Source organism: Roseateles sp. (assembly GCF_039595595.1).
Lineage (GTDB): Bacteria > Pseudomonadota > Gammaproteobacteria > Burkholderiales > Burkholderiaceae_C > Roseateles.
This window is the reverse complement of the sequence record NZ_JBCNLG010000016.1, coordinates 55,982-111,631: the sequence shown is the minus strand read 5'-3', so window position 1 is coordinate 111,631 and position 55,650 is coordinate 55,982. Positions and strand designations below refer to the sequence as shown.

The window sequence follows — 55,650 nt, the reverse complement described above, 5'->3', positions numbered from 1 at the left end:
AGCGATAGCGGCTGCGGCGGGACAGATCCTCGGCTTCGAGCGCCAGTGCCAGCGCGTGATCGAGGGCGCCGCTGTCGCGGGCGCAGCGCGCGTGGTGCCACATCGCTTCGGCCTCGTAGTCGCGGTGGCCGACCGCGCGCGCGTCGGCACGGGCCTCGTCCAGACGCGGCAGCGCGGCCTGCGGACCCTGCGTCGCGCGTAGCGACACCGCGCGGTTCAGCGCGATCTTGGAGCGCATGTAGGGGTCGTCGCCGAGCCGCGGATAGTGCAGTTCGGCCTGGTCCAGCACCCGCCCGCCGCGCGCCCAGTCGCCCAGCGCGAAGCACAGATGCGCCAGGCCGATGCGCGCAAGACAGGCCCAGCGGGTCTCGTCGTCGGCCAGTTCCAGCGTCTGGCTCCAGGCGTTGCAGGCCTGGACATAGTCGCCGCGCTGGTAGTGCATGCGGCCCAGCGCCTCGCTGAGCTCCGCCGCTTCCTCCAGCAGCCGGTGCTGCAGCGCGCGCGCCAGCGCGCGTTCCAGTTCGGCCTGGAGCTCGGGCCCGCGGCCCCAGCGCTCGAGGATGAAGAACGCGCCGAGCAAGGCCTGGAAAGGCGGTTCGTCCTCGCGGGCGATCAGGCGCTGCAGCCGCGGCAGCGCCAGGCCGGGGCGGCGCATCACCAGCCGCTCCCAGCGCGCCTGCGGCGTCAACGCCGCCCGCGTGGCATTGCCCGCGCTTCGCGCCGCGCTACGTCGCGCGCGCTTCTCGCCATCCCTGCCCCCGAGTTCGATTCGCTCGCCTGTCGTCATGCATGCCCCATTCGACGTCATCCCTCTCCAGCGGGGGAGCATACCGAGTTCGGGAGGGAGCGAACGAGGAGCAGGCTCCCAGAGCGTGTCAGTCGCTCCAAGGGTTCAAACACCAGATATTTGCTATGCCACCAGCCTCTTTGTGCCAGCTTCTCTCCAATGTTGCGAAGAACTTGTTGTTCGCCGATTGATGACCACTGCAGACACTTGCTGATCACAAGCTGCTCCAAAGGCCATCGCCGAACATGAACCCCACCGCCCCCCTTCGCCTCGGCATCACAGCTTCCGCATCCGAGGCAATCGCCTCCTCGCCCTCGGATCCGGGGCTGCCGCCCACCGCCACGCCAGAGTCCGCTCCTCCACGATCTTCCGATCACTCCGCCCGCCGCCGGCGCGACGGCGAGACGCTGGAGGAGCCGCACGCGCAGGAGAGCGGTACGCCGCCCTGCACCACCAGCGCAGAGTCCGAACGCCGCGCCCTGACGGAATCGCGCGCGGATCATCCGATCGACGATCCATCCATCCCGCCATCCATCTGCGAGGACGAGGTGGACAAGCCGCTTGTGCCTCTCGCGCTCCTCGGGAGCGTCGCCTTGGGCGCAGCATGGGCGTTGGACAAGCACACCACCAGTGAGCAACGTCAGCCGCTGCTGCAGCAGCCAGCCCCCCTGCCGCCCGCGCTCGCGCCCGCTCCAACGCCAGCGCCAACTCCAACTCCGGTCGACGCTCCGCCTCCCCACTTGACGCTGCCGGCCGGTCAAGGTCCTCATGCCCTGTTCATCACCGGCCGCGTGGCCCTGGAAGGACTGCGCGCGGGCGCCTCGTGGTCCTACAGCCTGGACGGAGGCAACACCTGGCATGCAGGCGACGGCGATTCCCTGCCCGTGAAGGCGCTCGGCGAGTCGGGTGCGAAGCACGTCTTGCTCAGACAGCTGGGGCCAGATGGCCGGGACGGGCGGATCGGGACCCAGGACTTCGAGCTGAGGATCGTGCCCGATGCGCCGGCACATGTGGCAACCAGCACCGGCCAGGCCATCATCTCCGCCAGCGACTGGATCTCGCCGACCGGACTCGACGGGGCCATGCGCTGGGAGTACAGCCTCGACGGGGGCCAGGTCTGGCAGCCGGGCCACGGCTCGCGCATCGAGACGAACGTGCTCCTGGAAGGCGACAACACGGTCCTGGTCCGGCAAATCGACGATCTCGGACATGCGGGTGGACTCAGCACCGCTGCCGTAAGTCTGGACACCGTCGCCCTGCGGCCGCAGGTCACGCTCCTGCATGACACCGGCCTGGCGGGCGACCTCCTCACGGCCGACGGTACGGTGATCGTCGCTGGCATCGAACCTGGCGCGGCGTGGTCCTACAGCCTGGACGGCGGCGCCACCTGGATGGACGGCCGTGATGATCGGATTCCCGCCAGCGACCTGGGCCCCGCCGCCGACCGCGACCGGGAGGTGCAGGTGCAGGTGCGCCAGACCGACGCCGTGGGCAATACCAGTGCCAGCGCATCGCTGGCGTTCACTCTGCTCAAGGCGCTGCCCGCGCTGACGGCGAGCTTGGCAAACGACACCGGCGCGTCGGCGCAGGATCAGATCACCCGGGACGCCTCGCTGACGATCAGCGGCGTCGAGGCCAGCGCGCGGACTCAATTCCGCCTGGCCGGCTCGCAAGCTTGGCTGGAAGGCGATGTCCATGCGCTGTTCGGTGCCGACGACGCCTACACCGTGGAGCTGCGCCAGATCGACGTTGTCGGCCGCGCAAGTCCGGTCACGACGCTGACCTTCACGCTCGACACCCAGGGACCGGCGATCGACCTGAGCGAACAACCGGGCATCCAGGAAGCGCGCCGTGTCGTGGCTGATCGCGCGCAAAGCTCCGCCGGCGTGCCCCTCACGGAGACCACGGCGCCGCTGTTCGAGGGTTCCGCCCACGTCCTGCACATGGTCTTCGGCGGCGACGGGCTGGACCCGGCCAGCGACGTTGTGGACTTCCAGCCCGAAGGGATGCGCTACACCTGGGACCTTGCCACTTTCAGCCTGTCAATCTGGCGCGAGGACGGCGGCGCGCTCTCCGGACTCGATGCCGCCACGGTGGTCAACAAGATGGTGCTGCACAACCACCAGGAGAATCCGCGCATCGGCGAGCGCACCTTCACGATCACTGCCGAGGACATTGCCGGCAATCTTGGCGCGCCGGGCGTCGTCACCATCGTCATCGATCCCGGCGAGGCTGCGCTGGCCATCAGCGCCGATCCGCTCGCCGGCTTGATGACGCCGGGCGGCAACCAGGTGCTATGAGCAGGAACGCCCCGGTGGATCGCTCCACCGGGGCGTTCTCTCGAGGGCGGCGTCAGGGCGGCGCCCTCGATGGGTTCAGCGCGTCAGCCGTTCAGGCCGCCGCGCCCGGGTTGCGCAGACGGATGTGCAGCTCGCGCAGCTGCTTCTCGTCGACGTACGACGGCGCGCCGGTCAGCAGGCATTGCGCGCGCTGCGTCTTCGGGAAGGCGATCACGTCACGGATGGATTCGGCCTTGGTCATCAGCGTCACCAGACGGTCCAGGCCGAAGGCCAGACCACCGTGCGGCGGCGCGCCGTACTGCAGCGCATCCAGCAGGAAGCCGAATTTCACGCGCTGCTCCTCGGGGCTGATGTTCAGCGCCTCGAAGACCTTGGCCTGCACGTCGGCGCGGTGGATACGCACCGAGCCGCCGCCCAGTTCCCAGCCGTTGAGCACCATGTCGTAGGCCTTGGCGATGCACTTGCCCGGGTCCGAGACCATCAGGTCCTCGTGGCCGTCCTTGGGCGCGGTGAACGGGTGGTGCACGGCCGCCCAGCGCTTGTTCTCCTCGTCCTCCTCGAACATCGGGAAGTCGACCACCCACAGCGGCGCCCACTTGTCCTCGAACAGGCCGCCCGCCTTGCCGAACTCGCTGTGACCGACCTTCAGGCGCAGTGCGCCGATCGCGTCGTTGACGATCTTGGCCTTGTCCGCGCCGAAGAAGATCAGGTCGCCATCCTGCGCGCCAGTGCGCGCGAGGATGTCCGCCACCGCCTTGTCGTGCAGGTTCTTGACGATGGGCGACTGCAGGCCCTCGCGGCCCTTGGCCACTTCATTGACCTTGATCCAGGCCAGGCCCTTGGCGCCGTAGATCTTCACGAACTCGGTGTACGAGTCGATCTCGCCGCGGCTCAGCTGGGCGCCGCCCGGCACGCGCAGCGCGACCACGCGGCCGCCCGGCGTCGTGGCCGGACCGGAGAAGACCTTGAAGTCCACGTCGCCCATCACGTCGGTCAGCTCGGTGAACTCGAGCTTGACGCGCAGGTCGGGCTTGTCCGAGCCGAAGCGGTGCATCGCCTCGGCGTACTTCATGACCGGGTAGTCGCCCAGCTCGACGTTCAGCGCCTTGCGGAAGACGTGGCGGATCATGCCCTCGAACATCGCGCGGATCTCCTCCTCGTTCAGGAACGAGGTCTCGATATCGATCTGCGTGAACTCGGGCTGGCGATCGGCGCGCAGGTCCTCGTCGCGGAAGCACTTGGTGATCTGGTAGTAGCGGTCGAAGCCCGCCACCATCAGCAGCTGCTTGAACAGCTGCGGCGACTGCGGCAACGCGAAGAACATGCCGTCATGCACGCGCGACGGGACCAGGTAGTCGCGCGCGCCTTCGGGCGTGCTCTTGGTCAGCATCGGGGTCTCGATGTCGACGAAGCCGTGCTCGTCCAGGAACTTGCGCGCCTCCATCGCCACGCGGTAGCGCAGCATCAGGTTGTTCTGCATGTACGGGCGGCGCAGGTCCAGCACGCGATGCGTCAGGCGCGTCGTCTCGGAGATGTTCTCGTCGTCCAGCGGGAAGGCCGGCGTCACCGACGGGTTCAGCACTTCCAGCTCGTGGCACAGCACCTCGACCTTGCCGCTGACCAGGTTGGCGTTCTCGGTGCCGGCCGGGCGGGCGCGCACCTTGCCGACGATCTTCACGCAGAACTCGTTGCGGACCTCTTCGGCCACCTTGAACATCTCGGGGCGGTCCGGGTCGCAGACGATCTGGACCAGACCTTCACGGTCGCGCAGGTCGATGAAGATCACGCCGCCATGGTCGCGGCGGCGATGGGCCCAGCCCATCAGGGTCACGGTCTGGTCCAGCAGCTTCTCGCTGACTTGGCCGGCATAGCAGGTACGCATGGAGTTCTCCGGAAATTCTTCAGTGTTCGTGGCTGAGCTGGCGGCGACGCGCCGCGTCGGGCTCGAGGAAGGCGGCCAGCTCGGTGAAAGGCGCTGGCGGGGTCGCGCGGACCCTCAGGACTGAGCGCTTGCCGGGGCGCCCAGCCCGGTCAATTTCGGACGGCCTCGCCCGGAAGGACGATGGCGGGCTCCCCTTGAGGAGCGACCACCCCCATCGAGATGATGTATTTGAGCGCCTCGTCCACGCTCATCGCCAAAGGCCGCAACTGCGCCCGGGGCATCATCAGGAAGAAGCCGGACGTGGGGTTCGGCGTCGTGGGGACGTAGAGCGAGACATGCTCGTCGGCCTCGGCGCCGCTGAGGGAGCCGAGCTGGTGCGCCACTTCGCCGCCCGGCTTGCCGGTGACGAAGGCGATCGTCCAGGAGCCCTGATGCGGATAGGGCACCAGCACCGCCTCGCGGAAGGCATTGCCGCTGGACGAGAACAGCGTGTCCGAGACCTGCTTGACCGAGCTGTAGATGCTCTTGACGATGGGGATCTTGTAGAGCAGCCGGTCCCATTGGCGCAGCCACCACTGGCCGAACATGTTCGCCACGAACATGCCGGTCAGCATCAGCAGCGCGACCATGACGACCACCCCCAGGCCGGGGATGTCGTGCAGCTGCTTGAGCGAGGTCTGGGCCGACACCGGCAGCAGCGCGCTGACGGCCGACAGCAGCCAGACGAAGACGCCGTCGATCATGCCGAGCACCCATAGGAGCACCCAGACGGTGATGGCGAGGGGAAGCCAGACCAGCAGGCCGGTGATGATGTACTTTCTCATGCCTGGGTCCGGGCCTCGGCGTCAGTGGCAGGCGCAGGAGCCGCCACAGGACGTGCCCGACGAGGGCGACGCGCTGGAGGGGGATTCCGAAGAGGAAGCGGCTGAACCGCTGGAGGAAGAAGCGCTCTCGCCCCCCGGCGCCGGCGCTGGCGCCGCGGCCGCGGTGCCGCCCGAGCCGCCGCGGAAGTCCGTCACGTACCAGCCCGAGCCCTTGAGCTGGAAACCGGCGGCGGTGACCTGCTTTGAAAAACTCTCCGCGCCGCAGGCAGGGCAGACGGTCAGCGGGGCGTCGGACAGCTTCTGCAGCACGTCTTTGGCGTGGCCGCAGGCGCCGCAGCGATAGGCGTAGATCGGCATTTGAGGGACTACCGGGTCAAAAACCCGAAATTATATAGAGTGGCCCGCTGCCGCCGCGCCGCCGGCCAGCCGGTGGTGGGAGCCGTGTGTGTCGCGGATCGCCTGGGGCCCCAGCGAGCCGATCAGCATCCCCACGATGCCGGCCAGCAGGCCGGCCAGTTGAGCGGGGAACTGCTCGCCCGCGGGCGTCGCCAGGAACAGGATCCAGGTGATCGTGCCCAGCGCGATGGCGAAGACTGCGCCCTGCGTGGTGGCGCGCTTCCAGTACAGGCCGAACACGAGCGGCACGAAGGCGCCGACCAGGGTGACCTGGTAGGCGCTGGAGACCATCTCGTAGATCGAGGTGCCCTGCAGCGCGATCGCGTAACCGCAGACGCAGACCGAGAACAGCAGCACCGCGATGCGCATCGTGCGCAGCTCCTGCTTGTCGGAGACGCGCGGGAAGAACTGGCGCCAGATGTTCTCGACGAAGGTCACCGACGGCGCCAGCAGCGTGGCCGAGGCGGTCGACTTCAGCGCCGACAGCAGCGCGCCGAAGAAGATCACCTGCATCACGAAGGGCATCTTGTCGATCACCAGGGTGGGGATCACCTGCTGGGGGTCCTCGGCGATCAGTTGTCTGGCCTCGGTGGGCATGATGATCAGCGCGCTGACGACGATGAACATCGGCACGAAGGCGAACAGGATGTAGCACAGGCCGCCGATGACCGGACCACGGGTGGCGGCCTTCACGTCCTTGGCCGACATCACGCGCTGGAACACGTCCTGCTGCGGGATCGAGCCCAGCATCATCGTGATAGCCGCGCCGAGAAAGAAGACCACGTCGTGGAACTTGGGCTCGGGCAGGAAGCGGAACATGTCCTGGCTGGAGGCCAGCGCGATGACCTTGCCGGCGCCGCCGGCCATGTCGGCCGCGAACCAGGCGATCAGCGACAGCCCCACCACCAGGATGATCATCTGAATGAAGTCGGTGACCGCCACCGACCACATGCCGCCGAACAGCGTGTACGCCAGGATCGACGCGGTGCCGATCATCATGCCCACCGGAATGCTGATCGCGCCGCCCGACAGCAGCTTGAACACCAGACCCAGCGCCGTGACCTGCGCCGCCACCCAGCCGAGGTAGGACAGGATGATGATGAAGCTGCACACCACCTCGACGACGCGGCCGTAGCGCTCGCGGTAGTAGTCGCTGATCGTCAGCAGCGTCATCTTGTAGAGCTTGGCGGCGAAGAACAGGCCCACCAGGATCAGGCAGGAGCCGGCGCCGAACGGGTCCTCCACCACGCCGTTCAGTCCCGTCTGGACGAACTTGGCCGGGATGCCCAGCACTGTCTCGGACCCGAACCAGGTCGCGAAGGTCGTGGTGACGATCATCACCAGCGGCAGATGCCGGCCGGCGATGGCGAAGTCCGCCGTGTTCTTCACGCGCTTGGCGGCCCACAGGCCGATCGCGATGGTGACGAGCAGGTAGAGGATGACCAGGGTCAGGAGCATGGCAGCGGCCTTGGGAGTGCGGGGTGCAAAGGCGCGAGGGATATGCGCACAAAAAAGCGCGCGGATTATCTCCGGAACGTCAAGGTTTGCCGCCGAGGGTCCTCCCGGCCCCGAGAACTCCGCGGGCGGGCGCGACGACTGATCGTTTCAGCGGAATCCCCGCGCCTCACAAGGAACAGCCATGAACCCCTTCTCGATGATGTCGAACGCGGCAACCAATGCGGCGGCGACGCAAGCCCAGCAGGCCAACGACGCCACGACGCGTGAACAGCTGATGAATCAAGTCATCACCACCCAGCAGAAGGCCGAGGTCTCCCAGGCCAACGCCAAGTCGGAAATTGCCAACATGGTCCGTCTGTGACCTGACCGCCCTCGCCCCTCAATACACGTCAACCCAACAAATTGAAAGGAACATCCCGTGGCAGCAAACACCCAGCTCAAGTGCGAGAACGCCTATTTGCATGGCCGACTTGATCAAGCGTCTTCGATGGGCGCAATGTGCGGCGGCTTCTTCAATCAAATGATGCCGAGCTTCGCTGGCGCCTTCCTCGGCAACTGTGCCGCCAACATCATGCGTTCCATGCCGTTCGGCATGTGCGGCAATCCGTTCCTCCGAATGATGTGATTGCCTGCCTGAACTGTTGACGCTTCCCCGGGTGGCGCCTCGCGGCGCCGCCCGCTTCCGCGGTGCGCGACACCGCTCCCCAATTCCCCTCCGTCATGATTGAACTCGCCCCCGCTCCGGATCATGTCCAACAGAAGCGCGTGTGCATTGCCGCCTTCATGGACGCCCACCCGGACATCTTTTCGCCCCCGACCCACGCCGACAGCTGGATCGGTTTCCTTGATCTCGCCAACGCCCCCGATGAACGGGAGGAGCGCATCCTCGACCAGGCCACTGGCCGCATCGTGCAGGCCATCCGCTCCGCGCAGGAGCGGACACCGTCCGAGCTGGACATGCAGAGCGTGCTGGCGCTGGCCAAGGATGAAGGCATGGGCGAGCTCGAAGCCGACCCCGCCATGCTGGAACTCTCCGCGGGCGACCTGGCCGACGAAGAAGCCACGACCACGGCGCGCGCGATGACGCTTTACAAGGAGGCCATCAAGATGGGCCTGGCCGCCGGCGACGAGCTGTACCAGACCATCGAATCGAGCTTCAGCGGCCTGCCCGCGGAGACGCCGTTCATGCGGGACCTGCTCGAGACGGCCAAGCGCGTCGTCCTGATCGACCTCGATCACGCGATGCAACACGGTTGAGAGGGAGCTCCCCATGACTTCTTCGATCTTCGATGGCCGGCTCGTCGACGCCGTCCATCTCACAAAGCGCTCCCCGGCCGGCACCCGCTTCGGGTTCCAACAGAGAGTTGATGAGGTGGCCCGCATCGAAAGGCCCTTGTCGCCCGCGCTGGCACAGGGCGACGACACCAACTTCATGAAGCGGCTGACGGACCCGCTCGAGGCGTCTCAAAAGAAGGTGGATCGTCTCAATGCGCGGATGCGAGGGCGCGAGGGTCTGGACGTCGCGCCCCTGCAGGCCGAGACGAGGCAGGAATACGACTATCAAGTCACCATGCTCGCGAAGTCATCGGTCAAAGTGACGACCGGCATTCAGACCATCGTCAACCAGACATGACTCGCGGTGGCCGTCTCCTCATCGCGCCGCTGCTTCTGGTGGCGTTGCTCTCAGCCTGTTCCGGCGCCATCGACCTTTACACGGGTCTGAGCGAGAAGGACGCCAACGAGGTGACGGCCGAGCTCGATCGCCACGGGCTCGAAGCGTCCAAGGTCAGCAGCGGCAAGCAGCTGTTCGCCGTGAAGGTCCCGCAGGACCGGTTCGCCGCGGCGGTGTCCATCCTGCAGTCGGCGGGTCTGCCGCGGAGCCCGTTCACCCGGATGGGCGATGTCTTCAAGAAGGACGGCATGATCTCGACCCCCATCGAGGAACGGGCCCGCTTCCTCGGCGCGCTGTCGCAAGAACTCGAAAGCACGCTGTCGCAGATCGATGGCGTCGTGCTGGCGCGTGTTCATCCCGTGCTGCCGGAACGCATCGTTCCAGGTGAGCCGGTATTGCCCTCTTCGTGCTCGGTCCTGATCAAGCACATGGCGGGCTGGAACCCGGCCTCCTATGAGGCACGCATCCGCAAGCTGGTGGTGACGAGCATCCCGGGCTTGGCCGAGGCGCCGGAAAAAGTGGCCATCATCTTCGTCCCGTCGGAGGCCGCCGCCGCCGTCCCGGCCGCGCCGGCCGCGCGGTCCGGGGGCGCCGCGAACGCCGTGCCGGGCTGGCTCGCCGGCGCGCTGGCGGTCGTCCTTGGTCTCTGCGCTCCGCTCGGTTGGTGGCTGTGGCAACGGCGACGCAGCACGCAATCGGCAAGGGACGCCGACACCGACCCGCTCGGGCTGGCGGAGGCCGACGCGCATTCCGTCCCCGTGACGCCATGAACGCGCGCCTCGCAGACACCGGTCAAGGTGCTGCCGCGCTGCCATCCCACACGGCGGCCGGCTGGCTGGAACTCTGGTATGAGCCATGGCGCTCCATGCACCCAGCCTGGTTGGACGCGGCGATGGACGACACCGAGAGCGCCGATGCGGCGCCCTGGCTCGCGCGCTTCCGATCGCCAGGGCCGGCGCTGAGGCTCGCCTATCGATGGTTCTGCGAGCGCTTCGGCATCGATGCCGACCTTCCCTTGCCCGTCGAACGGCTCGAAGACCTGCCTGCGCCGGTGCCGCTGGAAGGCACCGGGCTGGACCGGGCCGCGCTGGCGCTGGGACGCGTCGGGTACGCCAGTCACTGTCTGGACAGGGCGCATCGCGAGCTGGCCCAGCTGTTCTCTCCCAAGCGGGGCGACGCGCCGATGTGGTGCGACGCGCTTCGCCAGGCCAAGGCTCGTCCGCTGCTGGCCGCCGGCACGCCGCCGGCCAGCGCCGCCGATGCCGATCTGCGCCGCTGGGCCTTGCCATTGATGGCCGGCCTGGTCGAGGACGCGATGCCCGGCGCCTGGCCGCGACTGCGGCTGCGATTCGCCCCCGACCTGGCGATGGCGGCGCCCGCCGTGCCCCGCCTGCAGGAGCCCGCCGCCGCGCTGCGCCGGCAGGCTTGGCGGATCTGGCGCACCGGCGGTTCCGCCCCGCCTCCTTCCCTCCCTTCCGGTCCTTGCGCATGAACACCTCGATATCCACGGAGACCGCGCCGCAGGCGGCGGCCGATCCCTCCCAGCTGATCTGGCGCCTGGCCGCCACAGCCGATGCGCCGCATCTGATCCGCATCTACAACGAGTCGGTGGCTGGCGGCGGCCATTCGCCGACCTTGACCAACGGCACCGACGAGGAGATGGAAGCGATCATCGACCGCGGACGCCGCAAGGGCTGGCCCGTCTGGGTGATGGCAACGCCGATGGACACCGGTTCCGGCGCGGCGTGCTCGCGCCCCGTCGCCTGGGCGCACATGCGCCCGCTGGTCTGGGCACCGGCCGCGTGCCGCAGCACCGGCGACCTGTGGCTCTACGTGGCGCAGGACTGGCAGGGGAGCGGCGTGGCCATGCGCATGATCCGCGGCGTCTTCAAGGAATGCCGCCGCTACGGCTTCGACACCGTCACCTGCTGGATCCTGGGCAGCAACCGGCGCAGCCTGTCGCTGGTCAGGGCCTGCCGCCTGGAACGCTGGGGGCTCATGCCGGCGGTGGTCGACTACGGCGGCCTGCGCTTCGACCTCGAGATCTGGGGCTGCCGCCTCGACGACACGCGCTGGCTCGCGCACATGGACCGGCTCGAGCGCCGCCACGCCAGCCTGGAGCGGCTGCGCGAGGCGCGCCGCGCGCCGGCCATGGCCTCACCAATCGCCGCCTGAAGCGCCGCCCATGGCGCCCGACTCTCCGCTGTCGCTCCTCCTGGTCGCCCAGGTGCTGGCGCTGTCGATGGCGCGGGCGGGCGGCATGGTCGTGTTCGTCCCCTTCCTGGCCCGGCAGCAGTCCTCCGCGACGGTGCGGGGCGCGTTCTGCCTGGCCTTGTCGCTCCCAGCCGCGTTCCAGGTCTGGCCCGCCTTTGTCGCGCGCCCGCCGGCAGCCGAAATGCTCCTGCTGCTGGCGTTCAAGGAGGTGCTGATCGGCACCCTGATCGGCATGCTGGCCGCCATTCCCTTCTGGGCCGTGCGCGGCATGGGCACCTTGATCGACAACCAACGCGGCGCCAACGCCGCCCAGCAGGTCAATCCCGCGCTCCAGGCCGACGCGACGCTGCTGGGCGAGCTGGCAGAGCGGGCGCTCGTGGCGCTGCTGGTGGACCTCGGGTTGCTTCACCTGATGTTCACGGCGCTGGCCGCGAGCCATGCCCAGTGGCCGATGCTGGACCTCGCTCCTGCGTTCGACCCGGCCCGCCAGCGCGGGCTGTTGCAGGCCTTGGCGGGCACGCTCACGCAAGCGCTGCTGCTCGCCGGCCCGGCCTTGCTGCTGCTGCTGTTGATCGAGCTCGCGCTGGCCATCGCCAGTACCGCGGTCCAGGGATTCGACGTGTACGCCTCGGCCATGGCAGTGAAGACCGTGTCGGCGCTGGCCATCGTCGCCCTGATCGCGGTGCCGCTGTTCGACAAGATCGTCGACGACGCGCTGCGCTGGTGGCAGGAAGGGCTGCTGGACGTGCTTGGCCTGGCGCTGCCGGCGCCGCGTTGAACGGACCCGCGCGATCGATGTCCGAGAAGAATCTCCCTCCGACCGAGTCCCGCGTGCGCCAGGCCCGGGAGGACGGCCAACTGGGCGTCAGCCAGGATTCGCTGAAGATCCTGCGCCTGCTGGTGATGGCGGAGCTCGCCTTCGCGACCGAGCCACTCTGGCGCGGCATGTTCAACGCGATGCTGGAAGCCGCCCTGAACCAGGTGGCGCGGCCGAAGGATCCGGGGCTCTCCATGAGCTGGTCCTCGCTGGTGCCCGTCCTGATCGCGCTGCTGGTGCTGGCGGTGCTGCCGGCTGTGATCGCGGCGATCGGCACCTTGGCGCAGACGCGCTTCAACGTCGCGGGCAAGGCGCTCGGCAAGGGGTTCGAGAAGCTCAATCCGGGCAACAACCTGAAGGGCCTGGTGTCGGGGCAGAAACTCGTGATGGCGGTCCTCGGTCCGGTGCGCAGCCTGCTGCTGCTGACGGTGGCCTGGATCGAGATCCGCGACGGTCTGCCCCACGTCGCGCAGGCCTTCCGCGTTGACGCGGCCCAGGGCTGGACGCTGTCGCTGGCGATGCTCAGGGACCTCGAGCATCAATGCATCATCGTGCTGGTGTTCCTCATCGTCACCGACATCCTGCTGCAGCGCTATCTGGTGTTCCGCCAGCTCCGCATGGACATCAGCGAGGTGCGCCGCGACTTCAAGCAGAACGAAGGCGATCCGATGCTCAAGGGCGCGCGCAAGCAGATCGGCCGGGAGATCGTCATGTCGGACGCACCAGCGGGCCAGCGCCCCAGCGCGGTGGTCGTCAATCCCGAACATGTGGCGGTCTCGGTGTTCTACGACCCGGAGTTCACCGACTCACCGCTGATCCTGGACAAGCGCAGCGACGAGGAAGCGCTCGCGCTGCGCCGCCAGGCGCGCGAGGACGGCGTGCCTATCGTTCGCTACGTCGGCCTGGCGCGGCATCTGCTGGCCTCCGGCGAGATCGGCCAGCCGGTGCCCGACCACACCTTCCGGGCCGTGGCGCTGCTGCTGCGTGTCATCGAGGAGTACGAGAAGCAGGCGCCTGAGCTGCTCCGCCCGACGGTGAAACCGGACGAGGACGAACGGCACGTGGACCTCGCCTGCGTGGACGAGGAGCTCGGGCGGGAGATGCTCGAACTGGGCTGACGCCGCGGCGCCGGCCCCGCTCCCTCAGCCACCGTCCCGCAACTGCTCCTCCAGGAGCGAGAACTTCTCGCGGCGCCGCGCGAGCGCGCGATGCCGGGCGGCGGCGTCCGCCAGCGCGAGTTCCGCGGCATCGTGCTCGCGCTGGCAATCCGCGACCGCGCGGCGGGCGGCGGGGATCCGGTCGAGTTCCCGCTGGTCTTCCTGCCGCCAGCGCCGCAGGACCGGTTCGCCGCCGCGCGCCGCCTGACAGGCCTGGCGTAACGCGGACCGCCGCGCCGCCACGTCCTCGATGCAGTCCGCCAGTGCCTGCTGCGCCTGGGCAAGCGCCTCGGCGGCCTCGTCGCTGGCGCGCTTGGCGCGCAAGAACTCCGCCTCCGCGAGGGCTGCCCTCCGGGTCGCCAGGAGACCCAGACGGCACACGCCTGGCAGCAGCGGATCGGGCGGCGCCGGCTCGACGGCCTCGTGCGGGCCGCGGCGCGGTCCGGCGCGATCGCCGGCCACCGTGCCTGGATTGCCGGGACCGCCCATGCGTGACTCAGACGGCGCCCGCGGTGAGCGCGTTCAGACGGGCCAGGCTGTCCTCCCAGGCCGCGGGCAGGCGCGTGTCCTGCCGCAGGAAGTCGATGACCTTGGGATAGTCCGACACGATGCGGTCGGTGTCGGGGTCCAGCCCCGGCCGGTACTCGCCCAGACGGACCATCAACTCCATGTCGCGGTAGCCGGACAGCACCTGGCGGATCCGGTTGGCGGCGCGCGCCTGCTCGCGCGGCACGATGTTGGACATCACGCGGCTCAAGCTGGCCAGCACGTCGACCGCGGGGTACTGGCCCTGCTCGGCCAGCTTGCGCGACAGCACGATGTGGCCGTCCAGCAACGAGACCGCCTCCTCGCTGATCGGATCGGAGCGCAGCTCGCCTTCCAGCAGGACCGTGTAGAGCGCCGTGATCGAGCCGCCCGCCGCGTTGCCGGCCCGCTCGATCAGGCGCGGCAGCAGCGCGTAGACCGAGGGCGGGAAGCCCGCGCGCGCCGGCGCTTCGCCCGCCGCCAGGCCGATCTCCCGCTGCGCGCGCGCCAGCCGGGTCAGCGAATCCACCATCAACAGCACGTTCAAGCCTTGATCGCGCAGGCCTTCGGCAATCGCCGTGGCGGTGAACGCCGCGCGCACGCGTTCGATGGAGGTTCGATCCGAGGTGGCGCAGACGATCACCGTGCGGGCCAGCAGATCGGGATCGAACTCGTGTTCCGTGAACTCGCGGACCTCGCGGCCCCGCTCTCCAATGAGCGCCACGACGATCGCGTCGGCCGGACTGCCGCGCCCGACGGCCGCCATCAAGGTCGTCTTGCCGCAGCCCGGTCCCGCGAACAGCCCGACCCGCTGCCCCTGCCCGAGGGTCAACAGCGCGTCAAGGCTGCGCACGCCCGTCGGGAAGCGGTCCTTGATGCGCCAGCGTTCGACCGGTGGCGGCGCATCGGCGATGACCCGACGCAGCGCCAGGCCGTCCACACCGGCGCGCAGCGGCTCCCCGCCGTCCAGGGGGTCGCCGAATCCGTCGAGGATCCGGCCCAGCAACGGCCGGCCGACGGCGACGTGATGCGTGGTGCGCAACGGCCGGATCACGCAACCGCCCGAGATCCCCTCCAGCGCCATCAACGAAGACAGCAGCACGTTCGGCCCGGTGAAGCCCACCACCTCGCAGCGCCAGACCTTGGCGGGCTCCGCGGGGTGGTAGACCTCGCAGAGCTCGCCGATGCTCGCGCCCGGCACGGTGCCCTCGATCAACATGCCCAGCACGCGATGGACCTGACCGAGCTGCCGGACCAGGGGGACGCCGGCCATCGCGGCGGCCACCCGGGCAGCCTCGCGCGCCGCGGCTTCTCGCATCGTCACCATCCGATCTGTACCTTCCGCGGACCGTCGAACACCAGCGCGCCGGGCCGGATCTCGGTCAGGCGCCACTCGCCGACCCGATCGCCCGGCGCCAGGCGGCGGCCATCGGTCAAGGTCACATGGCTCTCCGATCCGAGCAGGACCTCTTCGATGTCGAACGGCAGATTCACGGTCCCTTCGCCGGGAATGGTCACCTGCAGGCGGCCGCGTCCGTCTCTTCGGTGCGCTGGCGCAGGCACCTGCGCCTCGGCCACCGAAGGCGGCTGCGCGGGCGCAGGGGCCTGCTCGCCGGTCACCGAAGGCTGCACCGCCGAGGCCGCAGGCCCGCCGCTGGCCGGCGCGGCATCCGCTTTCGGCGTCTCGGGCAGCGGCGCGTCGGCCTCGTCTTGCGCCGCCTGGCGGACCAAGGCGGCCACGCCCAGCATGGTCGAGAGCAGTCCGGCCGCCACGATGACGCTGCCGAAGGTTCGCATGGGGCGAGTCACGGAGGTCCGCGCGCGGGCGGCCGCCCCGGGTGGACGGAAGTCAGCCACGAACGCTGGCAGCGGCTCGATCGCCGCCTCTTGCGGCGCATCGGCGGCCAGCGCCGCGACATCGGGCGGTCCGGCAGTCGCCGCGACATCGGGCGCCGTCCAGGCCCCCCACGGCTCGCCGGCGCCTTGCACCGCCAGCCAGACTTCGCCGGCCCGGAACGCGTCCCCGGGCGCCAGCGGCGCCGACTCACCGCGCTGCAGCACCGCCCCCGAAGCCAGCAGCACGCCATCGTCCAGCGCCTCGAGCAACAGGCCGCCATCGGGCAGCAGGCGCACCCGCAGACGCTGCGGCGCATGGCCGTCGTCCAGCAGCAGAAGGTCGGACTCTTCCTCCGGCCCGACCGCCAGGCTGTCCTCGAGCGGCAACGCCGCGCCGGACTGCAGTCCGGTGAGAACGCGCAGTTCCAGCGGCTCCTGTTGTGAAGCCGAGACCTCCATGTCAGTACATCTCCGGCAGCGGGCGGCCGTCCAACGGCACGCTGATGACCGAACGGACGTTCACGCGGAAATCCGGTGGCAGCTCGGACATGCCGATCACCCCCAATGGGGGCAGGCGATCCGCCAGCAGTTTGCGGACATGCGGCCTCACGTCCTGCGCGCAGACCACGACCGGACGCACGCTCTGGCGCGCCTGCAAGTAGGCGGCCGCCGTTTCGTCGAGGATCGCATCGGTCAGGTCGGCGTCGAGCGCCAGGAAGTCGCCGTAGGCGGTCTGGCGGACGGAGGAACGGATCTGCGACTCGAGCTCGCTGTCGAACATGAGCGCATGCAGCTCCTTGCGGGTGGCATGCGAGTCGCAGATCTCGCGCTGCAGCGCGGCGCGGATGCATTCGGTGAGCACCGACGGATCGCGTTCGCGGGGGCCCCATTCGATCAGGGCGTTGACGATCATCGTCAGATTGCGGATGCTGACGTTCTCCGTCAGCAGGCGCCGCAGCACCTCCGCCATGCGGCTGAGCGGCACCGCGCGCTCCAGTTCCTTGGCCACTTCCGGCGTCTTGCGGCCGCACCACGCGGCGATCTTCTGCGTCTCCTCCATGCCGAAATACATCGGTCCGATCCGCAGCAAGGTCTCTTCGCAGAGCTCGTCAAGGCGCTGCCAGCAGTCCGCCAGGTCCATCGGCGCAGGGGTCAGCGCCTTCGCCTGCGCCTCGGGCAGCCAGATCCGCGGCGCGCAGGCGATGCCGGCGCGGAACTCCACCTGCTCGGCCGGCAGGCCCAGGTCCGCCGGATCGCCGCTGGTCCAGGTGCAGGTGAGCAGGTCCTCGCGGAGCCACATCGAGAACACGCGCACCTCGCCATGGCAGAACTCCAGGTCCGCGTCGTCCAGGTCGATGTCGAAGTCGACGTCGATGGCCGGTGTCACGAGCGCCAGGCGCCGCACCAGACGGTTGCGGACCTGCCGGCAGAGATTGAGCGCGCGCCGGGCACGCTCGGGGTCGATGCGGCGGCTGACCCGCAGCACGAGCGGGCGCACGAGGTCGAAGTCCCGCAAGGCCTCGACGGCGGCATCCCGGTGACGTTCCTCCTCGCGCTCGGCCTTGAGCTTGCGGTGCATGGCCGTGAGGCCCACCGCCGCGGAGCCTCCCGCCAGGCAGGCGAACACCGCCAGCGGCATCCCCGGCAGCAGCCCGAAGGCCAGCATCGCCGCGCTCGCCGTCACCCAGGCCTTGGGCTGATGCAGCAACTGGGCCGTCAGCTCCTTGCCGATCGCCCGGCCGCCGCCGCTGGGCTTGGAGACGCGCGTCACCAGCAGGCCCGCGGTCATCGACATCAGCAGTGCCGGAATCTGCGCCACCAGCCCGTCGCCGATGGTCAGGATCGCGTAGACGTGCAGCGCCTCGGAGGCCGGCAGGCCGCGCTGCAGCACCCCCACGGACAGGCCGCCGATCAGGTTCACCAGCACGATGACGATGCCGACGATCGAGTCCCCCTTGGCGAACTTCATCGTCCCGTCCATGGCCCCGAAAAACTGGCTCTCCTCGGTCAGCATGTCGCGCTGCGCCTTGGCCTCGTCCTGCGTGATGCCGCCAGACTTGCGCTCCATGTCGATGGCCATCTGCCGGCCCGGCATCGCGTCGAGCGAGAAGCGCGCTCCGACCTCGGCGACGCGCTCGGAGCCCTTCGTGATCACGATGAACTGCACCACGGTCAACACCAGGAACACCACCAGACCCACGACCAGATTGCCGCCGACCACGATCTCGCCAAAGGCTTCGATGATGTGGCCGGCTTCGCCGTTGAGCAGGATCTGGCGCGTGCTCGCCACGCTGAGCGCCACGCGGAACAGCGTGGTGACGAGGAACAGCGAGGGAAACGCGGAGAGCCCCGTGGTCTGCTTCACCTGCATCACCAGCACGATCAGGAAGGCGGAAACGCACAGGTTGGTGGCGATCAGCAGGTCCAGCAGCCAGGTGGGGACCGGCAGCAGCATCGCGAAGATGACGGCGACCACCAGCGTCGTGACGACGATCTCGGCGCGCTCGCCGCGCGGTGCGATCTGACGGGCCAGCGCCCTCGCGGAGGAGGCGGCCCCGGTCGAGGCGGCAGAGGCGGCGCCAGGGGACGCCTCGGGGGAAGGGGAGGACTGGGACATGGTGCCGGTCAGTCAGCCCTCCCCGGCTTGGGTTCGTCACATGAATCTGCAGACCGGGCCAGGCCCGTGGCCAACCTCACCGGCGCTTGAGCCACACGCCGGTTGGAGAGAGCAGATTCTTCTGCTTGAGGTCGGCGGTGTTGGCGTCGCGCAGCTCCTTGCACACCGCCTCCTTGGTTTCAGGCTTGAGCCAGACGCCCTGAGGGAGCTCGTGCATGGCGGCGCGCAGCAGGTACCGGCGCGCGCTCGCGAGCGCTTCGCCCTTGACGTTGAGCGTCTTGCTCATCCTTGCCAGCACGCTGGCCGGCGTCGGCGAGAACGTCATGTCCAGCAGCCATCGCGTGACCTCGCGCACCGCCTCTGGGGAGGGCGTCCCGGTTTGACCGCCGTCCTTCATGCCGATGCCGCCGCGTTCATCGTCCCGATGCTGACGACATTCGTCTGCCGAAGCTGCTGGATCGTCCGAAGCAGCGTGACCCCCAGATAGACTTCCGCGCCGCGTGAGGCGTTCGGATTCACACGGCCGCCGGGCAGCAGCATCTTCTGAAGCGCATCCAGTCCGTCCGGGCCCATCGTGCCGGCGACTTCCAGGATCACCTTCGGATTGGGCTGCGACTGCATCAGCGGCATCGCCGGCGAGCCCGGGGCCGCCGCGCTGGCGACGGAGGCCGCGTCGTTGGCAAGTGCCACCAGGCGCTTGAAGAGCCCTTCGCCGTCACGCGGAAGGCGGTCCAGCACCTCGCCGAGCCGGTCCGCCGCGTCACCGGGCTTCAGTCTGGCCATGGTCTCGTTCATCAGCAGCCGGCGCTCATCGCCGTCCCGCGTCTCGTCCAGGATCTCCATGGCCTTCGCGGTGTTTCCCGACTTCCAGGCCTGCGCGAAGCGCTCTGCCTGCTTCCTGAGCATGAAGAAGTTCGAGTCGCCTGCCAGCATCCGGTACACGTTCCGGATCGCTTCGACGCTCATCAATTCCCTGACCCGCTGTTCCTGGCTCCCCGGCGCCTCGCGGGCCTCCTCGTGGGTTTCCAGTTCCTTGCCCTCGCTTCTGAAGAACGCGTGCTCCTCGATATTCACCCCCAACCCGGCAAGGTTGTTGGCGTCGATCGAGGTCGCGCTGAAACGCGCAGCGCCCGGCGCCGTGGATCGCGGGTCTCCCGATCCGGGCAGCCGTGTCCGGCCAGCCTCCGGGGAACGCTCGCGCGGGATGGCATCCGCGCCGGCAGGGAAGACGAGGGTTTGGCGAGAGGCAATGGAAGTCATGGCGATGCGTGAGTTGAGGTGGATCTCGGGGTTCAGGGCAGCGCGCGCGCGGTCAGGATGAACAGCCGCTCCCGTTCGTCATTGGCGGCGCTGTCGCTGCGGAACAGCGCACCGATCAGCGGAACGCTGCTCAGGCCGGGCACGCGGCTGTTCTTGATCTGGCGCTGCTGCCGGCGGTAGCCGCCGACCACCAGCGACTCGCCCGGCTTCACCAGCGCTTCAGTGCTGACCGCGCTGTTGTCCACGCCGGGAGGCCCCTGGTCGGAGGGCGTGGCACCCAGTTGACCGTCTTCGATGTCCAGGGTGACGCGAATGCTCTGGGACGCCGGGTCCGCGGCAGCATCACCGACGATGCTCGGCGTCACCTTGAGCAGAGTGCCCGCGGTGATGGTGCGCAGGTCCGTCGCCCGTTCCCCGATGAGCTTGACGTAGGCCGACTGATTCATGTCCAGCAGGGCACCGACGTTGTTCATCGTCAGGACTGAGGGGCGGGACAGGATCTGTGCTTGTCCGCGCGACTCCAGGGCGCGCAGACGCAGCGCCAAACGGTCGGAGGCCCACAGCGCCATGGTTGAACCGCTGACGCCGGTGTTTCCGGACGAGGCGCCGGTGCCGCCAACGTCGATGGACAGCCCCCCCTTGTCCGAACCCAGCCTGGCGTCGACCGACCAGTCGCGCAGGGCATTGGCGCTGACGTCGAGGATGGTCACGTTGATCTCGACCAGCCGGCTTGGCACGTCCAGTTCGTCGATCACTGCGCGGTAGTCCTCGCGCCGCGACGGCAGGTCCCAGACCAGCACGGCATTGAGCGGCCGATACGCCGCGATGGCCGGCGTGATGTCGGACCTGTCCGCGTCGGGATCTCGCGCGCCGCGCCGGGATCCGGCCGGCGCATTCGACACACCGCCGGACACACCGGTGCGCCCGGACGCGGCGCCCTCGACGCCCGGCGGCAGCGGCAGATGCGAAGCAGGCAACGCGGCGATCGCCGGGTCCAGTGAAAGAGATCCCTCGTCGCCATCGTTCGGGAACACGGCCCACGGATTCTCGGCACGGGGAAGCAATGACGCGTCGGCGCGCCAGTTTCGCGCGGACGCTTGCAGCGCTTGCGCGCGCGGCAGCACCTGATTGAGCGTCGACACCAGTCCCGGCACGTTGACGGTTCGATCGCGCGTGCGCATCTCCCGGTCCGCCGCGGACGCATGCTTCAGCCGGAAGACCATCAGCCGCGGCCGCTCGCGGCGCGTCTGCGCGTCCGCCGGGACCGCCAGGACGCGCCGCACGAGCGCGACGTACGCGGCCGGACCGGATACCAGCACGGTGGGTGGCTCGGAGTCGAACTCGCCCCAGCCGAAGCGCCCTTCGAAGAGGCCGATGCCCACCAGCGCGTCCTTCGCATCAGACGGGCTCTGCGGCCCGAGGGCGATGCGCTCGCTCGTCGCCGAGGATCGCGCCGAGATGTGCAGCACGCCCTGATAGACGAACCAGTCCAGGCCCTGAGCCTCGGCCAGACGGTCCAGGAACACGGCGGGGGAAGCCCCCTTGCCGCCCAGGCGAACCTGGCGCCGCCCGAGCGCGGGATCGGCCAGCTTCACGGTCAGCCCCAAGGTCGACGAGAACCGGTCGAGCACCTGGGACAGCGACAGCTCCTCGTCGGCACGGTAGCTGTACAGCGTGTCGCGCCACGAGGCCGGTGCGACGGCGCGCGCCTCCTGAAGCGCCGGGCCGGCAAGGCCCATCAACGCGATACCCAGCAACGCGCTGCGGCACACGGGCCTGGCATGCAGGACGCAAGCGCTCACGAGGTCACCGCTGTTCGTTGAGGATCTTGCGTTCAGCCAACCGATGCTGCTGGACTGAACTCTTCATCACGGTGACCTCCTTCTGCTGCTGGATCTGGATGGCGATCAATCGCTCGAGGTCCAGCGGTCCGAGGCTCTTCATCTCGTCGGACATGCGATTCGAACTCGCCAAGGCGGTTCTCAGCAGACGTTGGTTGGCGGTGATGGTGGTCATGTGGCGGGCTCCTCGGAAGGGATGGATGGGTCGGCCTGACAGGGCCTGGGGGAATGGACGGGCTCGGCGCCCGGCAAGGCGCCAAGCAAGGCCCGGACGTTGTCGGCATAGCGGGCATGAAGGCTTCCCGCCGGATGCGAAAGCACGCACCCGCCTCGCTCGAGCGCGGCATCCGGCAGCAACGTCCAGTCCGCCCGGTGGGCGATGTCCTTCAACGGGTCGAGATCGTCGGGATGGACGCGCAGCAGCGCCTGCCCTTCGCCACGCATCGCTTGCCATGCCTCCAGCAGCAGGCGCGCGCTGGATTGAGGGGGCTGCGCGACGGGGACATCCAGCAGCAGGCGGCGGGCCGCCTGATGGGCGATCTCGACCATGAGACGTTCCGATGCGGCCAGCACCTCGTCGCGCGCTTCCTTCAGTGCCGTCGACAGCCTGGCCGCCTCGGCCAGCGCCTGGCCCTGGAGCCGGTCGGCCTCCTCGGCGGCGCGGGCCAGCGACCGCGCGCGCGATCGCTGGCGCCATCGGCGCTCGCGCTCGCGTGTCCGGCGCAGGCGTTCCGCGCAGGCCCGCCTCGCGCTCGCGACGACATCGGCGGCCCCGCGCACTGCCTCCAACGCCTCGAGCGGCACCACGACCGAGAAGGTCTCGGCGTCCGTGCCGATCCGGTGAACAGGACCTCGCAGCGAGAGGCGTTGGGCAATCCAGGCGGGATTCATGGAGGCGCCAGTGCGCTGACAACCGGATCGGGTTCCGTTCCTCGAATGCGGGCCCAAGAACGGTTTTCCCGGGACACCGCACTGACGCCCCCGCTTCGATCAACCCCCGCCGGTCAGCGGCGCGCCCTCCATGCTTGCACTCGCCTCCTCCAGCCCTCCTGCGTTCAGCCCGATCGCCCAGGCCGCTCAGCCTCGCGCCTCGCCCTCGCCACTGCGACTTCCGAGCCGCAGCCAGGAGATCACTGACCTGACGCGGACGTTCAACCGCGGTCTCGTCTGGACGGACGACGCGAGCGCGTCGGCGTGGGCCGCCGTGGAACTGTCGGTGCAGCCCATCGTCGAGACGCCGGCCGGGCGCCCGTGGGCGGGGCCCGAGGGCGTCGCGCTCAGAACCGCGCTGGGCAGTTGGCTGCTCGAAGACGGCGCGTTCGTCGCCTGTGCCACCGGCGTGCAAGTCGCTCCGGCCTCCAACGTCGCCGCCCGCGACGGCTTGCTCCGGCTGGCCTGCGCCCATTGGCCGGCGCTGCTGGCGGACGCCCTCGGCGGCGTGCCGGCGCCAGCGCCATTTCCGCGCGATCACGACAACGACGACCGCGGGCAGATGGCGGCGGCCATCTTGACGCTTGTCGATCGAACAGGCGGCCGACAAGCCTTCCCCGTGCGCGCGTCGGCGCAAACCCTGCTGGCCTGTGCGCAGTTGCCTGGCTGGAGGCCGATGCCCTCGCGCCAGCCCATGCCGGCAGCCGTCTCCGCGATCGTGCTGGCGGGCGGGCTCTGGCTCGATCGACTCTCGATTCCAGCGGCGCAGCTGTCCGCCCTCCGGCCCGGCGACGCCCTCTGGCTTCCCCCGAAGGGGCGAAGTGAAAGCAGTCCGCTCTGCTTGATTTCAGGGAGTCAGATCCTTCATTTGGGGCATGTCTGTCACCTCACACGCGAGTTCCAGGGATGGGGGCCGGAGGGGGGGCGGACTTCCAATTCCCTCCATGCCTTCCCCCCCTCAACGGAGCCCCGCAACGTGGATGCACTGACCGTAGATCTGGACTTCATCGTCGGCCGTGTCGCCATGACAGTCGGCGAATTGAGCGCCCTGGCCGCGGGCCAGGTGATCCCCATCGAAGCGCTGACGCCGGCGCGCGTGCGGATCGTGGCCCACGGCACTGAACTGGGCCACGGCCATCTGGTGGAAGTGGAAGGCCGGCTCGCCGTCGAAGTGCTGGGCTGGGGGACACCGCGGTGAACATCGGGAGCCTCGATCCGGCATCGCTCGCGGTCCTCCTGGCCGGGCTGACGCTCCTGCCGCTGCTGCTCGTGTGCACGACCAGCTATCTGAAGATCTCGGTGGTGCTGATGATCGTGCGCAACGCCCTGGGCGTGCAGCAGGTCCCGCCCACGATGGCCATGAACGGCATGGCGCTCGCGGCCACGCTGTTCGTGATGGCCCCGGTGCTGAACGAGGTCGCCGCCCGGCTGTCCATCGATCTGCCCGGCGCCTCCGGGCCGCACGCGCAAGCGCCGCAGCGATCGGGCTCGCAGCGTCTCGGGTTGGCCGACCTGGCCCACGGCTTCGAGCCGATGCGCGGCTTCATGCTGGCCAACACCCTGCCCGAGAAGCGCCAGCGCTTCGCCGATCTGGCGCGCGACCAATGGAGCGGCTCGACGATGGCGCCGCCCCAGCCGAGCGACTACGTCGTGCTCATTCCCTGCTTCGTGGTCAGCGAACTGGAGCTGGCGCTCAAGGCCGGCTTCGTCCTCTACGTGCCCTTCGTCGTCATCGACTTGCTGCTGTCCAACCTGCTGCTGGCACTGGGCATGCAGATGGTGTCGCCGATGGTGGTCTCGCTGCCGCTCAAGATCCTGCTGTTCGTGCTGCTCGACGGCTGGACCCGGCTCTTCGACGGCCTGGTCCGTTCCTACGCGTGAGGGGCCGCCGTGATCGAAACCATCGCGTTCTTCCAGAAGGGTCTGCTGCTGGTGATCTGGCTGTCGCTGCCCCCGCTGATCGTGGCGGTGATCGCGGGCGTGCTGGTCTCGCTGGTGCAGACCGTGCTGTCGATGCAGGACCAGAGCATCCCCTTCGCCGTCAAGTTGCTGGCGGTCGGCCTGGTGCTGGCGATGACCGGCCGCTGGATGGCGCTGCAGCTGCTCGCACTGGGCGATCAGGCGCTCGCGGCGCTCGCCACCTTCGGAGGCCGGCCATGACGCGCCGCCTCCTCGCACCGGTCTCCATCGCTCGCGCGGCGCGGCGCGGCCTTTCCGCTTCTCTCCAAGGGAGCCCCCGGCTCCGGAAGATCCCCGACGGGCACGCGCCCGACACCGAGCCGAACGGGGACCCGGGCCTAACTCGAGTCTGTCCATGAATCAACACAGCGAATCGGACCGTACGGGCGACGTCCAAGATGACGAAGCATCGACCCAAGACGGGGGAATCCCCGTGGACGCCAGCGACGCCACCGAAGCCGGCGACAGCGAGGCCACGGGCGGCATGGGCGATGCGCCTGGCACCGATGCCGCCGAGGCGGCCCAGGAGCCGGTCGACCCGGAACTCGTCCGGCAGCGTCAGCAGCTCGTGCTGACGCACATCGTCAAGATCGCGCGCGAATCCCGCAGCGACTCGAGCAAGCTCAAGCGCTTCCTGCGGCGCTACGAGCGCTCTTCGGGAGAACTCGACGACATCATCCAGGACGCGATGCTCGAAGCCACGCGCTGCACGGACCGCTATCAGGCCCGATCCTCGGTGGAGACCTGGTTCTTCGGCATCGCCGCCAACGTGGCGCGCAACCATGTGGCGCGCTGCTCCAAACGCAGCGGCCAGATGGAGAGCCTGGACGAGTCGCCGCACATGATGGATGGCGAATCGGCCCACCGGCCGCGCGACTCGTCGATGGACGTGAGCCAGCGCGTGGCCTACCGTCAGTTGGCGGGGATCGTCGACCTGACGCTGTCCAGCCTGTCGCCGGACCTGCGCGGCACCTTCGACCTGGCCTGCCTGCAGGAAGAGTCCTACCGCGACGTCGCAGAGATCCAGGCCATTCCGATCGGCACCGTGCGGTCGCGCGTGAATCGCGTCCGGACGCTGCTGCGCTCGCGCCTGAAGCACGGTTTCGCGGACTACGCGACCTGAATGCCGGCCTGAGCGCCGGCCGCCGCGGCCTTGATGGACGAACCGCCCCGGCAGGGGCGGTTCCGCTTCAGCAGAGTGTGACGGCGGGTCAGTCGAACCAGCGCAGCGCCATCTGCGTCACCACCAGCGCGACCATGAATCCGCCCACGCCCCACAGCAGGGCCTGGAGCAGGTGGTTGGTGCGCCGCTGCTCGATCAGCAGCTGCCGGGTGAGGTCCGCATGTCCGCCCTCGGCGCGCTGGCGCAGGACCTCGTGCATCAGGCGCGGGAACTCCGGCACCATCTGCGCGAAGCGCGGCGCCTCCTTCTTCAGCTGGTGCACGAAGGCGCGCCAGCCCACCTGCTCGTCCATCCAGCGTTCCAGGAAGGGCTTGGCCGTCGCCCACAGGTCCAGTTCCGGGTCGAGTTGCCTGCCCAATCCTTCAATGTTGAGCAGCGTTTTTTGCAGCAAAACAAGCTGAGGCTGAATCTCGACGTTAAATCTGCGCGAGATCTGAAACAGCCGCATCAGCACCTGGCCGAGCGAAATGTCCTTGAGCGGCTTGTCGAAATGCGGCTCGCAGACCGTGCGCACCGCCCCTTCGAGTTCATCGACCCGCGTCTCGGGCGGCACCCAGCCCGACTCGATGTGCAGTTCGGCCACGCGCTTGTAGTCGCGGCGGAAGAAGGCGATGAAGTTCTGCGCCAGGTAGTCCTTGTCGACCTCGGTGAGCGTGCCGATGATCCCGAAGTCCAGCGCCACGTAGCGCCCGAAAGTGTGCGGGTCCAGGCTCACCTGGATGTTGCCGGGGTGCATGTCGGCGTGGAAGAAGCCGTCCCGGAACACCTGCGTGAAGAAGATGGTGACGCCGTCGCGGGCCAGCTTGGGGATGTCCACGCCTGCCTCGCGCAGACGCTCGAGCTGCGAGATCGGCACGCCGCGCATCCGCTCCATGACGATGACCTCGCTCTTGCAGAGCTCCCAGATCATCTCCGGCACCAGCACCAGCTGCAGGTCCTGCATGTTGCGGCGCAGTTGGGCGGCGTTGGCGGCCTCGCGCACCAGGTCGAGCTCGTCGTGCAGGTAGGTGTTGAACTCGCCGACGACCTCACGCGGCTTGAGCCGCCGGCCGTCCGCGGAGAAGCGCTCCACCCAGCCCGCCAGCGTGCGCATCAGCGCCAGGTCGTCCTCGATGATGTCGAGCATGCCCGGCCGCAGCACTTTCACGGCCACCTCGCGCCCGTCCTTGAGGGTCGCGAAATGCACCTGCGCGATCGAGGCGCTGGCCACCGGCTCGGCGTCGAAGGTGCCGAACAGGTCCTCGATGCGGCGCCCGAAGGCGCGCTCGATCAGCGCGCGCGAGAGCTCGGCCGGGAACGGCGGCACGCTGTCCTGCAGCTTGGCCAGTTCCTCGATCATGTCCGGCGGCACCAGGTCGCGGCGCGTCGACAGCAACTGGCCGAACTTGACGAAGATCGGCCCCAGCCGCTCCAGCGCCAGCCGCAGCCGCACGCCGCGGGGCTGGTCCCAGGCGCGGCCGACCGAGATCAGCCGGCGCAGGAAGCGGAAACGCCGCCGCTTGAGCGTCGACAGCGCCAGTTCATCCAGCCCGAATCGGTACAGGGTCCAGACGATGACCAGGAGGCGGGACAGATACCTCATGCCCGGACCGGCTTGCGGGAGCTCATGGGCGCGCCTGGCCGTCCGGCATGAAGCGGCCCGCCTGGCGGGCCAGCGCCGCCATGGCGGAGGCGGCCGCGCGGCCGAAGCGGCCCAGTTGATGCGCCACCGCCGGGCCGGTGATGGCGGCCAGGTCGTCCTCGATGTCCCAGCGCACGTGGTCGATCAGCCAATTGAAGTCGCCCGCGAGTTGCGCATCGCCCTGCACCCGCACGTCCGGACGGGCGCCCGACAGAGCTGCGAAGGCCGCCGCGGCCGGATTGGAGGCGTCCAGTTCGATGAGCAGGTCCGGTTCTTGCCTAGGGCCATCCTCGTCAGCCAGCCGTTCCAGAAGACCGGCCGGGGTGATGCGCAGCCGCAGGTCCGGCGCGGCCGGCAGCAGGGCCGGCCAGCCGGCCAGCCGCACCCGCAGCGTCTTGCCCGTGTGCGGGGCCAGGCGCGCGGACGCCACCGGCTCGCGGGACATGACATGGTTGAGCAACAGCGTGATGCGATCCTGGGCCGCGGGGGCCAGGAGCTTGGACCATTCTTGGAGCATGGGGCGGATTGTAGGCAGGGCGCGGCGGCCGTCCGCGCGCGCTGGAACCGGTGACAAGCTAGGGGGTCCGGTTACGAGTCCGTTGGATCAATTGAGCGAGAATTTCCGGCTCTTGGCCGGGGAAGGACCACTGGGTAATGTTTGAGGATCGGAATTACAAAAGAACGTTCTACAGCGCGCCGCAGTCGGTCCAGTCGTTCATCGCGGCCTTCCTGGAGCCGACCCTGATCGTCCTGATCTACCTGGTCCTGCTGGCGTGGTTCGGTGAGCCGGTCATGCGCTCCACCTACACGCTGTGCATGCTGGTGTTCGCGCTGACCTTCCCGGGCCGGAACCGTTTCTCGGACCATCCGGCCAGCGCCGTGACGGACATCGTCGGCTCCTGGCTGATGCTGCTGCTGATCCTGGGGATGTTCGCCTACGCGACCAGCAGCTTCCATTACTTCGAGCGTCCGGTGCTGCTGTGGTGGGCCCTGCTGACGCCGCTGGCGCAGATCGCCGCGGTCGAGATCGGCCGGCGCGTGCTGCGCTGGCGTTCGCGCCAGCCTTCGGTCAAGCGCACCGCGGTGATCGTGGGCGCCGGCCCGCTGGGCGCGAAGGTGGCCCGGGCGCTGGAGTTCGGCAAGCTGGGCGGCGTCGAGTGCCTGGGCTTCTTCGACGACCGCACCGACGACCGGCTGCACGCCGACTGCAACGGCCGCGTGCTGGGCACGCTGCCCCAGCTCAGCGACTACGTCCGCGCCCAGGGCGTGCGCGAGGTCTACATCACCCTGCCGCTGGGCTCGCAGCCGCGCATCCTCCAGTTGCTGGAGCAGCTGCAGGGCACGACGGCGTCGCTGTTCTTCGTGCCGGACGTCTTCGGCATCAGCATCATCCAGGGCCGGCTGCAGGACGTGAACGGCGTGCCGGTCGTGGGCATCCTGGAGACCCCGTTCACCGGCGTGAACGAGGTGGTCAAGCGCATCAGCGACATCATCCTGGCCTCGCTGATCCTGGTGCTGATCTCGCCGATCCTGCTGATCCTGGCCATCGGCGTGAAGCTGAGCTCGCCCGGCCCGGTCATCTTCAAGCAGCGCCGCAACGGCCTGGACGGCGAGGAGATCGTGGTCTACAAGTTCCGTTCGATGCGCGCGATGGACAACGGCGCGGTCGTCAAGCAGGCGACCAAGGGCGACCCTCGCATCACGCCCTTCGGGGCCTTCATCCGCAAGACCTCGCTGGACGAGCTGCCGCAGTTCATCAACGTGCTGCAGGGCCGCATGAGCATCGTCGGCCCGCGTCCTCACGCGGTCGCGCACAACGAGGAATACCGCCAGCTGATCAAGGCCTACATGGTCCGCCACAAGGTCAAGCCCGGCATCACCGGCTGGGCGCAGGTCAACGGCCTGCGCGGCGAGACCGACACCGTCGACAAGATGAAGGCGCGTGTCGAATACGATCTGGAGTACCTGCGCAACTGGTCGCTGGGCCTGGATCTGCAGATCATCGTGCGCACCGTGCGGCTGATGCTGTTCGACCGCCACGCCTATTGACCTGTTTGACCTGTTTGACCTGTTTGACCGGTTGATGGAGATCCGCACCGGACCCGCACGACGACACCCGCAGGAGATCCCCACCCATGAACCGCCTCCACCGACTGTCGCTGCCGCTGGCGCTGCTGGCGTCGACGCCTTGCTGGGCCCAGAGCGACGCGGGCAGCCCCTGGTACCTCGGGGCCTCGCTCGGTCACTACTACACCAACAACGTGTACCGCACCAACACGGACGCGATGAGCGACCGGCTGACCTCGCTGAGCCTGCTGGCCGGCGTCGACACGCGGCTGGGCCGCCAGCGGCTGCACGCCGACGGCCGCTTCAACGACACGCGCTACCAGGACAACAGCCGGCTGGACAACCGCGGCTACAACCTGGACGCCGGCCTGGACTGGGAGACGGTGGGCAATCTCTCGGGCACGCTGGACTACACCAGCGCCCGCACGCTGGCCGACTTCAACGCCAACAGCAGCATCGCCCCGACCACCGACCGCAACCTGCAGACCGACAAGAGCCTGGGCGGCAGCGTGCGGCTGGGCCTGCCCAACCTCTCCCCGTTCAGCCTCGAGGCCACTTTCCAGCACCGCGAGCGCGACTACTCGCTCCCCGAATGGGCCACGCAGGAGTACCGCCAGAACACCTCGTCGCTGGGTCTGCTCTACAACGCGAGCAGCGCCTGGCGCTTCGGCGTCGCCGGCCGCTACACCAAGGGCCGCGTGCCGGTGAACGACTTCGGCTGGAGCCGCAAGGACATCGACCTGACCGCGCTGTGGCGCGCCACCGGCTCCAGCAGCCTGAACGCGCGGCTGAGCCGCAGCAGCTCGCAGTCCTTCACCGGCGTGACGGGCGCGCTGACCTGGAACTGGGCGCCGGGCGGACGCTGGTCGCTGAACACCAAGGTCTCGCGCGACACCGGCGTCGAGACCTACTACCTGGGCATCAACAACGGCCTGGCCGACTTCAACCGCGTCCAGACGGCGCTGCAGACGCAGCTGAACTACCGCCTGACCGGCAAGCTGATGGCCACCGCCAGCCTGGGCGTCACGCGCCTGAGCCGCGACCAGAACATCGCGCTGCGCGGCGCCGGCGCCAAGGACGACTCGACGCAATACAGCCTGGGCCTGGCCTGGGAGGCCCTGCGCAACGTGACGGTGGGCTGCCAGTACACCCACCTGGATCGCGAGACCTCCAACGTGATCTACTCCAACACGGCGTACACCGCCGGCTGCTACGTGCAGGGCATGCTGCGCTGAGCCCTCCGGCCGCGACGCTGCTTCCGATTTCCGCCGCCTCTTCCGACTCCTGGATCCCGGACCCCATGGCCAACGACACCATCCTCCTGACCGGCGCGACCGGCTACATCGCCTCCCACACCTGGCTCGCGCTGCAGGCGGCCGGCTACCGCGTCGTCGGGGTGGACAACTTCAGCAACAGTTCGCCCAAGGTGCTGGAGCGCCTGGCCGAGCTCAGCGGCCAGACGCCGCTGTTCGAGAAGCTCGACGTCTGCGACGGCGCCGCGCTGGACGCGGTGTTCAACGAGTACAAGCCGGCCGCGGTGGTGCATTTCGCCGCGTTCAAGGCGGTCGGCGAATCGACGGCCAAGCCGCTGAGCTACTACCGCAACAACCTCGACGGCCTGCTGACCGTGTGCGAGACCATGCGCCGCCACGGCTGCAAGCGGATCGTGTTCTCGTCCAGCGCGACCGTGTACGGCCAGCCCAAGTCGCTGCCGCTGCGCGAGGACGCCGAGCTGATGGCGGTCAACCCCTACGGCGCCACCAAGCTGATCGGCGAAGGCATCCTGCGCGACCTGGGCGCCGCCGACCCGGACTGGCAGACCGCCTGCCTGCGCTACTTCAACCCGGTGGGCGCGCATGAGAGCGGCCGCATCGGCGAGGACCCGCGCGGCATCCCCAACAACCTGATGCCCTACGTCACGCAGGTGGCGGTGGGCCGGCGCGCGAAGCTGTCGGTCTTCGGCAACGACTACGACACCCCCGACGGCACCGGCGTGCGCGACTACATCCACGTCGTCGACCTGGCCGAGGGCCATGTCGCCGCGCTGAACTTCCTGCTGCGCGGCAAGGAGTCGATCTGGGTCAACCTGGGCACCGGCCGCGGCTACAGCGTGCTGGAACTGGTGAACGCCTTCGCCCAGGCCAGCGGCCGCGAGATCCCCTACGAGATCGTCGCCCGCCGCCCGGGCGACGTCGCCGCCTGCTACGCCGATCCGGCGCTGGCCCGCGAGAAGCTGGGCTGGACCGCCCGCTTCGACCTGCAGCGCATGTGCGAGGACAGCTGGCGCTGGCAATCGTCCAATCCGAACGGCTTCGAAGGCTGAGCGTCGGCTCTGCGACACTTCCGGCCCGCTTTTCCAATTCCACCGCCCCGGCCGCCACGCGCCAACGGGGATCCACGACCCAGAGGGAGCAGTACCTTGAGCAAGATCGACACGCAGCCGGTGATCATGGCGGGCGGCAGCGGCACCCGGCTGTGGCCGCTGTCGCGCGCCGGCTATCCGAAGCAGTTCCTCGTCCTGAACGGCAACACCAGCCTGTTCCAGCAGGCCGCCGAGCGCCTGGCCGCGCTGGGCGCCGAGGACATCGCGGTGAACCCGCCCATCGTCGTGGGCAACGAGGAACACCGCTTCATGGTCCTGGACCAGCTGCGCGAGCAGCAACTGGCCCCGAGCGCGGTGGTGCTCGAGCCGGTCGGCCGCAACACCGCGCCGGCGATCACGCTGGCGGCGCTGCAGGCGATCGAATCCGGCGCCGATCCGGTGCTGGTCGTGACGCCGGCGGACCAGACCGTGGTCGACGGTCCCGCCTTCACCGCCGCGCTGCAGGACGCGGTGCGCCAGGCCCAGGGCGGCGCGATCGTGATCCTGGGCATCACGCCCGACCGGCCGGAAACCGGCTATGGCTACATCCGCGCCGGCGCCGAAGGCACCGGCCTGCGCGTCGAGGCCTTCGTCGAGAAGCCCGACGCCGCGACCGCCCGGAAATACCTCGACCAGGGCGGCTACTACTGGAACAGCGGCATGTTCGTGCTGCGCGCCAGCGTCTGGCTGAAGGCGCTGCAGCAGTTCCGGCCCGACATCGAGCAGGCCACCCGCGCCGCCTTCGGCGGCAAGGCGGTGGACGGCGCCTTCGTGCGTCCGGCCAAGGATGCGTTCGCGGCGGTGCCGTCGGAATCGATCGACTACGCCGTCATGGAGCGCTGCCCCGGCAGCCCGATCGCGCTGCGCATGGTCCCGCTGGACGCCGGGTGGAACGACCTGGGCGCCTGGGAGGCGGTCTGGCAGGTGGCCGAGAAGGACGCCTCGGGCAACGCCAGCCGCGGCGACGCGATCATCGCGGACAGCCGCAACACGCTGGTCCACGCCACCAGCCGGCTGGTGTCGGCGGTGGGGCTGGAGAACATCGTCGTCGTCGAGACGCCGGACGCGGTGCTGGTCGCCGACCGCAGCAGGAGCCAGGACGTCAAGAAGATCGTCAACCAGCTCAGCGCCGCCCAGCGCGACGAGCAGAACCTGCACCGCAAGGTGCACCGCCCCTGGGGCTGGTATGACAGCATCGACATGGGCGAGCGCTTCCAGGTCAAGCGCATCATGGTCAAGCCGGGCGCCTCGCTGAGCCTGCAGATGCACCATCACCGCGCCGAGCACTGGATCGTCGTGCAAGGCACGGCCGAGATCGTCAACGGCGACAAGACGCTGCTGCTGACCGAGAACCAGTCGACCTACATCCCGCTGGGCCAGGTGCACCGCCTGTCCAACCCCGGCAAGGTGCCGCTGGAGATCATCGAGGTCCAGTCCGGCTCCTACCTGGGCGAGGACGACATCGTGCGCTACCAGGACACCTACGGCCGCAACTGAGGAGCCCGCCGCGCCCGAGGCCCCCACCTGGGGGAGCGGGCTCGGCGGCGGCACGAAAGTCGGATACAAAGCCGTCCTCGGAAAGAACAGGAGAAGGCCGTGTCCGTGATCGCCGTCGTCGGATTGGGATATGTGGGACTGCCGCTGGTAGTCGAATTCGGCAAGCACGGCCGCACGATCGGTTTCGACATCGCCGTGGACAAGGTCGCGAAGTGCCGCGCCGGCACCGACCCCTCGCGCGAACTGAGCGACGACGAAGTCCGCGCCGCCGTCCACGCGGAATATCACAGCGATCCGGCCTGCCTGGCCGAGGCCGACGTCATCATCGTGGCCGTGCCCACGCCGGTCGACCAGGCCCACATCCCCGACTTCCGGCCGCTGATCGGCGCCTCCACCAGCGTCGGCCGGCACATGAAGCGCGGCGCCGTGGTGGTCTACGAATCGACCGTCTATCCCGGCGCCACCGAGGAAGTCTGCATCCCGGTGCTGGAGCGCGAGTCGGGCCTGACATGGAAGCAGGACTTCTTCGTCGGCTACAGCCCGGAGCGCATCAACCCGGGCGACAAGGACCACACGCTGACGAAGATCCTCAAGATCGTCTCCGGCGACACGCCGCAGACGCTGGACATCGTCGCCAGGACCTACGAGAAGATCATCGTGCCCGGCGTGCACCGCGCGTCCAGCATCAAGACGGCCGAGGCGGCCAAGGTGATCGAGAACACGCAGCGCGACCTGAACATCGCGCTGATGAACGAGCTGGCGATCATCTTCGAGCGCCTGGGCCTGGACACCTCCGAGGTGCTGGAGGCGGCGGGCACCAAGTGGAACTTCCTGAAGTTCAAGCCGGGCCTGGTCGGCGGCCACTGCATCGGCGTGGACCCCTACTACCTCACGCACAAGGCCGACATGCTCGGCTACCACCCGCAGGTCATCCTGGCGGGCCGGCGCATCAACGACGGCATGGGCAAGTTCATCGCCGAGCAGACCATCAAGCAGATGATCGCCGCGGGCAGCCCCGTCAAGGGCGCCAAGGTCAACGTGCTGGGCCTGACCTTCAAGGAGGACTGCGGCGACCTGCGCAACTCCAAGGTGATCGACATCATCCACGAGCTGCAGAGCTATGGCGTCGAGGTCTGCGTCACCGACCCGGCGGCCGAGGCCGACGAGGCGATGCACGAGTACGGCGTGAAGCTGCAGTCTTTCGAAGCCCTGCCGCGCGCCGATGCGATCGTCGCGGCGGTGGCCCACCGCGAGTACAAGGCGCTGTCCGCCGCCGAGCTGGCCGCCAAGCTGGTGCCGGGCGGCGCCTTCATCGACGTGAAGGCGGCATTTAACGGCGACAATCTGCGCGCCGCCGGCCTGCGGGTCTGGCGGCTGTGACGGCGGACGGCGCTTCGGCGCCGTCGCTGTTTCAGCGCCGCGCCGCGCCCATGGGGCGCGCGGGGTGCGGCGGTCAACGACTTTTCAGGGAAGTTCCATGACGATCCTCGTCACCGGCGGTGCCGGATTCATCGGCAGCAATTTCGTGCTCGACTGGTTCAAGACCTCGGACGAGCCGGTCGTCAACCTCGACGCCCTCACCTACGCGGGCAACCTCGAGAACCTGGCTTCGTTGAAGGACGACGCGCGTCACGTCTTCGTCCAGGGCGACATCTGCGACCGCGCGCTGATCGACCAGTTGCTGGCCACGCACCGCCCGCGCGCCATCGTCCACTTCGCCGCCGAGTCGCACGTCGACCGCTCCATCCACGGCCCCGGCGCCTTCATGCGCACCAACGTCGAAGGCACATTCACGCTGCTCGAGGCGGCGCGCGCCTACTGGACCGGGCTGGAGGCTCAGGCCAAGGCCGGGTTCCGTTTCCAGCACGTCTCCACCGACGAGGTCTACGGCTCGCTGAAGGCCGAGGATCCGCCCTTCGCCGAAACGAATCCGTACGAGCCCAACAGCCCCTACTCCGCGTCCAAGGCGGCCAGCGATCACCTGGTGCGCGCCTGGCACCACACCTACGGCCTGCCGGTGGTCACCACCAACTGCAGCAACAACTACGGCCCGTATCACTTCCCCGAGAAGCTGATCCCGCTGATGATCGTCAACGCCCTCGCGGGCAAGCCGCTGCCCGTCTATGGCGACGGCCAGCAGATCCGCGACTGGCTCTACGTCACCGACCACTGCTCGGGCATCCGCGCGGTGCTGACCGGCGGCGCGCTCGGCGAGACCTACAACATCGGCGGCTGGAACGAGAAGGCCAACATCGACATCGTGAAGACGGTGTGCGCGCTGCTCGACGAGCTGCGGCCCGATCCCGCCGGCCCCTACGCGCGGCTGATCACCTACGTCACGGACCGCCCCGGCCATGACCGCCGCTACGCGATCGACGCGCGCAAGATCGAGCGCGAGCTGGGCTGGCGTCCCGCCGAGACCTTCGAGACCGGCATCCGCAAGACCGTGCAGTGGTACCTCTCGAACGAGGACTGGGTCGCGCGCGTGCAGTCTGGCGCGTATCGCGAGTGGGTGTCCAAGCAGTACGGCGCCTGAGCGGGCGCGGGAGACATGGGCATGAAGATCCTGCTGCTCGGCAAGAACGGCCAGCTCGGCTGGGAACTGCAGCGCGCGCTGGCGCCGCTGGGCGAACTGGTCGCGCTGGACCGGCGCGACGGCGGCGACCTCGCTGACAGCGAGGCGCTGCGCGCGACGCTGCGCCGCATCGCGCCGGACGTCATCGTCAATGCGGCCGCCTACACCGCCGTCGACAAGGCCGAGAGCGAGCCCGAGGCGGCGCGTCAGATCAACGCGCTGGCCACCGGCGTGCTGGCCCAGGAGGCCAAGGCCCTTGGCGCGCTGCTGGTGCACTACTCGACCGACTACGTCTTCGACGGCGCCGGCCAGGACTGGCGCTTCGAGGACGCGCCCACCGGACCGCTCAGCGTCTATGGCCGCACCAAGCTCGAAGGCGAGCAGCTGATCGCCGCGGCCGGCGCCGACGCGCTGGTGCTGCGCACCAGCTGGGTCTACGCGGCGCGTGGCGGCAACTTCGCCAAGACCATGCTGCGGCTCGCCTCGGAGCGCGACCAGTTGAAGGTGGTGGCCGACCAGATCGGCGCTCCCACCGGCGCGGACCTGCTCGCCGACGTCAGCGCGCACATGATCCGCGCGGCGCTGAAGGACCGCGCGCTGTGCGGCACCTACCACGCGGTCGCCAGCGGCGAGACCAGCTGGCATGCCTATGCCCGCCACGTGCTCACGCGCGCGCGGGACAAGGGCGTGGCGCTCAAGGTCCAGCCCGAACAGGTCGAGGCGCTGCCGAGCAGCGCCTACCCGACGCCGGCGCCGCGGCCGCTGAACTCGCGCCTGGACAACCACAAGCTGCAGGACCGCTTCGGTCTGGTGCTGCCGCACTGGCAGACCGGCGTGGACCGGCTGCTCGACGAGATCCTGTGAACGGAGACAGCACGATGGGCAACGACACCCGCAAGGGCATCATCCTGGCCGGCGGCTCCGGCACCCGGCTGCACCCGGCGACGCTGGCCATCAGCAAGCAGCTGCTGCCGGTCTACGACAAGCCGATGGTCTATTACCCGCTCAGCACGCTGATGCTGGCCGGCATGCGCGACATCCTGCTGATCAGCACGCCACAGGACCTGCCGCGTTTCGAGGCGCTGCTGGGCGACGGCTCGCGCTGGGGCATCAACCTCCAGTACTGCGTGCAGCCCAGTCCGGACGGCCTGGCGCAGGCCTTCATCCTGGGCAAGGACTTCATCGGCGGCGCGCCCAGCGCGCTGGTGCTGGGCGACAACATCTTCTACGGCCACGACTTCGCCGGCCTGCTGGACAGCGCCGACGCGCAGACCGCGGGCGCGACGGTCTTCGCTTACCACGTGCATGACCCCGAGCGCTATGGCGTCGTCGAGTTCGACGGCGGCCAGCGCGCCATCAGCATCGAGGAAAAGCCCAAGGCGCCCAAGAGCCATTACGCGGTGACCGGGCTGTACTTCTACGACCGGCAGGTCTGCGACATCGCCGCCGACATCACGCCCAGCCCGCGCGGCGAGCTCGAGATCACCGACGTCAACGCCCGCTACCTGGCGCAGCAGCAGCTGCGCGTGGAGATCATGGGCCGCGGCTACGCGTGGCTGGACACCGGCACGCACGACAGCCTGATGGAAGCGGGCCAGTTCATCGCGACGCTGGAGAAGCGCCAGGGCCTGAAGGTCGCCTGCCCGGAGGAGATCGCCTTCCGCAAGGGCTGGATCACGGCCGAACAGCTCGAGAAACTCGCGCAGCCCATGCTGAAGAACGGATATGGCCAGTACCTGATGCAGGTGCTCAAGGAGAAGGTGTTCTGATGAATGTGATCCCGACCGCGCTGCCCGAGGTGCTGATCATCGAGCCGAAGGTCTTCGGCGACGCGCGCGGCTTCTTCATGGAAAGCTGGACCGAGCCCAAGTTCAACGCCGCCTGCGGCTACGACGTGCGCTTCGTCCAGGACAACCATTCGCGCTCGGCCAAGGGCGTGCTGCGCGGCCTGCATTTCCAGCTGCCGCCGCACGCGCAGGGCAAGCTGGTGCGCTGCACCAGCGGCGCGGTGTTCGACGTCGCCGTCGACATGCGCCGCGCCAGCCCCAACTTCGGCAAGTGGGCCGGCGTGGAGCTGACCGGCGAGAACCACCGCCAGCTCTGGATACCGCCCGGCTTCGCCCATGGCTTCCTGGTGCTGAGCGACACGGCCGACTTCCTCTACAAGACCACCGACCTGTACGCGCCGCAGGCCGAGGGCTCGGTGCGCTGGGACGATCCGGCCATCGGCATCGAGTGGCCTCGGCTGGACGTCGCGTTCAAGCTGGCGGACAAGGACGCCCAGGCGCCCCTGTTCGCCGACGCGAAGTCCTTCGACTGAGCCGCTGATGGCCGCGCCGCTGCTGCACCTGATCGCCGGCGCGCGGCCGAACTTCATGAAGCTCGCACCGCTGGTGCGGGCGCTGCGCGCGGACGGCCGGCTGGCCTGGCGGCTGATCCACACCGGCCAGCACCACGACGCCGCGATGAGCGGCGTGTTCTTCGACGAACTGGGGCTGCCCCCGCCGGACGTTTCGCTGGACTGCCACGGCGGCGGTCATGCGCAGTTGACCGCGCGGATCATGCAGGCCTATGAGCCGCACGTGATCGCGGACCGGCCCGGCGCCTGCGTCGTGGTTGGCGACGTCGACTCGACGCTGGCCTGCGCGCTGACGGCGCGCAAGCTGGGCGTGCCGGTCGCGCACGTCGAGGCCGGGCTGCGCAGCGGCGACATGACGATGCCGGAGGAGATCAACCGCCGCGCCACCGACGCGATCGCCGACTGGCTGTTCACCACCGAACCCAGCGCCGCGGCCCATCTGCGCCGCGAGGGTCATCCGGACCACCGCATCGCCGAGGTCGGCCATGTGATGGTCGACAACCTGCTGTTCCAGATCGGCCGGCTCGATGCCGGCGACGCGGAGGCACGCGCCGCCGAGGCCGCGGCGCGCGGCGCGCTCCAGGCAGCGGGCGCCGCGGACCCGGCGGGCCTCCTTGCCGGCCGGTTCGGCGTCGTCACGCTGCACCGCCCCGCCAATGTCGACGAGCCGGCGCAGCTCGCCGCGCTGATGGGCGCGCTGGGCGCGCTCGCGGCCCGGCTGCCGCTGCTCTTCCCGGTGCATCCGCGCACGCGGGCACGGCTGGATGCGCTCGGACTCGCACCCGCGCCGGGCCTGCACCTGCTGCCACCCCTCCCCTATCGGCCTTTCCTGGCCCTGTGGCGCCACGCCACGCTGGTGCTGACCGACAGCGGCGGGCTGCAGGAAGAAACGACCGCGCTCGGCATTCCCTGCCTGACCGTGCGCGACAACACCGAGCGGCCCGTCACGGTCGAGCTCGGCACCAACCAGATCGCCGGCACCGACCCGGCGCGCGTGCTGGCGCTCGCCGCCCAGCGCCTCGACGCGCTGGAAGCCGCCCGCGGCCAGCCTCATCCGGTGAGCCGCCCGCCGATGTGGGACGGCCAGGCCGCCGCCCGTATCGTGGGCCGGCTCGCCGGCGACCTGCTCCGCTGATCGCGCCCCCCGAAACGCGGGGGCGGCGCCGGCGGGCCGTTTACAAGTCGCCAACACCCCCTTCGTGCGATCAACGTACAGTTACGTTCTTCACCGAGAGGCACGGCAGAGGCCTCCGACGCAGAGGAGGACTCCCATGGACGCATCCATCGCGCCGCCCGCGAAGGCGGGCGCCCGTGCCGGCATCGTCGGCGCGGCGGACATCGACCTCGACCGGGTGCGTGCCACGCTGATGGTGCTGGGCATTGCTCTGCACGCGGCGGACGTCTTCCTGACCACCGGCGACTGGCTGGTCGCGGACCCGCATCGCAGCGCCGGCTTCGACGCGCTGGTCGCGCTGATCCACAGCTTCCGGGTGCCCGGTTTCTTCCTGCTCTCCGGCCTGTTCTTCGCGGGCAGCCTGGCGCGCCACGGCGCCCCCGACCTGCTGATGCGCCAGCTGCTGCGCCTGGGCCTGCCACTGCTCACCTGCTGGGTGCTGCTCAATGGCGCGCAGCAGGCGCTGCTGGCCTGGCATCGCGGCGCGGACGCCTGGGCGGCGGCGCTTGCGTCCGCGCCGATGTATCACCTCTGGTTCCTGTACGACCTGCTGATCCTGAACCTGCTGGTGCTGGCCGGCGTCACGCTGCGGCGCGGCCCCGCGACGCGCCGCGAGCGCCGGGAGCACCGCACGACCCAGAACTCCCGCACGCCCGGGCCGCTGCGGCGCGCGTGCACGCGCGTGATGACGGCGCTCGGCAGCCAGGGGCCCGCTCACTGGCTGACCGTCGCGCTGTGCGGCGCGCTGCTGAGCCATGCGCTGCTCGTCGCCGTCCGCCTCACCGGCGTCGCCTACGTCGAAGGCCCGGGTGGCGTCTCGCTGTTCAGCTTGGCCTTCCAGGCGCCGATGTTCCTGGCGGGCCTGGCCTTCTCGCGCCGGCCTGCCTGGCTGGCGGTCTGGCTGCGCACACCGGTGTGGCTGCTGCCGCTGGCCGCCGTCGCCTCGAGCTGGGGCGACGGCGCCAGCGACACGCTCGCCAGCGCGCTGGCGCGCGAAGCGGCACTGGCCGTTCAACTGCTGGGGATCTGGATCGCCACCGGCGCGGCCGTCGGCGGCCTGGGGCGGCTGCGCCGCGGCGCCGCGCGCAGCCGGGCCGGGCGGATGCTCTCGGAGGCCAGCTACACGATCTTCCTGGTCCATCACCTGGTGGTGGTCGCGCTGGCCCTGCTGCTGCTGCCGCACGACTGGCCGGCGCTGCTGAAGTTCGCCTTCATCGCCGCCGGCACGCTGGCGCTGAGCCTGGCCTTCCACCACTGGCTGGTGCGGCCTTTCGCCACGATGCGGCTGCTGCTGAATGGGCGCGGCGCCTCGCCGGCCGAAGAGCACAGGACCGCGGCCACGCCGGGCCGCGCCTGAATCGCCCCTGAAGCGCCCCTGAAGCGCGCCATGGCGCGGCGCATGAAGCGGCGGCCCGGCCTCAGGCCGGACGCGCCGCCGGTCCCCCTTACTGCGTGTCCAGCGCCGGGAAGCCCTTGACCAGGTCGTCGATCGCCTTGACCTGCTGCAGGAAGGGCTTGAGCTGCGACAGCCGCAGCGCGCTGGGGCCGTCGCACAGCGCTTTCTCGGGATCGGGATGGGCCTCGAGGAACAGGCCCGCCAGGCCCACCGCCATGCCGGCGCGGGCCAGCTCGGTGACCTGGCCGCGGCGGCCGCCCGAGGCGGCGGCGCCGGACTCGCGCTGCTGCAGCGCATGGGTCACGTCGAAGATCACCGGCTTGCCGCCGCTGACCTGCTTCATCACGCCAAAGCCCAGCATGTCCACGACCAGGTTGTCGTAGCCGAACTGCGCGCCGCGGTCGCACAGCATCACGTTCGGGTTACCGCCTTCCTCGAACTTCTCGACGATGTTCTTCATCTGCGGCGGGCTGACGAACTGCGGCTTCTTGATGTTGATCACACGGCCCGTCTTCGCCAGCGCGATCACCAGATCGGTCTGGCGCGCCAGGAAGGCCGGCAGCTGCAGCACGTCGCAGACGGCGCCGACCTCGGCGGCCTGGAAGGGTTCGTGCACGTCGGTCAGCACCGCCACGCCATGGGCCTTCTTGACCGCCTCGAAGATCTTCAGCCCGGCGTCCAGCCCGGGGCCGCGGTAGCTCTTGATCGACGAGCGGTTGGCCTTGTCGAACGAGGCCTTGAAGACGTAGGGGATGCCCAGTTCCCGGGTCACCCGCAGGTATTCGCCGCACACGTCGACGGCGAACTGTTCCGACTCCAGCACGTTGACGCCGCCAAACAGCACGAACGGCTTGGCGTTGTCCACCACGATGTCATTGATCTTGACCATCTCGTTTTCTTTCCCCTCTGGCGAAGGCGGGCAGTATCCCACAGCGTTCCTGGCGCCCCGCCGGCGTCCCCGGGACACGGGTCCGGCCCTGTCGGGGAATCGCTGACATTCCCCTCAGCGGACCGCCTTCCGCATTTTCGTGCGATGTCCGGGTTTTGAATCCGAATATCGAACGGGGTATGTCAGCGCACCCCTTGGAGTATGTAACGGGAGGCAATAACCCCTTGGTTCGAGACATCCGGGGGCTTGTCAATCCTCGACCCGGATGTTTCAAACGGTACGCCTCCGCCAGCGCCGAATATTCCCGGAATACCCCCCGCACGCCCGCCCTTGCCCCTGGAAAAACGGCCCCTCGGGTCCGCATACTGACTCATGGCCGCAACACCTGCCCAAGCAAGGGCGAATGAAGCGGCACATATCCGGGGTGCCTACATCCAGTAACAAGAACCCCGCCCGATACCGGCTCGCACCGGATTGGCGCGGAAGAAGAAGAGATACCGGCATTAACTCGTCAACGCGTTCCCACGCATTTCAGCAGTTCGAAATCCTCATGACGACTTATTCTTCTTCCCGATTCGGAATTTCCGCTGGCCTGAACGCCTGCGCCCTGGCCGCCGCGCTGCTGGCCGGTTGCGGCGGCGGTGGCGGCGGCACGGCGGCAGACGCCGCCACGGCGTCGCTGGAAACGCCGCCGACCGCGGCCTCGGCGCCGGTCTCGATCGCGGCCGCCCCGTCGGCGCCCGCCAGCGAAGCGGTGGCCGGCGTCTCGGCCCTGGCCACCGACACGGTGGCCCGTACCGCCGCGGTGACGGCGGCGTTCTGCTCGGCCGGCGACTTCGGCAGCTTCAAGCGCCCGTTCAGCCCGGATTCGCCGTGGAACAGCCGCCCGGTGTCGCCGGTGCTGGGCAGCGCCACCATCCCGACCGCGCAGTACACACCGTCCGTCGCCTCGGGCGCCTGGTCGACCGCGGCCTTCGAAGGCACCGCCGGCGATCCGCCGATGGTGATCACGGGCTCGACCTCGCAAGGCATCTGGGATCCGGACAGCGAAATCTACCGCCCCAGCGTCACCATCGCCCACTGGCCGGCCGCGACCACGCCGGCCACCGGCACCGACGGCCATGCCGAGGTGGTCGACACCACCTCGGGCGTCGTGCATTCGTTCTGGGGCCTGAAGCAGGTCAACGGCGCCTGGGTCGCGCGCCAGTACGCCTGGACGCCGCTGGCGGGCCGGGGCATGGGCGATCCGTCGCACTACTACCAGGGCGCGCGCGCCGCGGGTGTCTCGACGCTGGGCGGCCTGATCCGCATCGGCGAGGACGTCGACGGCGACACCATGTACCGCCACGCGCTGGCGATGTCGCTGGACGCGACCGGCCTGAGCGCCGCGCCGACCTACCGCTTCCCGGCGACCTCCGCCGACAGCAACGCGGCGACCACCAACAGCGGCCAGATCCCGATGGGCTCGCTGATGATGCTGCCGCCGTCCTTCGACGCGCAGGCGCTGGCCACGCCGGAGCTGCGCAAGGTCGCGGAGACGCTCAAGGCCTACGGCGCCTACGTCGTGGACCGCAACACCGGCACGCCCTTCGTGATCTACGTCGAGATCGGCGCCGACTTCAAGCTGCACCGCAATGGCTGGAGCAACGCCACCGCCAACGACCTGAACCTGATGCGCGCCGCGATGCGGCCGGTCAGCAGCGCGGCGGGCTGGATCGACGGCAACGGCAATGCCTCGTCGACGGTCACCAGCACGGCGCTGAACCTGCTGTCGATGCGCGGCGCCTGGTGGCGCACCAAGGGCACGGTCAGCGGCGATTTCGACACCTGGCGCCAGGCGCTGGTGTTCCCCGCCACGACCACCCAGATCGAGCAGGCCAATGCCACGGGCCGGGCGATGAACCCCGTCACCTGGGCCACGCCGGCGGTGGGCGACACCTTCAGGCTGGACGTCGGCGCCACGGGCGGCGCCTCGTTCCGGATGGTCATCGCGGACAAGGCCAGCGGCGCCACCGTCTACGACAGCGGCTACCTGAGCGACGGCCAATCCACCACGCTGGTGTGGCCGAACGTGGCGACCTACAAGGTCACCACCTGGGCGCGCAGCGGGGTGGACAACGTCGAGTCGACCGTGCGCCCAACGCTGGTCAAGACCGGCGGCCCGGCCGGCAGCGTCTGCGCCGGGTGATCAGGCGGCCGGCCGCGGACGCGCGCCGCGGCTGAATCAGGCGGTCGGCCGCGGCGGCGCGCCGCGGCTGAATCAGGCGGTCGGCCGCGGCAGCGCGCCGCGGCCGATGGCGTGATGCTCGATGCCCAACATCGCCATCGTCGCCGGCTCGTACAGGTTGCGGCCGTCGAAGACCACCGGCTGCGTCAGGTCCGCCTTGATGCGGTCGAAGTCCGGGGTGCGGAACTCCTTCCACTCCGTGATGACGATCAGCGCGTCCGAGCCGCTCAGCGCGTGCTCGGCGCGCTCGCAGAAGCTGACGCCAGGCACCTGGCTCAGCAGCTTGGCGGCCTCGCCCATCGCGACCGGGTCGTAGGCCGCCACCGCGGCGCCGCGCCGCGCCAATTCCTCCACCACCACCAGCGACGGCGCCTCGCGCATGTCGTCGGTGTTGGGCTTGAAGGCCAGGCCCCACAGCGCGAAGCGCTTGCCGCTCAGGTCCTGGCCGAAGCGCGCCACCACCTTGTCGACCAGCACCAGCTTCTGGCGCTCGTTGGCCTCCTCGACGGCGTTCAGCACCTTCAGGTCCTGGCCATGCTCCCGGCCGGTGCGCACCAGCGCCTTGACGTCCTTGGGGAAGCACGAGCCGCCATAGCCGGCGCCCGCGTACAGGAACTGGTAGCCGATGCGCGGATCGGAGCCGATGCCGCGGCGCACCAGCTCGATGTCGGCGCCGACCTTCTCGGCCAGCAGCGCCAGCTCGTTCATGAAGCTGATGCGGGTGGCCAGCATCGCGTTGGCGGCGTACTTGGTGAATTCGGCGCTCTTGACGTCCATCACCATCAGCCGGTCGTGGCTGCGGGTGAAGGGCGCGTACAGCGCGCGCATCATCAGCGTGGCCTGCTCGTCGTCGGAGCCGACGATGATGCGGTCCGGCTTCATGAAGTCCTCCAGCGCCGCGCCCTCCTTGAGGAACTCCGGATTGGAGACGACCGCGAAGTTCAGGTCCACGCCGCGCTCGGCCAGCGCCTGGGCGATCGCGCCGCGCACCTTGTCGGCGGTGCCCACCGGCACGGTGCTCTTGTCGACGACGACCTTGTAGTCGGTCATGCGCTCGCCGATCGAGCGCGCCGCGGCCAGCACGTACTGCAGGTCGGCCGAGCCGTCCTCGCCCGGCGGCGTGCCCACCGCGATGAACAGCAGCGTGCCGTGCGCGACGGCGGCGTCCACGTCGGTGGTGAACTGCAGCCGGCCGGCGGCGCGGTTGCGTGACACGACCGCATCCAGGCCCGGCTCGTGGATGGGGATGCCCCCGTCGTTGAGCACCTGGATCTTGTCGGGATTCACGTCCAGGCAGACCACGTGGTTGCCCATCTCGGCCAGGCAGGCGCCGGTCACGAGGCCGACGTAGCCGGTACCGATGGTCGTCACTTTCATTCGTTCTCTCCAGCTCGTGGGCGGTGGCGGCCAGGATGCCGCCGGATGGCGGTCCTCAGACCTTGTAGTAGTCGCGGTACCACGCGACGAAGCGGCGGATGCCCTCGGGCACCGGCATCGCGGGACGGAAGCCGGTCCAGGCGGCCAGTTCCTCGACATCGGCATGCGTGGCCGGCACGTCGCCGTCCTGCAGCGGCAGCAGCTCCTTGACCGCCTCGCGGCCGATGGCCTGCTCGATCGCGCCGATGAAGTCCATCAGCGGGATCGGGTCGTGGTTGCCGATGTTGAAGACGCGATAGGGGGCGCTCGAGCGCGCCGGATCGGCGGTCGCGGGATCGTAGGCGGGGTCGGCCGTGGCCGCGCGGTCCAGCACCCGCACCACGCCCTCGGCGATGTCGTCGATGTAGGTGAAGTCGCGGATCATCTTCCCGTGGTTGAAGACCTTGATCGGCTCGCCCGCCAGGATCGCCTTGGTGAACAGGAACAGCGCCATGTCCGGCCGGCCCCAGGGCCCGTAGACGGTGAAGAAGCGCAGGCCCGTGGTCGGCAGATTGAACAGATGGCTGTAGGTGTGGGCCATCAGCTCGTTGGCCTTCTTGGTCGCGGCGTACAGGCTGACCGGATGGTCGACGCCGTGATGCTCGCTGAACGGCATGTGCGTGTTGCCGCCGTAGACGCTGGAGCTGGACGCGTAGGCCAGGTGCTGGACGCCGGTGTGGCGGCAGCCCTCGAGGATGTTGGTGAAGCCGACGATGTTGGCGTCGATGTAGGCATGCGGATTGACCAGCGAGTAGCGCACGCCAGCCTGCGCGGCCAGGTGCACGACGCGGTCGAAGCGGTGCTGCTCGAACAGCGCGGCCATGCCGGCGCGGTCGGCCACGTCCATGCGCACGAAGCTGAAACCGGGGTGGCCGGTCAGGCGCGCCAGGCGGGCCTCCTTGAGCGTGGGGTCGTAGTAGTCGTTGACGTTGTCCAGGCCGACGACCTGGTCGCCGCGGACCAGCAGGATCTGGCTCACGTGCATGCCGATGAAGCCGGCGGCGCCGGTGACGAGAACTTTCAAACCTGCTCCCCGGGGGTGAGGCGTTGCGAACGGCGCCGATTCTCACCCAGCCGGATGACTCTGCCGAGACCAGGTCCCCGCTCAATCAGGGGTAAACACGGGAGGCCGGCGGCGCAGCTTCCCCGGGGGCCGTCGCAGCCGGCGCGGCGGGCGGTGGACGCAGCGCGCGCCGGAGCCGCGCCAGGCCCTGGTAGGCCCACTGGGGCAACCGGCTCATGCGCAGCAGGCGGCGGCGCTCGGCGGCGAAGGCCTCGGTGAGGCAGGCCTGGAGCACGGCGCGGCCGGCGGCCTTGTCGCCCCACTTGATCTGATGATGGGCGTGCGAGATGCGGAAGAAGTTGTGGAACTCCTCCATGTCGGCGCCGGCCTGGACCGCCTCCGGATGGGCGCGGCGCCAGGCTTCGCCGGTGTCGAAGAAGACATAGCGCGCCGGCGGCGCATGGCGCACCAGGGCGCGGTCGTCGCCGTCGGCGTGATAGCAGGCGCCGGGCCGGGGATCGAAGGCGATGGGGCCGCGGAACAGCAGCCGGATCCAGGTGTCCAGGTCCTCGCCCAGGCGCACGCCGACCGGGAAGCCGCCCGAGGCGAGCAGCGCCCCCTTGTCCACCATCACCGCCGAGGAGCACACTGGCGAGCCCCGCAGCGCAATGCGATAGAAGTTCTCCGGCGTCAGCAGCAGCGGGGGCCCGGTCTCGGGGCGCACGCCGGGCGTGCGGCGGCCGCCGGCCTCGACGATCTCGTAGTTCGCGGCCCAGGCCACCGCGGCGGGATAGGCCAGCCGCAGGCGCCACAGGCGCTCGAGGTGGTCGGGGTACCAGGCGTCGTCCGCGTCGACGAAGGCCACCAGCGGGCAGCGCGCCAGCGCCACGCCCTGGTTGCGCGCCGCCGACACGCCGGCGTTGGCCTGCCGGTGCAGCCGCACCCGAGGGTCGCTGCAGGCCGCGGCCACGGCGGGGCCGCCATCGGTGGAGCCGTCGTCCACGACGACGACCTCGATGTCGCGCACCGTCTGCGCCAGCACCGACTCCAGCGTGCGGGCGATCTGGCCCTGCTTGTTGTAGAGCGGGATGACGACGGACAGGCGGGGAGCTTCGGTCGTGGCGGCCATGACGGTCCCGGCAGCGAGGCAACGCGACACCGGGCGCCCGTGAACCCGGAGGAAGGACGTCCGCGCTCCCCATCATCGATCACGGGTGCGGAGAGCTGCCCCGGACTGGTGCCGGAGCGTCGGCCAGACGCCCCAAAAATGCTAGTGCCGCACCAACACGGTGTCAGGCCGCTGCTGTCCCCGAAGCAGGGCTCCGCGCGGCCGCTTCAGCGAGGGACGGGCGCGCGGCGCGTCGTCCCGCCGTCACTGGTTCGGCACCGGGAGTTCGCGCCGGCGCAGGCCGGTGCCGGCGAGCCGCTCGCGCCAGGCCCGCGGCAGCTCGAAGAGCGCCATCCCGGCGCGTCCCTGGACCGCCTGCCAGAGCCACAGCGGCAGGCAGGTGCCGGCGGCGACGCCGGCGATCAGATGAAGCGCGGGGCTGCTGATGCCCAGGCCCTTGAGGAGCACGATGCGCACGCCGCTCGCGATCAGGATGTGGGCCAGGAAGATCGCGATCGAGGCGCGGCCCAGCACCGCCAGTCCGTGGCCGGCGCGGGTCGAGGCGATCACGAGCGCGAGCCAGACGGCCGCCGACATGCCCAGCGTGGCCGCGGCGACCCGGAGCAGGCGCGGCCACTCGGCGCCCAGCGGCTGCAGCGCCGCCAGTGCGATGGCGGCGGCCAGCGCGCCCGCCAGCGCGAGCCGCGCCACGGCCGCGGCGGCCAGGCCGCTCGCGCCCAGCCAGGCGCCGGCGGCGAAGTACATCAGGTGGCTGGCCACCAGCGCCGCCGGCATCGGCCAGTCGCGCTGCTGCAGCGCCAGCAACAGCGCGCCGGTCAGCGTCAGCGCGGCCACGCCCGCCTTCGGATGCCGCGCGCACATCGCCACCGCGATCACGCTCATCAGGAACAGCGCGTACAGGAACCAGAACTGCGCCCGCGGCGCCCAGCCCAGCGCGAGCACCTCGGACAGCGTCAGCGGCTGGCTGGTCCAGCGCGACATCAGCAGCTCGACGCCGCCCTGCAACAGCGACCACAGCACGTAGGGATAGAGCACCGTCGCCACCCGCGTGGCGAGGAAGTCGCGCGGGCCGCGCCGCGTCAGCGAGCCGACGAAGAACCAGCCCGACAGCAGGAAGAACAGCGGCATGTGGAAGGCGTAGACCGCCGCGTCCAGCGTCGCGAACCACTGGCGGTCCATCGGCACGCCGCCGTTGACCAGGCCGCGCGCCACGTGGCCGTAGACCACCAGCAGGATGCCCAGGCCCTTGGCGGCGTCCACCCACTCGGAGCGCGCCGCCTGCCCGGGCCGCGCCGCTTCAGCGCGCATCCAGCACCTCGCGCTTGCGCAGGCCTTGTTCCTGCTTGAGCTTCAGATAATGCCGGCCCTCGTCGACCATGGCCTGGAAGGCCGCCATGTCGCGCGTGCCGATCTGCACCGCCGGATTGCCGCCCAGGATCGCCCCCGGCGGGTGCGACTTGGTGACGACCGCGCCGGCGCCGACGATGGTGCCCTCGCGCAGCGTCACGCCGGGAAGGATCATCGCCCGCATGCCGACCCAGACGAAGCGCTCGATGGTCACCGGCCGCAGCAGGTCGACTTCGTCGTACGGGACCATCGTCGCGCCCTTGTAGCGATGCATCGAGGTCATCACCGCCACGCCGGGGGCGAAGATGACGTGATCGCCGATCGTCAGGCCGCCCTGGCCGTTGAAGTAGCCGCCGCCCTCGATGTGCACGTGGTGGCCGAGCGTGATGCGCTCGGGGAACACGAAGTCGTTGCGGCCGGCGATGCCGCAGCCGTCGCCGCGCGCCTTGAACGCGATCGGCGCCGCCGGCCGTCCCAGCAGCCGACGCACCAGTGTCGAAAGCCTTCCCATCACATCGATCTCCGTTGTCCGTTCAAGCGGCCCGCCCGAGCTTGCCGCGCAGCTTGCCCAGCACCGCCTCCCGGTCCGCGCGGCGCAGGAACACCGTCCACAGCAGCAGCGCGCCGGCGGCGCCCACGCCGCAGCCGCACAGCGCCAGCGCCGGCCAGGAGCCCGGCGCCGCCAGGCGCGACACCGCCAGCGACGCCAGGAACACCAGCGTGGCCATGGCCAGGATGGGCAGCGCCTCGCGCGCGAAGGTCCACCACGGCCGCGACAGGATGTGCGCGGCGTACAGCGGCGTGAACACCAGGTTGCGCAGCAGCAGCACCAGCCCCCCGGCGATGGCGATGCCGTACAGCCCCCAGGTCCTGGCCATCGCGATGGCCAGGACCAGGTTCACCACGCCCGCCACCACCTGCAGGATGCCGGGCACCTTCACGTGGTTGGTGGCCAGGCTGACGTTGTGCAGCGGCAGATAGGCCAGGTTGAGCGCCAGGTGGGCCGTGGCCAGGACCATCACGCCCCACAGCGGCGCGAAGGCCGGCCCCAGCCACACCTGCAGGATCGATTCCGAGAAGCCGCACACGATGCCGATCGGGATGGCCATCACCAGTCCGAGGTGACGCACCGACGCGCGGGCGTACTCGATCATCTCGTCCAGCCGGCCCTGCGCATGCAGCGTCAGCACCGTCGGCCCGAACACGCCCGACACCACCAGCGCGAAGTTGCGCAGCAGCATCGACCACTGCAGCACCAGCGCGTACTGCCCGCCCGCGGCGGCGCCGACCACCTTGTTGGCCACCAGCAGGTCGATGTTGATCAGCAGCAGCGTGCCGATCTGGCTGATGAAGATCCAGCCGCCGGTGCCGCCCATCTCCTTGACCAGCGGCCAGGAGAACTCGCCCGGACGCGGCCGCAGCGCGGGCGCCAGCCGGCGCGCGGCCACGATGACCACGGCGATCGTGGCCAGCGCGGCGCACAGCACGCTGGCGCCGACATGCCACAGCCGCGGCGCGGTCAGCTGGAACAGCGCCACCACGACGGCCACGCGCGCCACCAGCCCGAGGATGTTGCCCAGGTTCTGCAGGTCGAAGCGGTTGCGGCTGTAGACCACCGACTGGAAGGGCGTGCCCAGCGTGGTCACCGCCAGCCCGCCCACCGTCAGGAAGAACAGCCAGCCGGCATCGCGCTCCCAGCCGGCCGGCACCTCGATCCAGTGGGCGATCTGGCTCAGCAGCGGCAGTCCCAGCACGCACATGAGCAGGCCGACCAGCGCCGACGCCCACAGCGACGAATTGAAGATGCCGTTGGCCCGCGCGTCGTCGCCGCTGCTCATCGCCACGGTGAGGTGGCGCCCCACCGCCGCGTTCAGGCCCGCGGTGATCACGTTGAAGTAGCCCGCCACCGTCACGGCCAGCGGCACCAGGCCGTAGGCGGCCACGCCGAGTTGATGCACCAGGTAGCGCACCAGCCACAGCGAGACGACGATGTTCAGCGCGAAGAACGCGACATTGCTGACCAGGTTGGCCCCGAGCTTGCCTTGCGACACGGCCTCAGCTCCGGGACGCCTGCGCCGCGGGCGCGCGGCCGCGCAGCGAGGCCAGCAGCCGGCCCAGCGCGCGGTACAGCGGCTGCGGCAGCAGGCTCATGCGCATCAGCCGGTCGCGCTCGGCGGCGAAGGCGCCGGTGCGGCAGCTCTTGAGCACCTCGCGGCCCGCCGCCTTGTCGCCCCACTTGATCTGGTGATGGGCATGGGCCAGGCGGAAGAAATCGTGGAAGGCCTCGATGTCCTGCGCCACCTGCGTGGCCTCGGGATGGGCGCGCATCCAGGCCTCGTCGGTGTCGAAGAACACGTAGCGCGCCGGCGGCGGGTTGCGCACCAGCGCGCGGTCGTCGCCGTCGGCGTGATAGAAGGCGCCGGGCCGCGCGTCGAAGGCGATCGGGCCCGAGAACAGCAGCCGGATCCAGGTGTCCAGGTCCTCGCCCAGGCGCACGCCGGCCGGGAAGCCGCCGACGCGGCGCAGCGCGTCGCGGTCCACCGCCACCGCCGACGAGAACACCGGCGTGCCATGCCGCGCGATGCGGAAGAAGTTCTCCGGCGTCAGCACCACGCGCGGCTCGGTCACGACCGACACGCCGGGCGTGAGCGTGCCGTCCAGCGCCACCACGTGGTAGTTCATCGCCCAGGCAAGGGTGCCGGGGAAGTCGGCGCGCAGTTGCCACAGGCGCTCGAGGTGGTCGGGATACCAGGCATCGTCGCCATCGAGGAAGGCGACCACGTCCGCGCGCGCCAGCTCGACGCCGCGGTTGCGCGCCACCGACACGCCGCCGTTGGGCTGGCGGTACAGGCGGATGCGCGCGTCGCTCATCGCCGCGACGAGGGCCGGACCGCCGTCCTTGGAGCCGTCGTCGATCACGACGATCTCGAAGTCCTGGAAGGTCTGCGCCTGCACCGAGGCGATCGCGCGGGCGATCTGGCCTTCCTTGTTGTAGAGCGGGATGACGACGGACACGCGGGGCCGCCCGTCGGACGGGGCGGCGGGCATCGGGACAGCGGTCAGCATCAGCGGCGGCCCTCGTGACGTCCTTCGTGACGGCCCTCGTGATAAGGGGCCGCGGTGAAGTTCAGCCGCGCCATCTCGCAGGAGTCCTGGATCGAGCGCGTCCACGGCGGCGCGGCGCGCCCGCCGATGGCCAGCCGGGCGATGCGGCGCGCGGCCTCCATCGGATCCTCGGTCGCATCGCCGACGCGGCCCTCGGCGCGATAGCCGATCTCATCGAGGAAGTCGCCGCACTTGCGGTGGTACTCGACCAGGATGAAGGGCACGCCCGCGGTGTACGCGAGGATGCAGGCGTGCAGCCGCACGCCGAAGATCGCGTCGCAGCGCGCCAGCTCGGCGTAGACGCGCTTCGGGTCGTTGTCGTACGGCAGGCGCTCCACATGCGGGTAGCCGTCCAGCGACGCGATCACCTCGTCGGTGACGGCATCGTCGCCCGAGGCCGCATGGCCGTTGAACACGAAGAAGCGCAGCGCGAAGCCCTCCTGCGCCAGGGCCTTCACCGTCGCCTTGACCGAGGCCACGCGGCGGCGCTCGTTCTCGAGCTTGCCGTTGCCGTAGTAGCGCTCGACGTTGCAGACGCTGACGCCGATCACCGGCCGGCCGGCGGGACGCTCCGGCAGCACCGGCGCGGGCGCATCCTTCATCACGTCCAGCATCAGCAGCGCCGGATCGAAGGCCTGGATCACCGGCGTGTCGACGTTCATCGCCTTGACGATCTCGAACGAGGCACGGTCGCGCACGGCGATGTAGCTCATCTCGCCGATCAGCTTGCGGATCTCGCGCTCGCCCTCGGCGGACTTGAATGGCCCCACCGACACGCCGGCCGCCGCGATCGACTTGCGGCCCACCTTCTGCACCAGCGACTGGCGCAGCAGGTTGACCCACAGCTCCTGCGGCGAGTGCAGCGTCGAGCCGCCGAAATACACCATGTGCCGCGCGCCCAGGCCCGACAGCGTGCGCGACACCGTCTGCTGGCCGGGGTAGCGGCGCTCCACCGGGATGATGGCCTGGGCGGGCTGGCTCAGCACCGGCAGCTCGGTCGCGACGAAGGCCAGCTCGCGCGCACCCCAGTACTTGCGGCTGCCCCAGTCGGCGACGACGCAGAACACGTCGTCGCCGGTGTTGCGGTAGCCGTAATAGCCGTTGAACAGGAAGTCGGTCATGCGGAGTCCGGAAAGAGGATCGGGAAGGCGCGGGCCGCGCTCAATGCGCGGGACCCGCGGAACGGCGGCCGCGCCGCGCCGCCGAGCGCCACAGCAGCCCGGCCGCGAAGGGGATGCCATCCACCAGGTAGCGGCGCGCCAGGCGGCCCGGCTCCTGCACCAGGCGGTGCACCCATTCCAGGCCGCTGCGCTGCATCCAGCCGGGCGCGCGCTTCACGTCGCCGGCCACGAAGCTGAAGCTCACGCCCACGCCCAGGTACCAGGCGCGCGGCGCCAGCGCGCGCAGCCGCGCGATCAGCTTCTCCTGCTTGGGCGAGCCCAGCCCGATGAACACGATCTGCGGCTGCCAGCCGGTGAGCAGCGATTCCAGCCGCGCCATCTCCTGCGGCTGCTGCTCGAAGCCGAAGGGCGGGCACAGCGTGCGCACGCGGCCGGCGGCCACCGCCTCGGGGATCAGGCGCGCCGCGGCGGCTTCGGCCGTGCCTTCGTTGCCGCCGATCAGCGCGATGCGCAGCCCCGCGCGGGCGGCGGCTTCCATCAGCGCGACGAACAGGTCGGAGCCCGTCAGCCGCGCCGGCAGCGGCGTGCCCTGCAGCTGGCTGGCCCAGACGATGGGGCGGCCGTCGGCGGTGAAGATGGTGGCGTCGGCCACCAGCGCGCGGAAGGCCGGCTCGATGCGCCAGCGGCGCAGGATGTCGATGTTGGGCGTGACCACCCAGCCGCCGCGGCCGGCGCCGGCCTCGTCGACGATGTGGGCGGTCAGGGGCGGCACGGTGGTCGCGACGAAGGGCAGCCCGTCGACCTGGATGGTCGGCAGCGCCGCGGCGGACGCGCCGGCCGCGGCGCTCGAGGAAGAGGGAATGGCGCTCATCGGATCAGACATCTCGCTTGGTTCTCACCCAGTCCACCTGACGCTTCACGATGAAGCGCAGGTACAGCGGGACCTTGGCCAGCAGGATCAGCGGCGCGCGGGCAAGCTCGCCCAGCGTCAGGATGTCGGCGGCCCAGCGGTGCTGCGCCAGCGCGATGGCCAGCAGCAGGCCGCCCAGCCCCAGCAGCGACACCACCAGCGGCGCCGTCCATCCCAGCAGCAGCGCGAGCAACAACTGGACCAGGGTCCAGCCCGCCAGCAGCATGCCCAGCAGCGCCAGCGGCGGCACCAGCATGTCCATCACCTGCAGCAATTGCGCGCCGCGGCCCGGACGCATCGACTGCCACAGCAGCCGCGGGCCCTCGCCCACCAGCATCGCCAGGTGGCCGTGCTCCCAGCGGGTGCGCTGGCTGGCCTCGCCCTCGCTGCTCTTGGCGAAGACGCTGGTCACCAGCGCGTCCTCGCACAGCAGCGGCGGCGCGCCCAGTTGGGCCAGGCGCACGCCCAGCTGCATGTCCTCGGCCAGGTGGCCGCTGGCCAGTGGCGCCTGCACCGCCACCTCCCACGGGAAGGCCATGCCGGTGCCATACAGGCCGCAAGGCAGGCCGACCTGGTGCATGCCGCGCGGCCGCACCAGGTTCTTCACGCGCATCGCGAACTCGGCCACGCGCGCCTTCAGGCCCTCGTTGGCCGCCGACATCAGGTAGGTCGCCTGCACCGGCCGGCCCGTGGCGTGCGCCACCGCGGCGATGCGCGGCAGCAGGCGCGCGCCCAGCGTGCAGTCGGCGTCCAGGATGATCACCACGTCCGGCGCCTGGCCGGTCTCGAGCGCCAGGCGCTCCAGCGCCCGCACGCCGAAGTCCAGCGCGTAGCCCTTGCCGCGCTCGGTGGCATGGGTGCGCTCGACCACGGTGACGTCGAACTCGCGCGCCTGCGCCGCCGTGTCATCGCTGCAGTTGTCGGCCACGACCACGATGCGGTCCGTCGCGCCCAACTGCGCCAGCGCCTGCATCAGCGTCGGGCGCAGGCCGCGGCCCTCGTTGTGCGCCGGCATGACGACGGCGATGCGCGGCGGCCGCGGGAACTCCGGCAGCGCGCGGCGATCGGGCAGCAGCGCCAGCAGCACCTGCGCCAGCACCAGCAGCGCCGGCGCCGCGGCCAGCGCGCTCAGCAGCAGCACGATCAGCCAGGGCAGGCCCTGCAGCAGCTCAGGCATGCGCGCGCTCCTTGAAGACGTGCTCGCGGAACAGGCCGGCCAGCACCGCGGCCTCGCGGTCGACATCGTGCCGCGCCAGCGCCGCGGCGCGCGCGGCCTGGCCGATGCGGTGCAGCTCGGCGTCGTCCAGCCTCAGGCAGGCGACCATCGCGTCGGCCAGCGCCTGCGCGTCGCCGGCCGGCACCAGCCAGCCGTTCTCGCCGTCGCGCACCAGCTCGGGAATGCCGGCAATGCAGCTGCTGACGCAGGGTCGGCCCAGCGCCATCGCTTCCATCATCACCACGGGCAGGCCCTCGGCGAAGCTGGACACCGCCATCGCGCGCGCGCCCAGGATCTCCTCGCGCACCTGGGCGCTCGAGATCCAGCCAGTGATGCGCACGTGGCGTTGCAGGCCGAAGTGGGCGATGCGGGCTTCGATGAGCGGGCGCATCTCGCCATCGCCGGCCAGCACGAGTTCGAAGTCGGGCACCTCGCGCACCACGCGGGCGGCCGCCTCGATCATCAGCAGATAGCCCTTCTGCTCGGACATCCGGCCCACCGCCACCAGGCGGTGGCCGCTGGGCGGCGGGGCCTCGATCTGGTGGAACTCCGGGTCCAGGCCGCAGCGCACGAGTTGG

Annotated in this window: 54 protein-coding genes (2 of these 54 only partly in view); 26 read left to right on the top strand and 28 right to left on the bottom strand. The window is 69.8% G+C overall.

All coding sequences use genetic code 11. The annotated features are described in order from the left end of the window. Positions 1-787: the 5' portion of a hypothetical protein gene (locus tag ABDW61_RS18375; protein WP_343640701.1), read on the bottom strand. The gene continues 782 nt to the left of window position 1, outside the view; only the first 787 of its 1,569 coding nucleotides appear in the window; it begins with the start codon at positions 785-787; its stop codon lies beyond the left edge, outside the window. Between the two features lie 245 nt (positions 788-1,032). Between ABDW61_RS18375 and ABDW61_RS18370 the strand changes: the two genes are divergently transcribed. Beyond that, a complete protein-coding gene (locus tag ABDW61_RS18370) occupies positions 1,033-3,087 on the top strand; it encodes a hypothetical protein (RefSeq protein ID WP_343640700.1) in 2,055 nt (684 codons plus the stop codon). Between the two features lie 91 nt (positions 3,088-3,178). On the opposite strand, the gene aspS is transcribed toward ABDW61_RS18370, so the two are convergent. The 4 genes from aspS to ABDW61_RS18350 all read right to left on the bottom strand — a co-directional run bounded on the left by aspS (position 3,179) and on the right by ABDW61_RS18350 (position 7,647). Further along, a complete protein-coding gene (aspS, locus tag ABDW61_RS18365; protein WP_343640699.1) occupies positions 3,179-4,969 on the bottom strand; it encodes an aspartate--tRNA ligase in 1,791 nt (596 codons plus the stop codon). A gap of 149 nt (positions 4,970-5,118) precedes the next feature. Next, the gene (locus tag ABDW61_RS18360; RefSeq protein WP_343640698.1) at positions 5,119-5,793 is read right to left on the bottom strand and encodes a DUF502 domain-containing protein; all 675 of its coding nucleotides are present in this window, start codon (positions 5,791-5,793) and stop codon (positions 5,119-5,121) included. Between the two features lie 21 nt (positions 5,794-5,814). After that, positions 5,815-6,150 carry an FmdB family zinc ribbon protein gene (locus ABDW61_RS18355; protein ID WP_343640697.1) on the bottom strand — a complete coding sequence of 112 codons (336 nt, stop codon included), beginning with the start codon at positions 6,148-6,150 and terminating at the stop codon, positions 5,815-5,817. 30 nt (positions 6,151-6,180) lie between these two features. Then, positions 6,181-7,647, bottom strand: a complete 1,467-nt coding sequence (locus ABDW61_RS18350; RefSeq protein WP_343640695.1) for a sodium:solute symporter family protein — start codon at positions 7,645-7,647, stop codon at positions 6,181-6,183. Positions 7,648-7,828: 181 nt separating this feature from the next. On the opposite strand from ABDW61_RS18350, the gene ABDW61_RS18345 reads away from it, so the two are divergent. The 9 genes from ABDW61_RS18345 (at position 7,829) to ABDW61_RS18305 (ending at position 13,468) form a co-directional block, all read left to right on the top strand. Beyond that, positions 7,829-8,008 (top strand): hypothetical protein, encoded by a 180-nt coding sequence (locus ABDW61_RS18345; RefSeq protein ID WP_343640693.1) that lies wholly within the window; start codon positions 7,829-7,831, stop codon positions 8,006-8,008. A 57-nt stretch (positions 8,009-8,065) separates the two neighbouring features. Further along, on the top strand, positions 8,066-8,272 hold the full coding sequence (locus ABDW61_RS18340; protein ID WP_343640692.1) for a hypothetical protein: 207 nt from the start codon (positions 8,066-8,068) through the stop codon (positions 8,270-8,272). A gap of 158 nt (positions 8,273-8,430) precedes the next feature. Further along, the gene (locus ABDW61_RS18335; protein WP_343640690.1) at positions 8,431-8,904 is read left to right on the top strand and encodes a hypothetical protein; all 474 of its coding nucleotides are present in this window, start codon (positions 8,431-8,433) and stop codon (positions 8,902-8,904) included. Between the two features lie 13 nt (positions 8,905-8,917). Then, positions 8,918-9,280: a hypothetical protein gene (locus ABDW61_RS18330; protein ID WP_343640688.1), complete on the top strand. Its 363-nt coding sequence runs from the start codon at positions 8,918-8,920 to the stop codon at positions 9,278-9,280. Continuing rightward, the gene (gene sctJ, locus ABDW61_RS18325) at positions 9,277-10,089 is read left to right on the top strand and encodes a type III secretion inner membrane ring lipoprotein SctJ (protein WP_343640687.1); all 813 of its coding nucleotides are present in this window, start codon (positions 9,277-9,279) and stop codon (positions 10,087-10,089) included. Before ABDW61_RS18330 ends, sctJ begins: the two co-directional genes overlap by 4 nt. Beyond that, positions 10,086-10,811, top strand: coding sequence for a hypothetical protein (locus tag ABDW61_RS18320; RefSeq protein WP_343640686.1), 726 nt, complete (start codon positions 10,086-10,088; stop codon positions 10,809-10,811). Before sctJ ends, ABDW61_RS18320 begins: the two co-directional genes overlap by 4 nt. After that, complete coding sequence (locus ABDW61_RS18315) at positions 10,808-11,494, top strand: hypothetical protein (RefSeq protein WP_343640685.1); 687 nt, start codon at positions 10,808-10,810, stop codon at positions 11,492-11,494. Before ABDW61_RS18320 ends, ABDW61_RS18315 begins: the two co-directional genes overlap by 4 nt. A 10-nt stretch (positions 11,495-11,504) precedes the next feature. Then, complete coding sequence (locus tag ABDW61_RS18310; protein WP_343640684.1) at positions 11,505-12,311, top strand: flagellar biosynthetic protein FliR; 807 nt, start codon at positions 11,505-11,507, stop codon at positions 12,309-12,311. A 17-nt stretch (positions 12,312-12,328) separates the two neighbouring features. Next, on the top strand, positions 12,329-13,468 hold the full coding sequence (locus ABDW61_RS18305; protein WP_343640683.1) for an EscU/YscU/HrcU family type III secretion system export apparatus switch protein: 1,140 nt from the start codon (positions 12,329-12,331) through the stop codon (positions 13,466-13,468). A 24-nt stretch (positions 13,469-13,492) separates the two neighbouring features. On the opposite strand, the gene ABDW61_RS18300 is transcribed toward ABDW61_RS18305, so the two are convergent. From ABDW61_RS18300 to ABDW61_RS18260, 9 genes are all read right to left on the bottom strand, one after another. Beyond that, positions 13,493-13,996 carry a hypothetical protein gene (locus tag ABDW61_RS18300; RefSeq protein ID WP_343640681.1) on the bottom strand — a complete coding sequence of 168 codons (504 nt, stop codon included), beginning with the start codon at positions 13,994-13,996 and terminating at the stop codon, positions 13,493-13,495. A gap of 7 nt (positions 13,997-14,003) precedes the next feature. Further along, entirely contained in the window at positions 14,004-15,359 is a 1,356-nt protein-coding gene (locus ABDW61_RS18295) for a FliI/YscN family ATPase (protein WP_343640680.1), read from the bottom strand. Next, positions 15,353-16,327 (bottom strand): hypothetical protein, encoded by a 975-nt coding sequence (locus tag ABDW61_RS18290; RefSeq protein WP_343640679.1) that lies wholly within the window; start codon positions 16,325-16,327, stop codon positions 15,353-15,355. The genes ABDW61_RS18295 and ABDW61_RS18290 overlap by 7 nt, the downstream gene beginning before the upstream one ends. Position 16,328: 1 nt before the next feature. Continuing rightward, complete coding sequence (locus tag ABDW61_RS18285; protein ID WP_343640678.1) at positions 16,329-18,485, bottom strand: flagellar biosynthesis protein FlhA; 2,157 nt, start codon at positions 18,483-18,485, stop codon at positions 16,329-16,331. A gap of 76 nt (positions 18,486-18,561) precedes the next feature. Further along, complete coding sequence (locus ABDW61_RS18280) at positions 18,562-18,882, bottom strand: hypothetical protein (RefSeq protein WP_343640677.1); 321 nt, start codon at positions 18,880-18,882, stop codon at positions 18,562-18,564. After that, complete coding sequence (locus ABDW61_RS18275) at positions 18,879-19,745, bottom strand: hypothetical protein (RefSeq protein ID WP_343640675.1); 867 nt, start codon at positions 19,743-19,745, stop codon at positions 18,879-18,881. Before ABDW61_RS18275 ends, ABDW61_RS18280 begins: the two co-directional genes overlap by 4 nt. 32 nt (positions 19,746-19,777) lie before the next feature. Then, positions 19,778-21,547 (bottom strand): type III secretion system outer membrane ring subunit SctC, encoded by a 1,770-nt coding sequence (gene sctC / locus ABDW61_RS18270; protein ID WP_343640674.1) that lies wholly within the window; start codon positions 21,545-21,547, stop codon positions 19,778-19,780. 4 nt (positions 21,548-21,551) lie between these two features. Continuing rightward, positions 21,552-21,761 carry a hypothetical protein gene (locus ABDW61_RS18265; protein WP_343640673.1) on the bottom strand — a complete coding sequence of 70 codons (210 nt, stop codon included), beginning with the start codon at positions 21,759-21,761 and terminating at the stop codon, positions 21,552-21,554. After that, a complete protein-coding gene (locus tag ABDW61_RS18260) occupies positions 21,758-22,477 on the bottom strand; it encodes a FliH/SctL family protein (RefSeq protein ID WP_343640671.1) in 720 nt (239 codons plus the stop codon). Before ABDW61_RS18260 ends, ABDW61_RS18265 begins: the two co-directional genes overlap by 4 nt. Before the next feature lie 130 nt (positions 22,478-22,607). Between ABDW61_RS18260 and ABDW61_RS18255 the strand changes: the two genes are divergently transcribed. The 4 genes from ABDW61_RS18255 to ABDW61_RS18240 all read left to right on the top strand — a co-directional run bounded on the left by ABDW61_RS18255 (position 22,608) and on the right by ABDW61_RS18240 (position 25,598). Continuing rightward, on the top strand, positions 22,608-23,714 hold the full coding sequence (locus tag ABDW61_RS18255) for a FliM/FliN family flagellar motor switch protein (protein WP_343640670.1): 1,107 nt from the start codon (positions 22,608-22,610) through the stop codon (positions 23,712-23,714). Then, complete coding sequence (sctR, locus tag ABDW61_RS18250; RefSeq protein WP_343640669.1) at positions 23,711-24,397, top strand: type III secretion system export apparatus subunit SctR; 687 nt, start codon at positions 23,711-23,713, stop codon at positions 24,395-24,397. Before ABDW61_RS18255 ends, sctR begins: the two co-directional genes overlap by 4 nt. Positions 24,398-24,406: 9 nt before the next feature. Further along, positions 24,407-24,676, top strand: a complete 270-nt coding sequence (sctS, locus tag ABDW61_RS18245) for a type III secretion system export apparatus subunit SctS (RefSeq protein WP_343640667.1) — start codon at positions 24,407-24,409, stop codon at positions 24,674-24,676. A 232-nt stretch (positions 24,677-24,908) separates the two neighbouring features. Then, a complete protein-coding gene (locus ABDW61_RS18240; RefSeq protein WP_343640666.1) occupies positions 24,909-25,598 on the top strand; it encodes a sigma-70 family RNA polymerase sigma factor in 690 nt (229 codons plus the stop codon). A gap of 88 nt (positions 25,599-25,686) precedes the next feature. On the opposite strand, the gene ubiB is transcribed toward ABDW61_RS18240, so the two are convergent. Together ubiB and ABDW61_RS18230 are read right to left on the bottom strand one after the other, a co-directional pair. Continuing rightward, a complete protein-coding gene (gene ubiB, locus ABDW61_RS18235; RefSeq protein ID WP_343640665.1) occupies positions 25,687-27,240 on the bottom strand; it encodes a ubiquinone biosynthesis regulatory protein kinase UbiB in 1,554 nt (517 codons plus the stop codon). A 22-nt stretch (positions 27,241-27,262) separates the two neighbouring features. Further along, positions 27,263-27,796: a hypothetical protein gene (locus tag ABDW61_RS18230; RefSeq protein ID WP_343640664.1), complete on the bottom strand. Its 534-nt coding sequence runs from the start codon at positions 27,794-27,796 to the stop codon at positions 27,263-27,265. A gap of 137 nt (positions 27,797-27,933) precedes the next feature. Here ABDW61_RS18230 and ABDW61_RS18225 point away from each other — a divergent pair, with 137 nt between their 5' ends. From ABDW61_RS18225 to ABDW61_RS18175, 11 genes are all read left to right on the top strand, one after another. Further along, positions 27,934-29,328, top strand: coding sequence for an undecaprenyl-phosphate glucose phosphotransferase (locus ABDW61_RS18225; RefSeq protein ID WP_343640663.1), 1,395 nt, complete (start codon positions 27,934-27,936; stop codon positions 29,326-29,328). Positions 29,329-29,414: 86 nt separating this feature from the next. Next, positions 29,415-30,581: a hypothetical protein gene (locus ABDW61_RS18220; RefSeq protein ID WP_343640661.1), complete on the top strand. Its 1,167-nt coding sequence runs from the start codon at positions 29,415-29,417 to the stop codon at positions 30,579-30,581. Between the two features lie 65 nt (positions 30,582-30,646). Beyond that, entirely contained in the window at positions 30,647-31,669 is a 1,023-nt protein-coding gene (gene galE, locus ABDW61_RS18215; RefSeq protein WP_343640660.1) for a UDP-glucose 4-epimerase GalE, read from the top strand. A 126-nt stretch (positions 31,670-31,795) separates the two neighbouring features. Continuing rightward, positions 31,796-33,205, top strand: coding sequence for a mannose-1-phosphate guanylyltransferase/mannose-6-phosphate isomerase (locus tag ABDW61_RS18210; protein ID WP_343640717.1), 1,410 nt, complete (start codon positions 31,796-31,798; stop codon positions 33,203-33,205). Positions 33,206-33,304: 99 nt separating this feature from the next. Next, positions 33,305-34,585: a nucleotide sugar dehydrogenase gene (locus ABDW61_RS18205; RefSeq protein WP_343640658.1), complete on the top strand. Its 1,281-nt coding sequence runs from the start codon at positions 33,305-33,307 to the stop codon at positions 34,583-34,585. A 97-nt stretch (positions 34,586-34,682) separates the two neighbouring features. Next, positions 34,683-35,741 carry a dTDP-glucose 4,6-dehydratase gene (rfbB, locus tag ABDW61_RS18200; protein WP_343640657.1) on the top strand — a complete coding sequence of 353 codons (1,059 nt, stop codon included), beginning with the start codon at positions 34,683-34,685 and terminating at the stop codon, positions 35,739-35,741. Between the two features lie 21 nt (positions 35,742-35,762). Beyond that, positions 35,763-36,644: a dTDP-4-dehydrorhamnose reductase gene (rfbD, locus tag ABDW61_RS18195; protein ID WP_343640656.1), complete on the top strand. Its 882-nt coding sequence runs from the start codon at positions 35,763-35,765 to the stop codon at positions 36,642-36,644. A gap of 14 nt (positions 36,645-36,658) precedes the next feature. Next, positions 36,659-37,549, top strand: coding sequence for a glucose-1-phosphate thymidylyltransferase RfbA (rfbA, locus tag ABDW61_RS18190; RefSeq protein ID WP_343640655.1), 891 nt, complete (start codon positions 36,659-36,661; stop codon positions 37,547-37,549). Continuing rightward, positions 37,549-38,100 carry a dTDP-4-dehydrorhamnose 3,5-epimerase gene (gene rfbC, locus ABDW61_RS18185; RefSeq protein ID WP_343640653.1) on the top strand — a complete coding sequence of 184 codons (552 nt, stop codon included), beginning with the start codon at positions 37,549-37,551 and terminating at the stop codon, positions 38,098-38,100. The genes rfbA and rfbC overlap by 1 nt, the downstream gene beginning before the upstream one ends. 7 nt (positions 38,101-38,107) lie before the next feature. Next, positions 38,108-39,274, top strand: a complete 1,167-nt coding sequence (gene wecB, locus ABDW61_RS18180; RefSeq protein WP_343640652.1) for a UDP-N-acetylglucosamine 2-epimerase (non-hydrolyzing) — start codon at positions 38,108-38,110, stop codon at positions 39,272-39,274. Between the two features lie 136 nt (positions 39,275-39,410). Further along, positions 39,411-40,670 (top strand): acyltransferase family protein, encoded by a 1,260-nt coding sequence (locus ABDW61_RS18175; protein WP_343640651.1) that lies wholly within the window; start codon positions 39,411-39,413, stop codon positions 40,668-40,670. 88 nt (positions 40,671-40,758) lie between these two features. On the opposite strand, the gene kdsA is transcribed toward ABDW61_RS18175, so the two are convergent. Continuing rightward, complete coding sequence (gene kdsA, locus ABDW61_RS18170; protein ID WP_343640649.1) at positions 40,759-41,598, bottom strand: 3-deoxy-8-phosphooctulonate synthase; 840 nt, start codon at positions 41,596-41,598, stop codon at positions 40,759-40,761. Between the two features lie 550 nt (positions 41,599-42,148). On the opposite strand from kdsA, the gene ABDW61_RS18165 reads away from it, so the two are divergent. Next, entirely contained in the window at positions 42,149-43,786 is a 1,638-nt protein-coding gene (locus tag ABDW61_RS18165) for an Atrophin-1 multi-domain protein (protein ID WP_343640647.1), read from the top strand. Between the two features lie 72 nt (positions 43,787-43,858). On the opposite strand, the gene ABDW61_RS18160 is transcribed toward ABDW61_RS18165, so the two are convergent. The 11 genes from ABDW61_RS18160 to ABDW61_RS18110 form a co-directional block, all read right to left on the bottom strand. Then, positions 43,859-45,202: a UDP-glucose/GDP-mannose dehydrogenase family protein gene (locus ABDW61_RS18160; RefSeq protein ID WP_343640646.1), complete on the bottom strand. Its 1,344-nt coding sequence runs from the start codon at positions 45,200-45,202 to the stop codon at positions 43,859-43,861. A gap of 55 nt (positions 45,203-45,257) precedes the next feature. Further along, a complete protein-coding gene (locus tag ABDW61_RS18155) occupies positions 45,258-46,265 on the bottom strand; it encodes an NAD-dependent epimerase (protein ID WP_343640645.1) in 1,008 nt (335 codons plus the stop codon). 85 nt (positions 46,266-46,350) lie between these two features. Then, the gene (locus ABDW61_RS18150; RefSeq protein WP_343640643.1) at positions 46,351-47,373 is read right to left on the bottom strand and encodes a glycosyltransferase family A protein; all 1,023 of its coding nucleotides are present in this window, start codon (positions 47,371-47,373) and stop codon (positions 46,351-46,353) included. Positions 47,374-47,616: 243 nt separating this feature from the next. Continuing rightward, on the bottom strand, positions 47,617-48,681 hold the full coding sequence (locus tag ABDW61_RS18145) for an acyltransferase (RefSeq protein ID WP_343640641.1): 1,065 nt from the start codon (positions 48,679-48,681) through the stop codon (positions 47,617-47,619). Next, a complete protein-coding gene (locus ABDW61_RS18140; RefSeq protein ID WP_343640639.1) occupies positions 48,671-49,231 on the bottom strand; it encodes an acyltransferase in 561 nt (186 codons plus the stop codon). Before ABDW61_RS18140 ends, ABDW61_RS18145 begins: the two co-directional genes overlap by 11 nt. 22 nt (positions 49,232-49,253) lie before the next feature. Further along, a complete protein-coding gene (locus ABDW61_RS18135; RefSeq protein ID WP_343640637.1) occupies positions 49,254-50,771 on the bottom strand; it encodes an oligosaccharide flippase family protein in 1,518 nt (505 codons plus the stop codon). A gap of 4 nt (positions 50,772-50,775) precedes the next feature. Beyond that, positions 50,776-51,786, bottom strand: coding sequence for a glycosyltransferase family A protein (locus tag ABDW61_RS18130; RefSeq protein ID WP_343640635.1), 1,011 nt, complete (start codon positions 51,784-51,786; stop codon positions 50,776-50,778). Beyond that, a complete protein-coding gene (locus tag ABDW61_RS18125) occupies positions 51,786-52,946 on the bottom strand; it encodes a polysaccharide pyruvyl transferase family protein (RefSeq protein WP_343640634.1) in 1,161 nt (386 codons plus the stop codon). Before ABDW61_RS18125 ends, ABDW61_RS18130 begins: the two co-directional genes overlap by 1 nt. Positions 52,947-52,986: 40 nt before the next feature. Next, on the bottom strand, positions 52,987-53,829 hold the full coding sequence (locus tag ABDW61_RS18120) for a WecB/TagA/CpsF family glycosyltransferase (RefSeq protein WP_343640633.1): 843 nt from the start codon (positions 53,827-53,829) through the stop codon (positions 52,987-52,989). Continuing rightward, a complete protein-coding gene (locus ABDW61_RS18115) occupies positions 53,822-55,033 on the bottom strand; it encodes a glycosyltransferase family 2 protein (protein WP_343640632.1) in 1,212 nt (403 codons plus the stop codon). Before ABDW61_RS18115 ends, ABDW61_RS18120 begins: the two co-directional genes overlap by 8 nt. Next, positions 55,026-55,650, bottom strand: the 3' end of a protein-coding gene (locus tag ABDW61_RS18110; protein ID WP_343640631.1) for a glycosyltransferase family 4 protein. The gene runs 695 nt beyond the window's last position; only the last 625 of its 1,320 coding nucleotides appear in the window; its start codon lies beyond the right edge, outside the window; the stop codon is at positions 55,026-55,028. The genes ABDW61_RS18115 and ABDW61_RS18110 overlap by 8 nt, the downstream gene beginning before the upstream one ends.

What these genes read in the sequence shown, in the direction of transcription:
- ABDW61_RS18130 (WP_343640635.1), bottom strand. Translation starts at nt 51,786, where the DNA reads ATGCTGACCGCTGTCCCGATGCCCGCCGCCCCGTCCGACGGGCGGCCC.
- ABDW61_RS18210 (WP_343640717.1), top strand. Translation starts at nt 31,796, where the DNA reads ATGGCGGGCGGCAGCGGCACCCGGCTGTGGCCGCTGTCGCGCGCCGGC.
- ABDW61_RS18255 (WP_343640670.1), top strand. Translation starts at nt 22,608, where the DNA reads ATGCTTGCACTCGCCTCCTCCAGCCCTCCTGCGTTCAGCCCGATCGCC.
- rfbD (WP_343640656.1), top strand. Translation starts at nt 35,763, where the DNA reads ATGAAGATCCTGCTGCTCGGCAAGAACGGCCAGCTCGGCTGGGAACTG.
- ABDW61_RS18360 (WP_343640698.1), bottom strand. Translation starts at nt 5,793, where the DNA reads ATGAGAAAGTACATCATCACCGGCCTGCTGGTCTGGCTTCCCCTCGCC.
- ABDW61_RS18150 (WP_343640643.1), bottom strand. Translation starts at nt 47,373, where the DNA reads ATGGCCGCCACGACCGAAGCTCCCCGCCTGTCCGTCGTCATCCCGCTC.
- ABDW61_RS18230 (WP_343640664.1), bottom strand. Translation starts at nt 27,796, where the DNA reads ATGCTCCAAGAATGGTCCAAGCTCCTGGCCCCCGCGGCCCAGGATCGC.
- ABDW61_RS18295 (WP_343640680.1), bottom strand. Translation starts at nt 15,359, where the DNA reads ATGGTGACGATGCGAGAAGCCGCGGCGCGCGAGGCTGCCCGGGTGGCC.
- ABDW61_RS18370 (WP_343640700.1), top strand. Translation starts at nt 1,033, where the DNA reads ATGAACCCCACCGCCCCCCTTCGCCTCGGCATCACAGCTTCCGCATCC.
- ABDW61_RS18345 (WP_343640693.1), top strand. Translation starts at nt 7,829, where the DNA reads ATGAACCCCTTCTCGATGATGTCGAACGCGGCAACCAATGCGGCGGCG.
- ABDW61_RS18145 (WP_343640641.1), bottom strand. Translation starts at nt 48,681, where the DNA reads ATGCGCGCTGAAGCGGCGCGGCCCGGGCAGGCGGCGCGCTCCGAGTGG.
- ABDW61_RS18315 (WP_343640685.1), top strand. Translation starts at nt 10,808, where the DNA reads ATGAACACCTCGATATCCACGGAGACCGCGCCGCAGGCGGCGGCCGAT.
- ABDW61_RS18320 (WP_343640686.1), top strand. Translation starts at nt 10,086, where the DNA reads ATGAACGCGCGCCTCGCAGACACCGGTCAAGGTGCTGCCGCGCTGCCA.
- ABDW61_RS18310 (WP_343640684.1), top strand. Translation starts at nt 11,505, where the DNA reads ATGGCGCCCGACTCTCCGCTGTCGCTCCTCCTGGTCGCCCAGGTGCTG.
- rfbA (WP_343640655.1), top strand. Translation starts at nt 36,659, where the DNA reads ATGGGCAACGACACCCGCAAGGGCATCATCCTGGCCGGCGGCTCCGGC.
- ABDW61_RS18115 (WP_343640632.1), bottom strand. Translation starts at nt 55,033, where the DNA reads ATGCCTGAGCTGCTGCAGGGCCTGCCCTGGCTGATCGTGCTGCTGCTG.
- ABDW61_RS18285 (WP_343640678.1), bottom strand. Translation starts at nt 18,485, where the DNA reads ATGTCCCAGTCCTCCCCTTCCCCCGAGGCGTCCCCTGGCGCCGCCTCT.
- ABDW61_RS18355 (WP_343640697.1), bottom strand. Translation starts at nt 6,150, where the DNA reads ATGCCGATCTACGCCTATCGCTGCGGCGCCTGCGGCCACGCCAAAGAC.
- galE (WP_343640660.1), top strand. Translation starts at nt 30,647, where the DNA reads ATGGCCAACGACACCATCCTCCTGACCGGCGCGACCGGCTACATCGCC.
- ABDW61_RS18225 (WP_343640663.1), top strand. Translation starts at nt 27,934, where the DNA reads ATGTTTGAGGATCGGAATTACAAAAGAACGTTCTACAGCGCGCCGCAG.
- ABDW61_RS18140 (WP_343640639.1), bottom strand. Translation starts at nt 49,231, where the DNA reads ATGGGAAGGCTTTCGACACTGGTGCGTCGGCTGCTGGGACGGCCGGCG.
- ABDW61_RS18120 (WP_343640633.1), bottom strand. Translation starts at nt 53,829, where the DNA reads ATGTCTGATCCGATGAGCGCCATTCCCTCTTCCTCGAGCGCCGCGGCC.
- ABDW61_RS18125 (WP_343640634.1), bottom strand. Translation starts at nt 52,946, where the DNA reads ATGACCGACTTCCTGTTCAACGGCTATTACGGCTACCGCAACACCGGC.
- ABDW61_RS18300 (WP_343640681.1), bottom strand. Translation starts at nt 13,996, where the DNA reads ATGGGCGGTCCCGGCAATCCAGGCACGGTGGCCGGCGATCGCGCCGGA.
- rfbB (WP_343640657.1), top strand. Translation starts at nt 34,683, where the DNA reads ATGACGATCCTCGTCACCGGCGGTGCCGGATTCATCGGCAGCAATTTC.
- kdsA (WP_343640649.1), bottom strand. Translation starts at nt 41,598, where the DNA reads ATGGTCAAGATCAATGACATCGTGGTGGACAACGCCAAGCCGTTCGTG.
- ABDW61_RS18275 (WP_343640675.1), bottom strand. Translation starts at nt 19,745, where the DNA reads ATGACTTCCATTGCCTCTCGCCAAACCCTCGTCTTCCCTGCCGGCGCG.
- ABDW61_RS18330 (WP_343640688.1), top strand. Translation starts at nt 8,918, where the DNA reads ATGACTTCTTCGATCTTCGATGGCCGGCTCGTCGACGCCGTCCATCTC.
- ABDW61_RS18280 (WP_343640677.1), bottom strand. Translation starts at nt 18,882, where the DNA reads ATGAAGGACGGCGGTCAAACCGGGACGCCCTCCCCAGAGGCGGTGCGC.
- sctJ (WP_343640687.1), top strand. Translation starts at nt 9,277, where the DNA reads ATGACTCGCGGTGGCCGTCTCCTCATCGCGCCGCTGCTTCTGGTGGCG.
- ABDW61_RS18335 (WP_343640690.1), top strand. Translation starts at nt 8,431, where the DNA reads ATGGACGCCCACCCGGACATCTTTTCGCCCCCGACCCACGCCGACAGC.
- ABDW61_RS18220 (WP_343640661.1), top strand. Translation starts at nt 29,415, where the DNA reads ATGAACCGCCTCCACCGACTGTCGCTGCCGCTGGCGCTGCTGGCGTCG.
- ABDW61_RS18290 (WP_343640679.1), bottom strand. Translation starts at nt 16,327, where the DNA reads ATGGAGGTCTCGGCTTCACAACAGGAGCCGCTGGAACTGCGCGTTCTC.
- ABDW61_RS18160 (WP_343640646.1), bottom strand. Translation starts at nt 45,202, where the DNA reads ATGAAAGTGACGACCATCGGTACCGGCTACGTCGGCCTCGTGACCGGC.
- aspS (WP_343640699.1), bottom strand. Translation starts at nt 4,969, where the DNA reads ATGCGTACCTGCTATGCCGGCCAAGTCAGCGAGAAGCTGCTGGACCAG.
- ABDW61_RS18175 (WP_343640651.1), top strand. Translation starts at nt 39,411, where the DNA reads ATGGACGCATCCATCGCGCCGCCCGCGAAGGCGGGCGCCCGTGCCGGC.
- ABDW61_RS18260 (WP_343640671.1), bottom strand. Translation starts at nt 22,477, where the DNA reads ATGAATCCCGCCTGGATTGCCCAACGCCTCTCGCTGCGAGGTCCTGTT.
- ABDW61_RS18265 (WP_343640673.1), bottom strand. Translation starts at nt 21,761, where the DNA reads ATGACCACCATCACCGCCAACCAACGTCTGCTGAGAACCGCCTTGGCG.
- ubiB (WP_343640665.1), bottom strand. Translation starts at nt 27,240, where the DNA reads ATGAGGTATCTGTCCCGCCTCCTGGTCATCGTCTGGACCCTGTACCGA.
- ABDW61_RS18165 (WP_343640647.1), top strand. Translation starts at nt 42,149, where the DNA reads ATGACGACTTATTCTTCTTCCCGATTCGGAATTTCCGCTGGCCTGAAC.
- ABDW61_RS18350 (WP_343640695.1), bottom strand. Translation starts at nt 7,647, where the DNA reads ATGCTCCTGACCCTGGTCATCCTCTACCTGCTCGTCACCATCGCGATC.
- rfbC (WP_343640653.1), top strand. Translation starts at nt 37,549, where the DNA reads ATGAATGTGATCCCGACCGCGCTGCCCGAGGTGCTGATCATCGAGCCG.
- wecB (WP_343640652.1), top strand. Translation starts at nt 38,108, where the DNA reads ATGGCCGCGCCGCTGCTGCACCTGATCGCCGGCGCGCGGCCGAACTTC.
- ABDW61_RS18305 (WP_343640683.1), top strand. Translation starts at nt 12,329, where the DNA reads ATGTCCGAGAAGAATCTCCCTCCGACCGAGTCCCGCGTGCGCCAGGCC.